The sequence below is a fragment of the Streptomyces sp. TRM49041 genome, from assembly GCF_008271805.1.
Lineage (GTDB): Bacteria > Actinomycetota > Actinomycetes > Streptomycetales > Streptomycetaceae > Streptomyces.
This window is the reverse complement of sequence record NZ_VSRY01000158.1, coordinates 115,343-171,827: the sequence shown is the minus strand read 5'-3', so window position 1 is coordinate 171,827 and position 56,485 is coordinate 115,343. Positions and strand designations below refer to the sequence as shown.

Here is a 56,485-nt window from a genome sequence, read left to right as displayed (position 1 = left end):
CGCCGGGCGCGTGAGCGCGTCGCTCGCCGATGTGTCGCACGCGCTGGGGGTGCTCCAGGACTGCGAGCTGCTGACCGGCGAAGCGGACGCGCTGCGTCCGCACCTGACGCGGCTTCGGGTGACGGAGCAGCTGCTGGCGTTCGAGCACGCCGTCGTACGGCCGCACCGCGCGGCCCTGGAGGCCGAGGAGAACAGCGCGGCCGGGATCTGGGCGCAGGCGCGGCCGGTGTTCGAGGCGAGGGTCGCGAGCGGGCAGTTCGCCGAGGTGTGCCGCACGTGGGTACGGGAGCACACCGCCCCCGACACCTTCGGCTCGGACCGCGTGCGCGTGGGACACGGTTCGCTGCCGGTACGCGACGTCCCGGACGCCGAGGTCGTGGTGCGCGGCCAAGGCGGCGACGGCCGCCCGGGCCGCCTGCTGTCCGTGGGCCTCGCGCGCTGGGGCGAGGTCATGGACCTCCACCACCTGGAACGGCTGCGCCGCCTGCTGGAGGTACTGGCGGAGCACGGCGAGGACGTCGGCCGCGCCGTCCCGGCGTGCTACAGCGGCGCGGGCTTCGGCCCGGCCCTCCGTACGGCGGAGGCGGAGGGCGCGGTCATCCTGGTGGGCGCGGACCGGCTGTACCGGGGCGGGTAGGGGCGGCGTACGGGAACGGACCGGGGTGCTGCGCGGGGCGCGGCGCGGTGACGGTTCAGGTGCGGTCGCCCCAGCGGGGCGGTTCCTGGCCGCCGGGGCGGAAGGACATCATCCAGGTGACGGTGCGGCTGACGTCCGAGGACGTGACCAGTCCCACCAGGCGGCCCGACTCGACGACCAGGACACGGTGGTCGGCGCCGGGCTCCATGCGCGGGAGCAGGTCCGCCAGGGGGTCGTCCGGGGCGACGACCGTCACCTCGGACAGCGGGACCATCACCTCGCCGACCCGTACTGCCCTCCGTCGGTCCTCCGGGACGGCACGGGCGCGGTCCAGGGTCATCAGGCCCGCCGGGTGGCCGTACGCGTCGAGGGCCGGGAACGCCGAGTGGCGGTAGCGGTAGTGCGGATCGGCCAGGAAGTCCGCCACGGTCATCGTGTCCGGGGCGGTGACCGGGTCGGGCGTCATGGCCTGCCGCACCGGCACGCCCGCGAGGACGCCGCGCAGCTGGGCCTGCCGCCCCTCGGCGGTCGCGGCGGCCACCAGGAACCAGCCGATCAGCGCCAGCCAGAGGCCCCCGAACGCCCCCGTGCGCAGGAACAGCAGCAGGCCCAGCAGCACCAGCAGCCACCCGAACACGCGGCCCGCCGTCGTCGCCCCGGCGGTCGCCCGAAGCCGGTCCCCCGTCCGCCACCACAGCAGCGCCCGCAGCAGCCGCCCGCCGTCCAGCGGTGCGGCCGGTACGGCGTTGAAGACGGCCAGCAGGATGTTGATGGCCGCGAGCCAGACCACCGCCTCGGTCAGCAGCTCGGGCGCGGACACCACGCTGAGCAGCCATGCGGCCAGCGAGAACACCCCGCCCAGCAGCAGGCTCACCAGCGGCCCGACCCCCGCGATCCGCAGCTCCGCGCCTGGGCTCGCCGCCTCCGACTGCAGTCGCGCCGCCCCGCCGAGCAGCCAGAGCACGATGTCGTCGACCTGGATGCCGTGCCGGCGGGCGACCACGGCGTGGGCCAGCTCGTGGGCGAGGAGGGACAGGAAGAACACGACGGCGGTGACCAGCCCGGCCGTCCAGTACAGAGCCGTGGCGTAACCAGGGTGGGCCGCCGGGAAGCGGCCCTGCGCGAGGCCCCATACGATGAGAGCAAAGATGAAGAGGACGCTCCAGTGGACCCCGACGCGGACCTGGGCGATGCGTCCGATGGTGAGACTCGCCCGCACAGCTTCCACCTTCCTCGTCGTCAGCTCCCATGGTGCGCGCTCCCGGCGCGCAGGGCATCCGCAAGGGGCGGGGCAGGAGGCGACATGCGGTTCACGGATCGTGAGACCGCGGGACGGCGGCTGGCCGAGGCCGTGCTGCGGCTGCGCCCGGACGACCCCGTCGTGCTCGGGCTGCCGCGCGGCGGGGTCCCGGTGGCCCACCGGGTGGCCGAGGCGCTCGGAGCGCCCCTGGACGTCCTCGTCGTACGGAAACTGGGCGTGCCGTCCCAGCCCGAGCTGGGGTTCGGGGCGATCGGCGAGGGCGGCGTACGGGTCCTGAACGACTCCGTCGTACGGGCCGCCCGGGTCGGCGAACGGGACCTGGAACGGGTGGAGCGGGCCGAGCGGGCGACGCTGGAGCAGCGGCTGAGAAGGTACCGGGGCGAGCGGCCGGGAGTGCCCCTCGCGGGGCGCACCGCCGTGCTGGTCGACGACGGCATCGCCACCGGATCGACCGCCCTTGCGGCCTGCCGGGTGGCACGGGCGCACGGCGCGGCCCGGGTGGTGGTGGCCGTACCGGTGGCCCCGCCGGACGCGCTGGCGCTGCTGCGGCAGGAGGCGGACGACGTGGTGTGCCTGGCGTCACCGGACTGGTTCGGGTCGGTGGGCCAGTGGTACGACGACTTCGCACAGACGAGTGACGGGGAGGTCGCCGAGCTGCTGGCCCGGCACGGCCCGACGAGGCGGGAGAGCAGCCGCGGGGCAGGCCCGGGCGTAGGGCTGGGAACGGACCCGGCCGGCGAGCCCGGAAGCTCCCCGGCCGCCGGGCCGGGCGGCCCGGGGAGCGGGCTCCAGGGCGGCACCGGCGGTGCGGAGAGGTCCGCCGTCATCGAGGTCGACGGCGTCCGGCTCGACGGTGACCTGATGCTGCCCGAGGGCGCGCCCGGGGTCGTGGTGTTCGCGCACGGCAGCGGCAGCGGTCGGCGCAGCCCTCGCAACCGGGCCGTCGCGCGGGCCCTGAACCGGCAGGGCCTCGGCACGCTGCTGTTCGACCTGCTCACCGAGACCGAGGGCCAGGACCGGGCGCGGGTCTTCGACATCCCGCTCCTGGGGCGGCGCCTCGCCGGTGCCACGGACTGGCTGCGCCGTACGCACGCCCCGCCGGTCTGCTACTTCGGCGCCAGTACGGGCGCGGCGGCGGCGCTGACGGCCGCGGCGGAGCCGGACGCGGACATCGCGGCGATCGTCAGCCGCGGCGGCCGGCCGGACCTCGCCGGGCCGCGGCTCGCCGACGTACGGGCGCCCACGCTGCTGATCGTCGGTGGTGCCGACGCGCAGGTGCTGCCGCTCAACCGGGAGGCCGCGGCGCGGCTGCGCTGCGAGCACGCGGTCGAGGTGGTGCCCGGTGCCACGCACCTGTTCGAGGAGCCGGGTGCCATGGAACAGGTCGAGGAGCTGGCGACCGCCTGGTTCCTGAACCATCTGCGACCGGTGGCCGCGTCGTCGGGTGCGGACCGGCGATGAGGGCCGTTGGGCCCCTGTGCGCGGCTCCCGGCAGGCCCCACAGTGGAGAGGGGGGGAGTCGAAGCGAATGTTCCGGTGTCGACCGCCTGGGAGGCCGTCATGAGGCAGCACGTGCGGCACGTGCTGGAGGACAGCGCCGCCGGGAACCCTGTCCCGGATCCTGCGCAGGACGAGGTTCCCCGGCAGGACAGCCCTCCGGCGGAGGACGTACCGGTGCTGGAGCAGGCCGTGGGGGACGTGATGCGTACGTCGGTCGTCGCCGTCGCGGCCGGTGAGACGGTGCTCGTCGCCTGGGAGCTGCTCGAACGCTCGCGGGCGCGGCACCTGCCCGTGGTCCTGCCCGACGGCCGCTGCGCCGGGGTACTGGACCGGGCGGAGGTCGCGGTCGTGTGCGCGGCGCCCGCGGTGTCGCTGTCCCGGCGGCACGCGGGCGATCTGCTGCGCCGCAGGTGTGCGGTCGTCCACCTGAGGGACTCGGTGCGCAGGGCGGTGGACGTCATGGACGCCAACAGCTGTGACGCGCTGCCGGTGGTGGAGGACGGCGGGCGGCTCGTGGGCCTGCTCACGGCGGCGGACGTCGTGTCCGTCCTGGCCGGGCGCCCGGTCGAGGTACTCGCGGGCGCGGGCCCGCGCCCGCCCTGGCCGTTCCCGGCCATGCCCGGGCTGCCACCCCGCGGCGAGGACGGCCGGGTGACGCCGGTGCCGTGACGACGGTGCCGTGACGGTGCCGTGACGACGTGGAGGAGGCGAGTGCGGTGACGGACGAAGCAGGCCGGCAGAGGCAGCGGGAGACGCCCGCGAAGGCACCTGACACACCCGACGCACCGGACACGTCCGACGTGTCCCGCGCGCCCGCCGCTCCCCACGGGGCCGACTCGCCCGCCAAGCCGGCCAAGCCCGACCCGCCGGGTGGCCGGCTGCCGGCTCACACCGGTACGCGCACCGGGCCGCCGCGGGGCCGCGGGCCGCGGCGGAGCCCGGAGGACCGGCCCGTACGGACCATTCGGGTGCCCGGGCTCTTCGGGTGACCCCGGGACCGGCCGTCAGACCGTGACGGGACCCGCGTCAGACCGTGAAGGGGCGCTGCGTCAGGAACGCCTCGGCCGGGTGGCCGGAGACGTGCAGGTTCGGGCTCTGGCTGGGGGGCATGCGGCCGACGATCGCGCGGTGGAAGGCGCGGTGCCCGCCCCGGAAGGCGCCCTTGTCCCAGACGTCCAGCAGCGTCCCCGTGAACTTGCCGTTCACGCGCCCGTCGGCGGCCAGCTGGTTGTCCTGGCACGCGGAGATCAGCACCGCGTCCGCCGCTCCCCGGCCGTTTCCCCTGCGCCCGAGCTCCCGCTGGAGCTCCTGGTAGAACCCCTTGTCCCGCTGGTAGATGGCGCCCTGCCGGTCGACCGGCATGAGGCGTGACACCGTCTCGATCGCGTCGCGGTCCTCGGTGCCGAACTGTTCGCGCAGCGCCTCGGGGGTCAGTACGTCCCGCACCTCGATGCCGGTGCCGCTGTGGCAGCAGTCGAGCAGGGCCAGGATGCGCACGCCCTCCGCGAAGCGGGCGAGTTCGCGGTTCAGCTCGTCGTCCAGGAACTCCCGGTCGTACAGGACGAGCGTCTCGTCCAGCGCGTCCGGCTCCTCGTCGCCGCCGGTCTCGTCGGGGACCTGCCCGCCGTGCCCGGAGTACGTGAGGAGCAGGGCGTCGCCGCTGTGCAGCCGTTTCGCGGCCTCGCGCAACTCGGCGGTGACGTTGTCGACCGTGCCGTCGGCGGTGAGCAGGACCGTGTCGGAGAATCCGGCGTCCTTCGCCAGGGCTGCCATGTCACGGGCGTCGTTCTCGCAGGCGAGCAGTCGCCCGTCCCAGCCGTCGTACCGGGCGGGGTCGACGGTGTTGAGTCCGATGTGCAGGGAAAGGCCGGTTGCCATGGGGGTCTGGTCTCCTCGCGCTGGGGGGATGGCGTGTGGGGGTGCCCGGGGTCCGTGCGGCCGCGTGGGGCGTGGGGCGTAGGCGTGGGGCGTGGCGTGCCGGTTCGGGATGTCGGCGCCCGATGCATTCCATGCGCGGCGCCGGGTCAACCGCGCACCGGCGGACGGCGACCGCAAATCCCCCTGAACGGGTCCGTCGTGCGTCCGCCGGGTCTCCCCGGCAGCCCCGTGCGCTGATGGGGTGGCGTGCTCCGCCGTGCCGTTGGGCGTGCACCCCCGCGCGGTACCAGTCAGATCATGATCTCTTCCGATTCTTCGGAGGGCCGGGACGACGCGCTGGCCGACCGCGCGGGCTACGACGAGGGCTTTCTGGGCACGGCCGTGCCGCTGCCGCGCCTCACGACACCCGGCGTCGAGACGGTCGTCCTGCCGTACACGCACTTCAGCGTGCTCCTGCGCCCCGACCGGCGGCTCGCCGCGGCGACCGCCGTGGGCATCGACGGCGAGCAACTGGTCCAGGACGTGCCCCGCACCGACGCCTGGCGGCTGGACCCGCGCGTGTCCGAGGACTGGCAGACCGGTCCTGAGGTGTACCGCGACAACTCCCTGGACCGCGGCCATCTGGTCCGCCGCCTCGACCCGGTGTGGGGCGCGGTGGCGATGGCGGTCCGCGCCGACGGCGACACCTTCCACTACACGAACGCCGCCCCGCAGGCCGATGTGTTCAACCAGGGCAAGCAGATCTGGCAGGGCCTGGAGAACTACCTCCTCGACCACGCCGCGCGCTACGACCGCCGTCTGACGGTGCTCACCGGGCCCGTACTGCACGACTCGGACCCGCCGTACCGGGGCGTGCAGGTGCCGCTGCGTTTCTGGAAGGTGGCCGTCTTCGTCCGGGACGGGACACTCGCGGCGACGGCGTACGTCCTCGACCAGAGCCCCGACCTGACGCGCGACGCGGACCGGGCGCTGGCCGGGGCGGTGCCGGGCGGGCCGCCGCCGCTCGGCGCGTTCCGGACGTACCAGGTGCCGGTGGCGGACGTGGTCCTGCTCACCGGCCTGGACCTGGGCTCGCTGCCCGCCGCCGACGTGATGCCCCCGGCACGCGCCCCGGAGGTTCGTTGGCGGCTCCTCGACGCACCCGACGAGACCCTGTTGGGCATCTGAGGCGTGGGAGGCGCGATGCGACCCCGGATCGTGTACGTGCACGGGAGCGGCCCCAAGCAACGCGCCGAGCTGCTCCGGTCGCAGTGGGACCGGGCGCTGTTCGGGCGCGACGTGGGCGACACGTCGCAGCTGGCGTACTGGGCCCCGGTCCTGCACCCGGAGCCGCTGCCCGACACCTTCCCGGACCCCCTGGAGGGACGGCCCAGGGCGGTCGCGGCGGCCGAGGCCGAGGACGAGGCGGAGACCCCGGCACACCCGCTCCTGGAGGACCCGGCGCAGTTCGTGGCCCGCACGGCCGCTGAGGCGAAGGCGGTGCGCGGGGCCGCAGGCGAATCCGTCCGGGACCGGGCCGGGGGTGCCGTGCTCGGCGGGTGGCTGCGGGACATGACGTACCTCGCCGAAGCCCTCGCCCTGGCCGAGGAGCCTCACCCCGGGCGCGGTGAGGAGCCCCTGCCTCGGGCCCTGCCGCTCCCCCGGCCCGCCCGTACGGCGATGTTCCGGCTCCTGGTCAGGCATATCTTCGAGGACGTCCACGCGTACTTCTTCGGCGGCGCGGGACCGGCCGTGCGGCAGGTCGTGTCGGACGCCCTGGACGCCACCGAGGCCGCCCGCGAGCGGGACGGCGGAGGGCCGCTCGTGGTCGTCGGCCACAGCCTCGGCAGCGTCGTCGCGTACGAGGTGCTGGCCGCCCGGAACACGAGGGTCGACCTCTTCGTCACCCTCGGCTCACCGCTCGCCGTGACCGAGGTGCGGGACTGCCTGGCCGCGCCGCCCGCCGTGCCGGACGGTACGGCGCTGTGGCTCAACGCCTCCGACGCGCGCGATCTCGTGGCGCTGGACCACACGCTGCGGCCCGAGTACGCCCCGCCCGGACGGATCACCGACCTGCTCGTCTCCAACGGCAGCGCGAACCACCACGGCATCGCCGAGTACCTGGCCGACCCGCTCGTCCAGGAGCCGGTACGCCGTGTGTTCAGCCGAATTGCATGAGCGCGAACCGGGTGTGACCATGACGAAAGAGGGCCGGAAGGGGGGCTCCGAAGGACCGGGAGAGTGACCGGCGGGACGGTGACGACCGGGCAGGCAGGTGCGGTATGCCGTTGGAGACGCCCGAATGGGACAGGGTCGCCGTGTGGGCACAGGAGTACCTGCTCGACTCCGTCGACCCGCGTGCCCAGCTGGGGCAGGCCGGCTTCTCCGCGGAGTTCGTCGGCACCCTCCCGCTGACGTCCGTCAGCGCGCACAACGCCCACGTCCTCGTCCTGGCCTGCCGCAGAACCATCGGACGGCAGGTGGATCTCCTGCGGGCGCTGGTCGTGGAGGACCGGCTGCGGAACCTGCCGGACGTGCGGGACGCCCAGGAGTATCTGGACCGGCTGGAGAAGGACGCCGAGGCGCACCGCTCGCAGGACGTGTTCCGCGCGTCCCTGCTGCGCGGCGGCTCCGAGGTGTTCCTCGACCGCGAGGACCTGCGCGAGACGCTGCGGACGTTCGTGCGGGACACCCACAAGTCCGTGCTGCTCGTCGACGGCGAACCGGCCAGCGGCCGCTCGTACACCTACTCCTTCATCCGGCACATCGGGCAGCACCACGGGTTCCGCCCCGCCCGGATCATGCTCGGCCCGACCACCACGGCCGGCAAGGTGGTCCGGCGCCTCGCCACGTTCGTCTCCGACCCGCACGCCGGGATCGCGCCGCCCGTGCCCACGGACCTCAACGATCTGCTGCCCACGCTCGACGAGGCGGTGCACTCGGTGGTCCGCCACGCGACCGGCGCCGAGGACGTCTTCTGGTTCGTGCTGGACGACTGCGACCGGCTCGACCCGGGCTCGGACGTCTGGGACCTCATCAGCCAACTGGCCCTCGCCATCTTCGAGCAGGAGCCCCTGCACCGTGAGCAGGCGCCGCGTCTGGTGCTCCTCGGCTACGGCCCGTCGATGCGTCAGCTCCCGCACGACCTGCGGCACAGCCTGTCCTGGGACCGGGCGCGGATCGCCGGGGCCGACGACATACGGGCCTTCTTCGACCGGTACGTCCACGAGCGGCCGCCGGCCTCGCTGGCCGGACTGGCGGCGGAGGAGCGGGAGGAGGCGCTGGCGGGGCTCGCCGAGGTGGCCGTGGAGGAGGTGCTGGCCGCGATCGGCGACAGCGGAAGCGGCCGGGGCGACGGCGACACTTATATGCGGCGGCTGTGCACGGCCGTGGAGGGAGCGGTCCGCGTCTACCCCTCCGAGGAGGTCCCCGGCCCCGCTTCCGGCCCCGCTTCCGAGCACGCCCCCGGCCACGCTTCCGGCCCTGTGCCCGGCCACGCCCCCGGCCACGCGGCCGACCACGCCGGTCCGCGCGAGCTGTTCCGCGTACGGCTGCGGCAGGAGCTGCGGCCCTCGGCCGGGCCCGCCGACGCCGTGTCCGGGGCGCGGCGCGGATACCGTCAGGCGGCCTGCCTGCTCACCTCGTTCGACCCGAAGAAGCTGCGGCTGCCGGGCGAGCGGGAGCCGACCGGGCGGGCTGTCACGGAACTGGCCGCGGACTGTACGGCGACAGGCATGGCGGACCGGATGGAGTGGGCGCTGACGCCGGAGGTGCGGGAGGAGGCGCTGCGCTCCCTCGCGGGGCCGGAGGAGGCGCTGCGGGTGCTGGAGCACAACATCGGCGCGTCCCCCGAGGAGCAGGGACCGGAGCGGGTTTGCCTGAACGGGCTGCGGGGCGAGGCTCCGCACACCTCGGGCGCGGACACGGAGGAGCTGTCCGACATCCTCCAGGCCGTGCTCTGGCTGTCGCTGGTCCCGGGTATGAGCGGGCAGCCGGACCCCGGCGCCGTACGGCACGAACTGGAGCTCGCCAGGATCCTGCAGCCGCTGGAACGCCTCGTACAGGCGCCGTTCGTGGGGCGGGAGGAACAGCTGGCGGAGCTGCGCCGGTACCTGGGCGACTCGGCGGGCGGCACGGCGGCCGGGCGCGCCGCGGCGCCGCCGGTGGTGGTGCACGGCCCGGGCGGCATGGGCAAGAGCACTCTGCTGGCCCACTTCCTGCTGGACAGCCTCCGGACCGGGGAGGGCGGGAACGAGTGCGGCGGCGTGCGGACCTTCCCGTTCCCCTTCACGTACATCGACTTCGAACGGCCCACGCTGTCCGTCCACGAGCCGGTCACGCTGGTCGCGGAGACGGCCCGCCAGCTGGGCATCCAGTACCCGGCCTTCCGCGCCGAGCTGGACGCGCTCGCCGACGAGTGCCAGGAGGCGGCGCGCGGCCAGCGGGCGGACGAGGAGCGGGTCATCGAGCTCAACCGGCTGGCCGCGACCCGCGCGGGGCCCGGCCGCCTGTCGTCGCAGCAGTTCCTGGTCATGGCCAGCGAGCGCGAGAGCGCACTGTTCCGGCGGGTGGGCGAGGTGCTGCGGCGCGCCGTGGCCCCCGGCGACCCGCCGTTCGTGGTGGTCATCGACTCGTTCGAGGAGGCCCAGGACCGCGGGTCCCCGGCGCTCGGCCGGATCTGGGCGGCCTTCCTGGCGCTGCACGAGGTCTACCCGCGGCTGCGGGTGGTCATCTCGGGCCGTGCCCCGGTCGGGCACCCGGCGGCCGGGGCCCTGCCGAGGGAGATCGAGCTGCACGACCTCGATCCCGAGGCATCCGTGGCGCTGTTGCTCTCCAGCGGGGTCGCCGACCCGGAGCTGGCGCGGGTGCTGGCCGAGCGGGTCGGCGGGCATCCGCTCAGCCTGCGGCTCGCGGCGCGGGCGGCCGCGCTGGCCGGGGGTGACGCGGCGTCCCTGCGGGAGCTGATCGGCAGTCTGCCCGCGCGCCGGCGGGACTTCTTCCGCCGCGTCGACCAGATGCTGGTGCAGGGCATCCTGTACGAGCGGATCCTCCAGCACATCCCGGACGCGGATGTGCGGCGGCTGGCCCACGCCGGTCTGGTGCTGCGGCTGATCACCCCGGAGGTCGTCCGGGAGGTACTGGCCGGGCCGTGCGGTGTCGCCGTGCCGGGGCCCGAGAAGGCGCGGCGGCTGTTCGACGCCCTGTCCAGGCTGGATTTGGTGGAACCGGCGGCGGGTCCGGAGTCCGTCCGGGTCCGGTCGGACGTACGGGCCATCATGCTGCGGCTGGCCGACCGCGACCCTGCCTCGGTCTCGGACGAGGTGGAGCGGAGTGCCGTGGCGTACTACGCGGGACGCGACGGTCTCCAGGCGCGGGCCGAGGAGATCTACCACCGGCTGCGGCTGGACGAGGATCCGCGCACCGTGGAGGGGCGTTGGCTGCCGGGCGTCGAGCGGCTGCTGGCCGGGGCGCAGGACGAGCTGAGCCCGCGGGCGGCCGCGCTGCTGACCGCGCACCGGCACGGCGAGCGGGCTTCGGACCTGGTGATGGCGGAGGCCGACCAGGAGGACTGGGAGCGGATCGCCGCGCGCGAGGTGGAGGACCTGCTCGCGCAGGGCTTCACCGAGGAGGCGCTGGCCCGCCTCGCCGAGCGGCGCCCGTGGACCCCCTGCAGCCCCCTGCACGCGCTGCTGGCGGAGGCACTGAGCCGGGCGGGGCGGCTCGCCGAGGCGCGGCGGGTGGCATCGGACGCGATCGAGCCCGCGCTCCTCTCCCGGTGCGCGGAGCGGGAACTGGAGCTGCTTCTGCTGTCGGCGCGGCTCTCGGAGGAGGACGGCGACCTGGACAGCGCCGACCGTGACCTGCGGCTCGCGGAGGACGTGGCGATCGGGCTCGGCCAGGACCTGGAGGCGATGGGCGCCCTGCTGGCGAGGGCCCGGCTCGACGGCAGCGCCGAGGTGCCCGACCGGGAGGCGGACACGCGGCTGGCGCGGCGGCTTCGGCAGGTGCCGGACGCCGTACTGGCCGATCAGCCCTTGCTTGTACGGGCGGTGGCGTCCCAGGTGTACACGCTGGACGCGCGCGCCCTGGACCACGCCGTGGACCTGGTGGGCCTGCCGGAGGGCGACGAGGTCCTGGAGACCCTGGGCGAGGCACTGCGACGCGCGGTCGTCCAGGACCAGGCGCTGCTACGGCCCCTGATGGGCATCCTGCAGAGGGCGGCGGGCGCGGGTGACACCACCGCACGGCCGGCCGGCCCGGTGGGCCGCGACGTGCCGCCGCCACCTGTGCCGGCACCGGGGACGCGAACGACCGCGGGCGACGGGGCCGCGCCCGGGCCGTCCGCCCCGGTGACCGGACCGACCGGCCGGTCGGCGGCACGGGCCGCCGAAACCCCGACAGGCGCGGGGCGTCCCGCCGAAGGCCCGCCGCCCGGCCCCCCGACCACCGCTGAGGGCTTCGGCGTGGCACCGCCCGCGCCGGCCCCGGCAGGGCCGGGCGCCGGAGCCGAGCCCGCCGAGCCCGCCGAGCGCCTGCGTCTGCCCCGGTCCGCGCCTCCTCCCGGCGCCACGCCGCCTCCCGGCCCCGCGTCCCGTGTCGGCGCCACGCCGCTGCGGCCGAGCCCGCCGCCTCCGCCGGCCACGCCCGCGTCCCTATCGGCGCCGGTGCCGCCCACGCCGTCCGGTTCGCCGTCGGACGTCACCGGGATTCTGCGGCTGGCGCGTGAGCGCGGCACGCTGGACGACCTGGCGCGGCGGCTGCTGGTACTGCGCGACGAGAGCGGCGAGATCGCGGCCGGGGTGGCCGCCGCCCTGCGGGCCGGAGGCGAAGGCGGTGAGGTCGGGTGACCGGGTTTCTGTCGCAGGAGGAGCTCCTGGCCGTACGGGACGCGGCCATGGACAGCGGGCTGGCCGACCCGTCGATGCGGCCGCTGCTCTTCGACGGGGTCCTGCCCCGCTACCGGGGCACCCTGCCGCTGCTGCCCGCGCCGGGCCGGCAGGTGCACGCCGACCTGGTCGCCATGAACCGCGTCGAGCGGCTCGTCGACGGGTCGGTCCCGCTGGAGATCTGGCTGCGGAACGCGGTCGCACAGACCACCGAGTCGGCGCCGATGGCCGTGTTCCAGCAGGCGTTGGACGATGTGGCACGGGACGCGGGCGGCGAGCCGGACGTACTGGCGGGCCGGCCGCTGCCGGAGATCAAGGAGGAGATCGTCCACCGGGACGACACCGTGCCCTTCGCGTTCCTGCGGGGCGGGGACATGGCGGGAGCGGCCGTGGCGAGGGTCAAGGTGCCGCCGTACGAGGGCGGGGAGCCGCTCCAGCCCAACGGCTTCCCGCACTCGGGCACCGGCTGGCTGGTCGCGCCGGACCTGCTGGTCACCAACCACCACGTCGTCAACGCCCGTACGGGCTCCGGCGGTACGCGCGCCCTGGCCGGGCCGGACGACCTGCTGCTCCAGGCCCGGGGGGCGCGGGCGCGGTTCGACTACGAGAGCGACGACACCGAGACGGATGAGGCGGCCGTACGCGAGCTGGTCGCCGCCGACCAGGAGCTGGACTACGCGCTGCTGCGGCTCGCGGTGGCGCCCGCGCGGCCGGTGCTGCGGCTGGCGGGGCGGGCGCTGCGGGTCGCGGCGGGCGACGTGGTGGCCGTCAACATCATCCAGCACCCCGGCGGGGCGCCGAAGCGGGTCGCCCTCCGCAACAACCTGGTCTTCGAGGCGGACGACCGCGATCTGCGCTACTTCACCGACACACGCGGGGGTTCGTCCGGTTCGCCGGTCCTGACGGACGACTGGAAGGTGGTGGGGCTGCACCGGGGCACGCGCCGCGTCGAGAACGTGTCGTTCCAGGGCAGGAGCACGGCGTTCGTGAACGTCGGCACGCAGATGACGGCCGTCATGGGCCATCTCGCGGAGCACAGCCCGGAGGTGCACGCGGAGATCGAGGCGGCGCAGCGCGGCTGAGGCACGGCTCAGGGACGGTATCCGAGCAGCAGGCAGGCCGAGAGGAGAAGCGTCATGGGCAGCCGGAGCAGATCACCGGTGGCGGCCGGTCCCCAGGAGATCTTCACCGATCTGCGAGAGGTGGCGGACCGGGTACGGGAGGAACTGGCGAGGGAGATACCGGAGTCGGCGTTCGAACCGCCCGCCGAGGAGGCGCCCGCGGAGCAGATCTCCCGGTTCGCCGAGCAGGAGCGGGCCCGGGTCCTCGAAGCGGGGGCGCGCGGCCTGGAGAAGCTGGCGGCGGGCCGCGACGACGAGATCGGCGACGACGAGTCGTTCGGCTTGGAGGCCATCGTCCTGCTGGAGGGCCGCCCGGCCCTCCTCGTGCAGGACTCCGACTTCCCGCCGCAGGAGGGCGACTGGGCGGTGCTGAACGGGCAGCGGGCCGCGATCCGCGAGTCCCTCGCGCGGGTGGGCCGGGTCGACGTGTCGGGCCATGTCAGCCTCGACTGGGTGGGTACCGCCTTCCTGGTCGGCCGGGACGTCGTCATGACGAACCGTCACGTCGCGGTGGAGTTCGCCAGGGGCGACGGCGCGGGGTGGACGTTCCAGCCCGGTCTCGGCGCCGCGATGGACCTGTCCCGGGAGTACGGCGCGCTGCCGGGTGCGGGTGGCCTCACGTATGCGGTGACGGAAGTCGTCGGTGTCCACCAAGGGGTCGACATGGCGCTGCTGCGGGTGGCCCCTGCGCCGGGCGGGCAGCCGCTGCCGACTCCGCTGGCCGTGGCGGCGGACGCCCCGGCGGACCTGCCGGGCCACCCGGTGTACGTGGTGGGGCACCCGGCGTGGGACGGGCGGCGGAACGAACCGGAGTCGATGCGCCGGATCTTCATGGACATCTACAACGTGAAGCGGCTCCAGCCGGGCACCGCGAACCAGCTGCTCCCGGACCGGATGGTGATGACGCACGACTGCTCGACGCTGGGCGGCAACAGCGGCTCTCCGGTCTTCGACCTCACGGACCACCGGGTCCTCGGGCTGCACTTCGGCGGGCGGTACGGCTTCGGCAACTACGCGGTGCCGCTCTGGTCGATGCCGGACGATCCGCTGGTGCGGCGTGCGGAGCTCAACTTCGTGTGAGGGGCGGGCCGGGACGCGTGGAAGGGAGGAAACCGGCGGGCGCGCCCCCGCCGGATTCCTCCCCCACGTATCCCTTGGCTCCTACTCGCTCACTCCGGTGGCGACGGGCCCGCCGACGGCGGCCCCGCTGACCGGCGTGGCGACGGCCCTGGGTTCCAGGACGCGCTCGGCGAGGTGACCGAAGAGCAGTCCGAAGGCGGCCCAGAGCACAGCCTGGATGCCGAGGGCGGCGAGCCGGAACTCCCACAGCACGGTGGCCGGGAAGTCCTTCGGCGTCTCGCTGACCGACGGCAGGAACGCCATCGCGACGGCGACCACCGCCACGAAGGCCGCCCCGGCGGCGACGGACGCGTTCCAGTCGCCCAGTCGGGCGGCGAGCCGCCGGCCGAGCAGGATCGCGCCGACACCCAGCAGCACGCTGAGGGCGATCATCAGGAAGTACAGGGTGGTGCGCTGGTCGAGGCTGCCCGGGTCGCTCGTCGCGGGCGGGTTCGCCGGGTACTTGAGGAACGGCACGAGTGACACGGTGACGAAACCGGCGCCCGCCACGAGGGCGGCGGTCGCGCGGGCCCGGAAGCGGCCGACGCGGCCGAGCGCGAAGCAGTACGCCAGCGCCGCGATGCCGCCGAGGGCGGTGGCGAAGACCAGCACGCCGGTCGCCAGGCCCACGGTCGACTGCTGGGCGCGGCTGAACAGTTCCTCTTCCGCGTCGTGGGCGTGGCCCCCGGCGGCCGAGGCGGCCTGCGCGGACTCGTAGTCGATGGCGGCGTCCACGGACGGGATGCCGATGAAGTACGCCACGACGGAGGCGAGCAGACCCGCCCCGATCCCGGCGAGCATGCCACGCACCAGGAGGGTGCGCACGGTTGTGGAGTTCATATGACCTCTGTCCCCTGTCCGGGCCGGATCAGTGGCAGGGGAAGCCGAGCAGGTGCCGGCCGTCGTGCACCCACTCGTGCACTGCCTCGCCGGCGAAGACCGAGAGGGAGCCCTGCTCGGTGCCGACGAAGTAGAGCAGGACGAGCATCAGGGTGCCGAAGAAGACGGCCCACGGCAGGACCGCCCGGACGGGCAGCGGGGAGACGGCGGGGGACGCCGACGGGGAGAGAGGGGCGGAAGCGACGGCGGTGTCGGCCATTGCGAGACCTCCTTGGGAACACGCGTCCCACTTGGTGGAGCACTCGACGACGGCGCCTGGGTCTGACTCACCGCGTCTCCTGTCCGCGGTACACAGTGGCGCGACCGTGCCGGATTTGCACCGGGCTTCCATCACACCGTCGTCCTGTCGTCAAGAAGGTAGCGCTAAGAACGCTTTCCGCCAAGGTGGCGTAAGTCGCACCACGGGGGCTCGTAGGATCGCGGACCATGACGGTACGGCTCACACTGCTGGCCGCGGCGGTGGCTCCGGGCGCGGCGGTCCGCTTCGGCGACGCGGCCCTGCCGGACGGGCGGGCGCTGGCGAGGGCGAGTTCCCTGGCCCTTCCCCCGGCCACCCGGTACCGCACCGCCCCGTCGCCCCGCTGCCGTGCGACGGCGGCGGCGCTGGGCCTGGACGCCGAGGTCGACGATGCCCTGCGCGGTCTCGGCATGGGCGCCTGGGAGGGCCGTACGCCCGACGAGGTCGCCGCCACCGACCCGGACGCCCTGGCCGCCTGGACCACCGACCCGGACGCCGCCCCGCCCGACGGCGAGTCGGTCACCGCGCTCTGCGCCCGCGCCGCCGGCTGGCTCGCGGAGCTGCCGGACGGCCGCACCCTGGCCGTGGCAGACCAGGCGTTCGTACGCGCGGCGGTCGTCCACGCCTTGGGCGCCGCCCCGGCCACGTTCTGGCGCATCGACGCCGAGCCCCTGTCGGTGACCCTCCTGACGGCGCGGGCGGGCCGCTGGAGGCTGCGCCTGACTTGAGGCGGCCCGCGCCCGCCCCGGGACGTCGTGACGGCGCCCCGGAGCATGGCTCCGGGGCGCCGTGGGGTGAGATGGCCGTGGCGGTGGCGCGCTCAGGTCACCGGCCGTTCGCGCGGGCGGACTTCGCCGCCCGGGCGCGGCGGGCGAGGGCGAGGCCGGTCGCGCAGACCGCTGCCACGGCTGTCGCGGCCGCCACCACGACGGGGACGGACGTTCCGCCGTCCCGGGCGGCGCTGTCCGCGACCGGTGGGGACGCCGCGGCGGAGCCGGAGCCGGAATCGGTGCCCGGGCCGGTGCCGGAGTCCGCGGGTCCCGTCGCGGGTGCCGAGGTCCCCGGCCCGGCCGGCTCCGGTGATGCACCGGAGCCGGTGGGGCCCGCGCCGGCGGACGGGGACGCGGGGGTGCCCGGGGACACTGTGATGTCGCCCTCGGCACGGCCCAGGGCCGGGTGGCCCACCTCCACGGTGACCTTCCAGCGGCCTGGAGGGAGCGCCTCCGCCGTCGTGTAGCCGGCCGGTGTGCCGGGGGCGCGGACCAGTCTCCAGGGGCCCAGGGCCGTACCCCCGTCGCCGCTGACGGCGTTCACCGTGGCGGCGACCCGCTCGTCGACGGGGTCACCGTCGTCCGCCCAGGTCACCGTGGCCGCCACATGGCCGAACGACTGTCCCGTGATGTCGACCTGCAGGCCGCCGCCGTGGGCGTGCGCGCCGCCGGGGGCGGCCAGCCACAGGACCGGTCCGGCGAGGACGGCGGCCAGGGCCGCGCGCAGCGCCGGGCGTCGGACGGACGGGACATCGCGGACGCGACGTGCTGTGCGGGTCACGGCTTCTGGACCGTCCACGCCTGCGCGGCGCCGCCCGAGGCGTGCTGCAGCTCGATGAGCCACGAGCCGTAGTACGGACGGTTGCTGACGCCCAGCACGTACCGGCTGTCGCCTGCGGTCACCGTCACACTGCTGCCGCTCCGGCTGATCCGCCACCGCTGGGACTCGACCGAGCGGCAGGGCTGCTGCCCGACCCACATGCCGGGCTCCGCCCTGCCCCCCGGCTGGAGGCACTTGCCGGAGACCGCGGACCGGATCCGGGTGTAGCCGTTGCCCGCGTCGTCGAAGTACCACTGCTGCTGGGCGTATCCGTTGCGCTGCGACCCGACGAGGACGGTGCCGTCGGCGGTGCGGCCGCCCCAGACCTCGGCGGCGTTGCCGGTGGCGCCGTTGGCGAGCAGGTAGCGCGTGCCGGGCGTGGGGGTGGCCCCGCCGTTCCCGCCCGTCGTGCGGAAGGAGGTCGCGCGGCCCACGCGGCTGTCGCGGCCGGCGGTGTCCCGTACGGAGACGGCGACCGAGTAGGCGGTGCCGGGCCTCAGGTTGTAGACGCGGGCGCTGGTGCCCTGGATCCAGCCGATGGGCTTGCCGTTGAGGTACAGCTGGTACCAGGCGGCGTTGGCGGCCGCGCGCCAGCTGACGACGGCGGAGTCCTGGGCGATCTGGCCGACGGTGACGTCGGGGCCGATGCCGCTGCCACCTGTGGGGCTGGGCGTCGGGGTGGGCGTGGGCCGCGGGTCCGGGTCCGGATTCGGGCTGTTGCCCTTGTGACCCATGAGGAACTGGTTGTTGGCGATGTTCCAGTGTGTGGCGAGGTAACTGCCCCGCTTGGGGTTGGTGTGGAAGTAGTCGTCGTGGTTGCAGTCCAGCCGGTTCTCGTAGCCGCGGTCGGCGCAGACGGTGCGCATCTTCGGGTAGTACGGGCTGTCCGTGTAGCACATGACGTCCCACTCGTCGGTGCAGTGGGCGCCGCGGCTGGTGTTCGGGGCGCTGTTGTTGACCGCTCCGAGGTTGTGGCCGAGCTCGTGGGCGGCGGTGTGGCCGCCCCAGCAGCCGGAGTCCGTACGGCCGTAGGACGGGCCGAAGTTGCTGAGGTTGTTCTGGCCGGGCCGCTCGTCGCCGGCGAAGGTACCGATGCCGCAGTACACCTGCGTGTCCGCGAAGATCATGTACTTGCGGTCGCGGCGGTTGAGGCCCTTCCCGGCGAGCGCGCGGTTGGTGGCGCTGAACTCGGCCAGGGCGGAGGCCGGGACCTCGATGTTGAGCACGGTGGGCGTGCAGTCGGCGGCCGTCACGTAGCGGATGTGCCGTACGCCGCCGGTGTCCTTGGCGCTCTCGGAGTAGATCAGGTCCGCGTCGGCGGCCCACTTGCGGAAGGACGGCAGGTACTGGGCGTACCGGTCGCGGCCGGGGGCGTGGACGTACACGACCTGGACGCGGTTGCCGGTGGTGCCGTCGCCTTCGCACTGCACGGTCTGCCCGGCGGGGCCGTTGGCGGCGGCGGTGCGGGTGCCGGATGTGGAGGCGGCGGCGGGCGGCGCGGCGCTCGGGGCCGCCGCGTCGAGGGCGGGTGCCTGCGCGGCCTGTCCTGCGGCCGGGGCCTCTTCCGACTCGGTGGACGGCGCCTTGGTGGGGTCCTCGGCGGGGACGGCGGCCTTGACGGCCGGCGGGGTGTCCTTCTTGATGTCGACACCGGGCGGCGGGGCGTCGGGGCCGTGCGTGCAGTGGCCGCCGGTCGTGCGGTAGACGCCCTCGCAGTCGTCGTCCTCGGGGGCCGGCTTGAGGCCCTTGTACACGAGGCCCTTGCCGGGATCGCCCTTCGGGGCCTTGGTGATGGGCTCCGGCTTCTTGTCGCGGGCGGGCTCGGCCGCCGGTTCGGGCGCCACGCTCGGCGAGGCCGCCGCGGGCTGGGCGAGCGCCTGCGGGCCGTTCCCATCCGCGGTCGCCTCAGCCGCCCCGTACACCCCCTGGTACGCCAGTCCGCCGACGGTCGCCATGACGGCCACCGCGGCGGTCGCGAGTATCAGTCGGCGCGGCTTCCGGCTGTGCGTCTTCTTCATTCTTCGACGTCCGGACACGTTTGTGCACCTCTCCTTGGTCCTTGGTCAGAGGACGGTGCGCGGAAGCCTGCCAGATGGAATGAGCGGAGAATTCCGGCAAACCGAGACCAGAGGAACGAGTCCGTTCCGTTACCGGACGTGTCAAATTGACGAACATTCAATTTGCCTACAGAGCAAGGGAGTTACGCGCATAGCTGGCGCATGGTCCAGCCCCGCCCAAGGATGTCGTTACTCAATCGAGATGTACGTGCGGGCTATTTGAAAAATTGTCAGCGGAATTACTCACCCGTCGAAATGCAGCGACTACAGCCCGTGGAGGAAGTGGTTCAGCTTTGCACTACAAGTCCGAAGAGTTCGGCGGCGTTGCGCCACAGGACGCGCTCCAGCTCCTCTGGGGTGAAGCGGGCGTCGCGGATCACGCCGAGCGAGACACAGGGGTCGATGAGGGTGGCGTCGGAGCCGAACAGGATGCGCTCGACGGGGACGCCGGCCTCCCGGGCGTACGCGATGCGGCCCGCGTCGGTGGCGGTACGGCAGTGCTCCAGGTACAGCCGGTCGCAGGCGGCCGCGGCGTGCGCCGCCTCGCGCCAGGACTCGCCGCCCGCGTGCCCCATGATGACGCTCAAGCCTGGCCTGGCGTCCACGAGTTCGGGCAGCAGGGCGACCTCGGGGCCCCAGGTGTGCAGAAGGAGCGGTACGCCCGCCTCGGCGACCAGGTCGAAGGCGGCGGCCATCTCGCGGGAGCCGGGCAGCCGGCCCGGATAGTGGGTATGGATCTTCGCTCCGACGAACCGGCCGGTGTCGAGGCAGCGTCGCAGGTCGGCGGCGCTCTCGTCGATGCGGTTCGGGTTGACGACGGCATAGCCGTGCAGGCGGGGCCGGGTGGCGAGCGCCTTGTACAGGGCGGCGTTGCCCGCGACGGCGTCGTACACGACGGCCTCGGAGGCGGAGACGAGCTGGATGTCGATGCCGTACCGGTCCATCTGGCGAAGGTTGTTCTCGACATCACCCGCCGTCAGATGGAACTGCCAGCGGCCCACATGGGCGTGCACATCGATGATCGGCATCAGACGAGCAGCTCCTCGACGTTCCTGGTGGCGATCGCGTCCCGGTCGTCGGCCGTGATGCCCGCGTAGCGCAGCTTCAGCGTCTGGGGGGAGATGTCCATGAAGGGTGTGCGGGAGCCGAAGACGAGATGGCGGGCGCCGACGGACTCGACGACGCGTTCGATGGAGTCGGGGCCGGAGAGCATGCGGGTGGTGGCCCTGAAGCCGGGTTCGTCGCGGGCGAGGAGGAGGAAGTCGGCGAGGAGGTAGGCGTGCAGGTCCAGGAAGACGACATCGGCTCCGTGACCGGTGAGGGGCGGGCCGAAGCGGCGCGGGTCGCCGTCGTGGAGGAGCACCATGCCGCGCTCCACGGCCAGCCGCACGGTCCTTCGGTAGCCGGGGAAGTCGGGCTCGGCGGCCTGGTCGACGGTGAACAGCCGAAGGAACCGCACCTCGGCGGCGGCGAGTTCGTCGAGGCGGGCCTCGGCGGTGAGCGCGTCGCGCACGTCGACGGTACCGACGGGACGGAGCTCGGGACAGCCGGCGAGGTCGCGCACCGTCTCGGCGTTCCCGCCGGCGTCGTCGAAGAGCGGCCCGCGCGTGGAGAGCGCGAGCGCCCCGGCGACGGGCGAGGCGGCGAGGTGCGCCCGCACCTCGGCGAGGCCGCTGTCGCGGTGGTGCCGGGGCCAGGGCCCGTACAACACGTCGACGTCCCAGCCGACGCGCTCCTCGGGGGTGGGCTCCAGCCATGCGTAGGACCCGCTCACGCGGCAGCCGCCCCTCGCCCGGCGGCGCGCCGCCGTCCCCCGACAGGTCCGGACCGGCGTGGAGCGGACATTCCGGGGAACCCTGCCCGTCGCGACATCGGGGACAGTCCTCTCGTCAGCGGGTATTTGTGGCCTGGGCCGAAACTAGAACGGCGGTGAGGGGGCGTCAATCACGCCGGGCGGGACGGGGCGGCGTGGCGCGGAGCGTCGGGCGTGCGCGAGAACCGGGCGTACGCGGGACCGCGCGGAGGTTCCGGCCCACTCTCTGTGGAGGCAGCCAGGCTGGGAAGGTCATGCCCTGGGCGTACGGCCCCGGCACCATCGTGATCGACGGCCGTATCGCCGTCCCCGATCCGACCGGCCGGGTGGCGGCCCGCTTCGGGCCGGGGCGGTGCCGGCGGCCGTCTTACCGACACGCCTTGGATCATCCTGGTCGTCAGTCTTCGGTGGGCTGCTGGAGCATGGCCAGGGTCAGGACGTCGCCGCCGATGCCCCAACCGCCGTCGACGACCTCCTCGACCAGGACCATGGTGTTGGCCCTGGCGCGCTCGCCGTAGATCTCGACGTACAGCTCGGTGGTACGGGTGACGATCGTCTCCTTCTGCTTCTCGTCGAGGCTTCCGGCAGGGACCTTGAAGTTCGCGAACGGCATGGTGGTTCTCTTTTCGACACGTGGTTACGGGAAGCTGCCTGCGGTGGGCGGGCCGGGGTCCGGGGGCGGAGCGGCCCGGTGCCGACACCGTGCACCGGGCCGCGGTCGTCAGATGATGCCGCCGTTGGCACGGATGACCTGGCCGTTGACCCAGTGGCCGGCCGGGGAGGCGAGGAAGGCGACGACTTCGGCGATGTCGGCGGGGGTCCCGAGGCGCTCCAGCGGGGGCTGGGCGGCCAGCCGGGCGATGGTCTGTTCGTCCTTGCCCTCGAAGAACAGATCGGTGGCGGTGGGGCCGGGGGCCACGGCGTTGACGGTGATGTCCCGGCCGCGCAGCTCCCGCGCGAGGATCAGCGTGAGTGCTTCGACGGCGCCCTTGCCGGCGCTGTAGGCGCCGTAGCCGGGGAAGGCCAGACCCACCACGGACGAGGAGAAGGTGACGACCGCGCCACCGTCGCGGAGCCTCCGCGCCGCCTGCTGGGCGACGACGAAGGTCCCGCGGATATTGGTGCGGTGGAGCGCGTCCAGCTCCGCCAGGTCCAGTTCGGCGATGGGCGCCAGCAAGGCCCGGCCGGCCGCCTGGACGACGACGTCGACGCCCCCGAACTCGGCCTCCGCGGTGGTGAACAGTGCGGAGATCTGCTGCTCGTCGGCGGCGTCCGCCCGGACGGCGATCGCCCTGCCGCCGCCGGCGGCTACGTCCTTGACGACGGCCTCCGCGAGTTCGCGGTTGGCCGCGTAACCGATCAGGACCGCGAACCGGTCGGCCGCGAGCCGGCGCACCGTCTCGCGGCCGATCCCGCGGGAGCCGCCCGTGACGATGGCGACGCGGGGCCGGTCGGCGCGGGGATCGGACGTGGCGTAGCGGTCCGCGGATTCCTGGACAGACATGAACACTCCTGCGAGAGGTGCCAGAGGGCGATGCCACGACCGCTTGATCATGGCTGGGGGCGCCGGTGCGGTGCCCCGCTCGTGGCTCCAGAGTGGTTCGGGGTGCCCGCCTCAGCCAGGGCTGTGGCCACCCAGGGGTTGCCGTCCCCTGGCTCGCGCCCGCCGGTGCGCGCGACGATAGGAGACGTGAACCATTCCGCACTCGCTGCGTTCCTCAAGTCCCGGCGCGACCGGATACGCCCGTCCGACGTCGGCCTGCCCACCGGCCCGCGGCGCCGGGTGCCCGGTCTGCGGCGCGAGGAGGTCGCCCACCTGGCCGGGCTGTCCGCGGACTACTACACCGAGCTGGAACGCGGACGCGGCGCCCGGCCCTCGGCACAGGTCCTGGCCGCGCTGGCCCGGGCGCTGCGGCTGAACGGCGACGAGCGCGACCATCTGTTCCACCTCGCCGACCGGCCGGTCCCCCCGGCGGCGCACGGCCCGGCCGCGCATGTCCAGCCCGGACTTCTCGGCCTGCTGGACCAGCTCTCCACCACCCCTGCCCAGGTCATCACCGACCTGCACGAAACCCTCGTCCAGAACCCGTTGGCCGCCGCGCTCGTCGGCCGGCCCCCGGCGCTGCGCGGTCCCCGGGCGAGCTTCGTCCACCGCTGGTTCACCGAGCCCGAGGCCCGGACCCTCTATCCGCCCGAGGACCACCCCCACCACTCCCGGGTCTTCGTCGCCGACCTCCAGGCAGTCGCCGCCCGACGCGGCAGCGACATGGAGGTGAGCCGGATGGTGGCCGTGCTGCGCGCACACAGCCGGGAGTTCGCCACCCTCTGGGACACCCACGATGTCGCCCTCCGGCGAACCGACCACAAACGCATCGTCCATCCCGCCCTGGGCGTCATCGAGCTGGACTGCAACAGCCTGTTCAGCGAGGACGGACGCCAGCGCCTGCTGTGGTTCAGCGCCCCGCCCGGCACCGAGGGCGCGGCCCGGCTGAGCCTGCTCTCTGTCGTCGGCACGCAAGACATGACGGCCTCGACGCCCGCATGAAGAGCACGGAAGGGCGACTGGCCCGCCGACCGGCTTCGCCCACATCGACGCGATGACAGGCGGGTCGCGGCCCGGACAGCTCCTGGTGTGCACCCGCCGGCGCCCCGCCACGGCACTGCATGGCGTACGAGATGGCACTTCGTACGGGCGGCGGGCGCGGCGGCGGCGAGCGCCGGGCGTGTGCGGGCCGGTCGGCCTGTGGGTCAGGTGCCGCCTGCCTGGCTGCCCCTGCTGCCGGCGAAGAGACTGTCGGCCAGCTCGTGGTCCAGGGACTGGCGGACCTTGTCCGTCAGGGTGCCCTGGGTGGCGTCGGTGACTACCTCCATGACGCAGCGCGCCTCGTGCGCGGCCTTGGCGGTGTTCGCCCCGGCACGCTGGGCGACCCGGTCGAAGAACTCGCGGTTGCTCATGTGCACCCCGGTCGTCGGCTGGTCCGGGGCGGTGGCCACCCGGCGCAGGTTCTCCCCGACCTCTCTGGGCAGCTGCGCGGCGAGCTTGTCCGCGAGACCGGCCGGTACGCGCTCGGCGAGCGTCTCCAGCGTGGCCCTGGTCGCGGTCTCGGCCGCGCCCCGGCTGTCGAGGTGGGCGCGGTGCTGGACCTGTCCGATGAACGTGTCGTGGTCCATGACGTCTCCTGTACGTACGCGACGTGCTCGGTCCTCGTCTTCCCCGTTCCCGGTACCCGTTCGGGGCGGTCCCTCACGTTTGCCCGGGCGGGCGGGGAGCACCCGTCCCGCGTATGTGGACGGAACGGCGCACGTCCGCCCCGGCGGGCCGGTGGCTCGGCCGTCGGCCCGCCGGACGGCCACAACCACGAGGAGGAGGCCGTTGTGATTCTGGAAGAGGTCGTCATACCCGCAATCGACGGCTCCGCGCTCCGCGGCGATCTGGCGCTGCCCACGTCGGTGCCGGTCCTGGTGGTGTTCGCGCACGGCAGCGGCAGCTCCCGGCACAGTCCGCGCAACCGCGCGGTGGCCGGGGCGCTGCAGCAGGCTGGGCTGGGGACACTGCTGATCGATCTGCTCACGGAGCGGGAGGAACGCCGGGACCTGATGACGGCGGAGCACCGCTTCGACATCGACCTGCTGGGCTCCCGGGTGGTGGCCGCCATCGACTGGCTCGCCGACGAGCCGGCGACGCGGCAGCTGGCGGTGGGGCTGTTCGGCGCGAGCACGGGCGCGGCCGCGGCACTGCGGGCGGCGGCGGACCGGCCCGTCCGGGTGCAGTCGGTGGTGTCGCGGGGCGGCCGTCCGGACCTGGCCGGGGACGCGCTGCCCCGGGTGTCGGCGCCCGTCCTGCTGATCGTCGGCGGGAACGACCCGGAGGTGCTGCGGCTGAACCAGGAGGCGGCCGAGCGGCTGAGGGTGGCGAACCGGGTGGAGATCGTGCCCGGCGCGACCCATCTGTTCGAGGAGCCGGGGGCGCTGGAGCATGTGACGCGCGCGGCGCGGGCGTGGTTCCGGCGGCCGGGGGACGATGCCTTCGACGGCCAGCCGTGGCCGATCGGGATGTGACGGCCCCGCCCCGAGCCGGGTCGTGAGGAGGCTGCGATGGAGGAGCTGCGGTTCGAGGACAGGCGGGACGCGGGGCGGCGGCTCGGCGAGCGGGTGCACGAGCTGGCGATCGGGCAGGCGTGGCCCGACCCGGTCGTACTCGCCCTGCCGAGGGGCGGTGTCCCGGTGGCGGCGGAGGTGGCGCGGGCGCTGGGCGCGCCCATGGACGTACTGGTCGCGCGGAAGATCGGCCTGCCCGGTCAGCCGGAGGTCGGCATCGGGGCGATCGCCGGGGAGGCGCCGCCGATCTTCGACGAGCGGGCGCTGAGGATGCTCGGCATCACGCCGGACGAGCTGGGCGCGGACGTGGCGCGCGAACGCAACGAGGTGCACCGGTGCGAAGCGCTCTACCGGCGCGGCCACCCGGCGCCGGACCTGCGCGACCGGGCGGTCGTCCTGGTGGACGACGGACTGGCGACCGGGGTGACGGCCCGCGCCGCGGTACATCTGCTGCGGGACGAGGAGCCCGCCCGGGTGATCCTGGCCGTCCCGGTGGGCGACCGGCGGGCGGCCGCGGAGCTTCGCCCGGAGGTGGACGACCTGGTCTGCCTCTCCCAGCCACCGGACTTCCGTGCGGTGGGGCTCTGGTACGAGGACTTCGACCAGGTCTCCGACGACGAGGTGCTGCACCTGCTGCGATCCCTCTCGATCCCGGAACGCCTCAGGCCGGCCCGGCACCGGTGAGCACCGGGGCGGCGCCCGGACCGCCGTACGGAACCCGGACGGCCCGCCGGCCCGCAGTGGCTCTCATGTCTCCGTGCCGGGGCCCGTGGGGACCGCGATGGCGGTGGCGAGGAGGTTCTGTTCGACGGCCCATCGGCCGGTGAAGCCCTCGGCGGGGATCTGAGGGTCGGTGAGGAGGAGCCGGGCGGCGAACGTGCCGTCGGCGCCGAAGGTGATCTCGGCCTGTTCATGGCCGAGCCACCGGCGCGTCAGGGGGAACCACGCCTTGTACACGGACTCCTTCGCGCTGAACAGCAGCCGGTCCCAGTGGATGCCGGGATCGGTGTCGGCCAGTTCGGCGAGGTGACGCTGTTCGGAGGGCAGGGCGACAAGGTGGAGGACGCCGCCGGGCAGCGGCAGATGGGTCTCGGCGTCGATCCCGACCGTACGCACCTGGGAGTCGCGGGCCACGGCCGCCCCCCGGTAGCCGTCGCAGTGCGTCATGCTGCCCACGACGCGGGCGGGCCACACCGGGGCGCCGCGCTCACCTCGGAGTACGGGTACGGGCCCGATGCCCAGGCCCTTGAGCGCGCGCCTCGCGCACCAGCGGACGGTGGTGAACTCCCGCCTCCGCTTGTCGACCGCGCGGCTCACCTCCTCGGCCTCCGCGCCGAGCAGCGACAGACCGGGCGGGTCGTGGAACGCCTCGGCTACGGACACCGCCGACGGCAGCAGCTTGTCGATCACGGACCCCTCCCCCATGGCACGCGGTCAGTTCGATCACGCTATGCCGCGGCCGCCCGAGCGGCAAGGAGGTCCGCGGGCACGCGCACATCTCGTCGGATCAGTATCCCGATCGGTATCCGAACGGATGAAAACCCTGGTGGCGCGGCGCGGGCCGCCCGGGGTGCTGGAAAGGATCACGCGGCAGTGACACCAGCACACCCAGGGAGCAGCATGCAGCGACAGCAGGGGAGGGGACCCGGCCGCCGGGGCGTTCTCGCCGTCTGCGTCCAGGTCTTCGCCGCCACCGCGCTGGTCGGGTTCGGCGCCACCGAGGCCGGGGCCCAGCAGCGCTCGTGCTTCGGGGCCACCGCCACCACCGCGGGCACCACCGGCACGCCGGGCGACGACGTGATCGTCGGCACGCCGGGGCCGGACAGGATCGACGGCGGCGGGGGCAGCGACGTGATCTGCGGCGAGGGCGGCGACGACGTGATCGTCGGCGGGGCGGGGAACGACCGGCTCGTCGGCGGCGCCGGGAACGATCAGCTGACCGGCGGAGAGGGCGACGATCTGCTCGTCGGCGACCACGCGGCGAGGACCGGCGACGTCACCGGGCCCGCCGGGCGTGACCGGTTGTCCGGCGGTGGCGGCTCCGACCAGCTGATCGGCGACGGCTATGCCGTCCAGGGCGCCGCCTCGGGTGCCGCCGACGACTCCCTCGACGGCGGACCGGGCGGCGACTTCCTGGTGGGCGACGCCCGGGGCGACCACGCGGCCGGTGGAGCCGACGACGTACTGGAGGGCCGGGACGGCGACGACAGCCTCGTCGGCGACTCGGTCGGTTTCTACCAGGCCACCGGGGCCGGCGACGACATTCTGCGTGAGGGGCCCGGCGACTTCGGCGACGCGACCGGCGACAGCTGGGCCATCGTGGGCGACGCCGTCGGCGCGGGCGGGGACGACTTCATCGACCTGGGCGAGGACGGCGGCTTCTTCGCCGTGGGCGACCACCACGCCTCCGGGGGCACCGCGGTCGGCTCCGGCGACGACCGCATCCTGGGCGGCTCCGCCGACGAGATCATGCTGGCGGGCGACAGCGCGTTCAGCGACCCCGCCGGCGCCACCGCCGGCCGCGACCTGATCCAGGGCCGGGGTGGTGACGACGTGCTGGCCGGCGACAACGTCGACAACGCCACGTTCGCGTCGGCCGGTTCGGCCGGCGGCTCCGACCGTCTCAGCGGCGGTGACGGGGACGACCTGATCCGCGGCGGCCCCGCGAACGACTACCTCGACGGCGAGGCCGGCACAGACGACTGCGACGGCGAGGCGGGCTCGGGCGTGGAAACGCGCTGCGAGGTCTGACGACCAGCCGACGGCACTCCCCCGCGCCGTACTTCTCGGTCCTGACAGCGGCCCGCGCCGTACGCCGTCGCCCGGGGCCGGTCCGCCGGAGGTCAGTCGAGGTGCGGCCGGGCCGGGAGGCCGTCGATGCTGTGGGAGTTCTTCTCGCGCATGTACTCCTCCAGCTCCGGCCGGGTCCTGCGCTCTCCCCACTTGTCCTGGAGGTCCCGTTCCCCGACCAGGGTCATCTCGGGGACCGTGAAGCCGCACGAGTCGGCGATCCGGTCGAGGGAGACCACGACGACGGAGCGGGGGATGGGATGGCTGCCGAAGCGGCCGACGAGGGCGCCCCATTCGGGAGAGTCCGGGAAGACGCAGCGTCCCCGGCCGTACAGCCGCAGGATCTTGGGGCGGTGGGTGAAGGAGCAGAACATCAGGGTGATCCGCCCGTTCTCCCGGATGTGCGCGATGGTCTCCGCTCCCGAGCCGATGAGGTCCAGGTAGGCGACCGTCGTGTCGTCGAGGATGTGGAGCGTGTCCATGCCGCCCTTGGGCGACACGTTGACGCGGCCCTCGTCCGCGCGGGGAGCGGTGGCCACGAAGAAGACCGGGGCCTCCTCGATGAACGTGCGCAGACCGGGGGTCAGCGCCTCGTAGAGCTTGCCCATGGGCGGTTCACCTTTCTGCCGGGCCGACCAGCCGGTCGGGGCGGGGGGCCACCGACGCGATGGGACGGAAGTCCGGTTCCGGCCCTGCCGGTCCGGTTCGGATGTCGATGCGGGAGGCGAGTTCGCGGGCCCGCTCACGGGCGTCCGCGGCGTCCGCGCCACGGACGATGAGCAGGCCGGAGCGGTCGTACGACCAGGCGATGGGCCGTACCGTGTCGCCGGGCGAGACGCCGATCTGCAGGTCCACGACGTACGGGTCGGCGCGCACGGCGTCGGCGCCTTCGACGGCTTCGACAACACCCGGCTCGGCGGTGAGGAAGTGGATGGCCGCGCCGCACCGGGGCTCGCCCGGCGCCACGGGTTCGGTGCGGCCCGCGTACCAGAGATAGGCGAGCGCGTCGATGTCGATGCCGTACACCTCGTGGACGAGGTCGGCGATACGGTCGCCGCCGCGCCGGTTGTGGGACTCCACGAGCCGCGGCCCGTCCGGGGTGAGCTTCAGTTCGGTGTGGGACGGGCCGTCCTGGAGGCCGACGGCGTCGAGCATGCGGACGACGAGGTCGTCGACCTGCGCGGCGAGGGCCGGGGCGAGACCGGCGGGCTGGACGTGGCCGACTTCGACGAAGGAGTCGAGGGTCTCCTTCGCGGTGTGCGCGAGCACCGTGTGCTTCCCGGCGAAGGAGAAGGACTCGACGCTGATCTCCGGGCCCTCCAGGTACTCCTCCATGAGGAAGGTGTGCAGCCCGAACTCGGCGGCCCAGGCCGCCACCTCCGGGACGTCGTCCGGGCCGTGCACCATGCGGACCCCGATGCTTCCGGAGCCGTAGCGGGGTTTGATCACGGCGAGCCCGTGTGCCTCGACGAAGTCCCGCAGATCGCGCTCCGTGTGGCCGATCCGAGCGGCGGTCGCGTCCACCCCGCGCTCGTCGAGCAGTGCGCGGAAGGCCAGTTTGTCCTGGAGGACCCGTACGACGTCGAGTCCGGCGCCGGGCAGCCCGAGCGCGGCCGTCGCGGCAGCGGCCGTCTCCAGCCCGTCCTCGATCATGGAGACGACCCGTTCGACGGGGCGGCGGGCGTGCACCGTGGCGAGTAGTTCCGCGACGGCGGCCGGCTCGCGGTAGTCCGTCAGCAGCGCCTCGGCGGCCTCTTCCAGGCCGGCGGCGGCCAGCTCGCGGGGGTTGTGGATCCAGACCACGTCGAAGCCCGCGGCACGCGCCTTCTTCAGGGCGGCCGGGGTGCCTCCGACGATCGCGATACGCCTGGGCTCGCTCATGCCCGCAGCTCCCGTCCCGCCGCGCCTTCCAGCCAGCGGATCACTTCGACGTTGTCGGCTCCGGCGGGGAGTTCGGCCCGCGCCTTCTCCCACAGGGCCTGGCAGGCCGTGCCGAAGGCCGCCGGACCGCCCGCCTCCGCCTGGAGGGCGGTGGCGATCCTGATGTCCTTGAGCATCAGCCGCAGTGCGAAGCCCGAGTCGAACGTGCCGGTCAGCACATGGTCGGGGAGCTTGGTCTCGGAGGCGTGGTTGCGGCCGGTGGAGGCGTTTATCACGTCGAGCATGACGGCGGGCTCCAGGCCGAACGCCCGCCCGGCCAGCATGACTTCGGCGACCGCGGCGAGATTCACCGCGGAGAGGAGGTTGTTGAGCGCCTTCAGCGCGTGCCCGGCGCCGGCCGGGCCGACCCGGTGGACCCGGCCGAGCGCGGAGAGCACCGCCTCGGCACGGTCCAGGGCGCCGGAGTCACCCGCGGCCATCAGGGTGAGTTCCCCCGACCGGGCGGCGTCGGGGCTGCCCGAGACGGGGGCGTCCACGACCGCGACACCGAACCCGGCGGCGGTGCGGCCCAGTTCGAGGGTGTCGGACGGGGCCGACGAACCGGTGTCGATGATCAGCGCACCGGGTTCGAGCTTCGGCAGGAGCACGTCGGCCACCTGCCGTACGGCCCCGCCGTCGGGCAGCATGGTGACGATCACCGGGGCGGCCAGGCCGGGGACGTCCACCGCCGCGTCGACGCCGGGGTGCTCTCCCGCGCGCCGCAGGGCGTCCGTATCGACGTCGAAGGCCCTCACCTCGAATCCGCGGTCCGCGAGGCGGCGGCACATCCCGCCGCCCATGGAGCCCAGTCCCGCGAAGCCCACACGCTTGTTCTGCACCATTCCTCCGTGTGTTCCCTTCGGTTGCACGTCACGCCCCGATCAGGCTGCGTGTGATCAGTACGCCGGCGGCGGCCACCGCGATCAGGAGCACGCCCTTGCGCATCCGCTCCCCCTCGACATGGCGGCGCAGCGGTCCGGAGAGCCAGAAGCCCGCGGCCATGGCCGGCATGAGCAGCGTCCCGGCGACGAGTTGCCCGTGCGGCAGCCGGCCGGCCGCCGCGAGCGCGCCGAGCGAGAGCAGCGTCCCGACGGCGAAGAACACCGAGAGGGTGCCGCGCGTCGTCGGGCCCGGCTCCCGGTGGTAGACGAGCGCGAGGAACGGGCCGCCGATGGACGAGGTCGTGCCCGTGATGCCGGCGGCCGCACCCGAGGCGATGAGGGTGGCCCGGTTCATCGGGACGCGCGCCGGGTCGAGTGTCATCACCGCCACGATGGCGAGCGTGATACCCGCGGTGAGGAGATCGAGTACCGAGCCGGACACGACCGAGATCACACAGGCGGCCGCCAGGGTGCCCGCGACGCGGCCCGCCAGCGCCCAGGAGACACCGTGCCAGTCCGCGTACCCGAACTCCCTCGCCGCGCCGAGCACCGACAGGACGAACGCGACGAGCAGCACCGCCCCGGGCATCAGCCCCGGGTCGGCGACCTGCACCACCGGCGCGGCCACCAGGGCGAGTCCGACGCCCATGCTGCCCTGGACCAGCGAGCCCAGGAAGACCGCGACCGCCGCGAAGACCAGGGCGAGTACGTCAGGCATCGACGGACTCCCCCGCACCGGACCCGGCGGCGGAACCCGCACCGGACCCGGCGGCGGAACCCGCGCGCGGCCCGGCGGCGGAACCCGCGCCCGCACCGGCGGCGGGACCGGTGGCCGGGCCCGAGCCGGCACCGGTCGCCGGTTCGGCGGCAAAGGCCCCGGTGGGCCCGCCGGCCGGGTCGACGGCGAGCCCGGCACGGCTGCCGGCGGCGAGTGCGACGCGCTCGCCGGCGACGCCCGCGAGCAGGAACACCGCCCCGGCGCCGATCCAGCCGACGGCGCCCGAGCCGAGGAGCAGCCCGGTGACGACGATCGGCCCGAGCACCCGCTCGGCGGACAGCCCGAGGTTGAACACCGACAGATAGCGGCCGCGCGACGCCGGCGGTGCCAGCGCGATGGACAGCTCCCAGCTCGCCGAGTTGGCCATGACCTCGCCCAGCGACAGCGCGACCACGGCCCCGAGGAGCCAGCCGATCGCGTACCAGTCGCCCGCTCCTCCCGCGCCGTCCGCGCCGCCCGGACCACCCGCGCCGCCCAGCCCGCCCGCGGCCGCGAAGCAGAGGCTGGACACGGCCAGCGCCGCACCGGCCAGCGTCATCAGCCGGCTGGTGCGCCGCAGACCCTCGACGAGCCGGCTGACCGGGATCTGGAGGACCACGACGAGGCCGGTGTTGACCGCGAAGAGGACGGAGACCATGACCCGCGGCGCGTCCGTGTACTCCAGCACCCACACCGGCATGGCCACCAGCAGCAGCGCGTCGAAGAAGGTGAGCAGGAAGTTAAGCCCGGTCAGCACCAGGTACCGGGGATACGGCAGTACCGACCGGGCCGTCGCCTTCGCCGCCCGTTCGGCGGCCGTCGGGCGCGCGCCCTCCCGTATCCGCAGTACGAGCGCCGCGCCGCCGAGGAAGGCGAGCCCGATGAGCCCCAGCGTGATCTGGTAGGCGAGCAGGGTGTCGCTCACCAGGGCCGCGCCCGCCGCCACCGCGCCCACGCCGAGCCCGACGTTCCGTACGACGTTGACGACCGCGAGGACCCTGGTCCGCTCCCGCTGGTCGGTGACGGTGCCGGCCACCAGCGCCTGGAGGACGGGCGGGCCCGTACGGTCCGCCGCGATCGCGACCAGCGTGACGGCGATGAACTGCCAGAAGGCCGTCACGAAGGCGTACGCCGCGCAGCACACCGCGCGGGTGGTGTAGAGGGACGCCAGCACCCGCCGCGCGCCGTACCGGTCCGCCAGTTCGCCGCCGAGCAGCGATACGCCGAGCGCCACGGCCCCCGCGGTCGCGAGGCCCGCGCCCACCTGCGTCGCCGACAGGCCGACCTGGCGGGTGAAGAACGCCATGGAGCTCGCCATGAACAGGCCGATGCCGAGCGACTGGACGAGCGAGGCGGTGGCCAGTCGCTCACCGCCCGCAGCGAGGCGGCGGAACCTCATGTCACTCCGTTCCGAAGTCGAACTCGACGACGTCCTCGAGCTCCATCTCCCGGACGATGCGCCGGATGCCGGAGAAGTCACGTACCAGCAGTCCGTTGCCCGCCTGGGCGCGGCAGTCCGCGACGATCTCGTCGGCCCGTTCGATGCCGGCGTGCCGGAGGATGCCCGGCCACACGTCGAAGTCCTGGGCGACGAAGGCATGCAGCGCCTTCGGGAGGTGGTCGGCGAACGCCGTGCGCTGCTCCTTGTTGAGGTGCACGTACAGCGCCTTGGCGACCTCGACCATCACGGAGGAGTGCGCGGACTCGTCCCTGGCGTGCAGCCGGGGGACGAGCGCGTGCAGCGGCTGCACGGTCTCGTCGCGTGAGAGGAGTTCCAGGTAGGCGTTGACGCTGATCTCGGAGACCGTCGTCCAGACCAGCTTCAGCAGGTCGCGTTCCCACTGCTCCGGCGCCTGGGCCTCCGCTTCGAGGAGCCTGCGGTAGGTGACGGTGTGCGGGTAGCGCGGCTCACTGGTCACCTCGCGGACCTCGCGGGTGCGCTGCATGGCGACCATGTGCATGTACGTGTGCCAGACCTCGTCCACATGGGTCTGCTGGACGGCCCGCTTCAGATGGACGCCGTCGGCGCCCGGGAAGGCCCCGTGCATGATCATGGCGAAGGTGGGGTTGGCGACGTACTCCTCGGCCGCGATGACACGCTCGTTGTACACCAGCCAGGCCAGGGTGAGGACGCGGCGGCGCTGCTCGGGTGCGGCGGCGAGGTACAGCGGGTGGTCGGCGAAGGGCAGCAGCCGCTCGGGATAGTCCGGGAGGGACTCGTCGTACTCCTCGGGCTGGGCGATCCGGTCGAGGTCGGTGCGGATGGTGGCGCGCCGGGGCCAGGAGTCGGCGATCCGGCGGAGTACGGACTCGTCGATGTGCCCGAAGTCGTCGTGCCCGGGGCCGTCGTGCCCGGGGCCGTCGTGCCCGGGGCCGTCGTGCCCGGGGCCGTCGTCGGTGCCGGGCGCGTCTCCGGGCCCGCCGTCGTGGGTGCCCTCGCTCAGAACGGTCACTGCTGGTCTCCTTCCGCCGTCGCCGCCGCGATCGCGTCGGCGAGCAGCCCGGTACCGTGCCGGAGGCCGTCCTCGTCGGTGACGAGAGGCGGCATGATCTTGAGAACCTGGCCGCGGGCGCCCGAGGTCTCCACCAGGAGGCCCTTGTTGAAGGCGGCCCGGGACACGCGGTCGGCCAGGCCGTCGTCGGCGAAGGCGAGCCCGCGGATCAGCCCGCGGCCGCGTACGGCGCACCCCAGGTGCCCGAACTTGACGGCGAGCTCGTCGAGGAGGCCGGCGAGCGTGGCGGCGTTGGCCCGGACGCGGGCGGTGAACTCGGGATCGGCCCAGTGGTCCAGGCAGGCCGTGGCGGCGACGAAGGCCAGGTTGTTGCCGCGGAAGGTGCCGCTGTGCTCGCCGGGGCCGAGCTGGTCGAGCTCGGGCCGGACCAGTACGAGGGCCATGGGCAGGCCGATGCCGCTGATGGACTTGGAGAGGCAGACGAGATCGGGGACGATGCCCGCCTCCTCGAAGCTGAAGAAGGTGCCGGTACGGCCGCAGCCCGCCTGGATGTCGTCGACGATGAGCAGGATGCCCCGCTCCCGGGCGACGTCGGCGAGCCGGCGCAGCCATCGCGGGCTCGCCGCGGAGAGGCCGCCTTCTCCCTGCACCGTCTCGACGACGAAGGCCGCCGGGAGGTCGACGCCGCTGCCCGGGTCGTCGAGGAGGCGGGTCAGGAGGTCGATGGTGTCGACACCGTCGCCGGCATAGCCCTCGTAGGGCATCCGGGTGACATGGCCGAGCGGGACTCCCGCGGCGCCGCGTTTGAAGGCGGTGGCGGAGGCGGCGAGCGCGCCGAGCGACAGACCGTGGAAGCCGCCGGTGAAGGCGACGATGTCGGTACGGCCGGTGACTCGGCGGGCGGTCTTGAACGCGGCTTCGACGGCGTTGGTGCCGGTGGGGCCGGTGAACTGGATCCGGTAGTCGAGATTCCGGGGGGCGAGCACCACGTCGCGGAACCGTTCCAGGAACGCCGCCTTGGCGGTGGTGTGCAGGTCCAGGCCGTGCACGGGTCCGTCGGCGAGCAGGTAGTCGACGACGGCGGCCTTCACCGCGGCGGGGTTGTGGCCGTAGTTGAGGGCGCCTGCGCCGGAGAGGAAGTCCACGTACACGCGGCCCCGCTCGTCCCACATGCGGTGGCCGGACGCCTTGGCGAAGACGGCGGGGAAGCGGCGGCAGTACGTCCGTACCGCCGACTCGAGTTCGTCGAAGACGGTGGGGGGCGGCTCGGTGACGGTCATGACACGCTCCAGGGATCGGTGTCGGCGATCCGCGCGGAGTCACGGGGATCGAGCGCCGTACGGGGGGAGAGCGGGAACCAGCCCGCTAGGGTGAGCCGGATGAGCTCGCGCATCCGGTCCGCGATGAGTTCGGGGGTGTACGCCGTGGGCACGTCGGCGGCGTCGAGGGTGGGAGTCGGCGGGAAGTACCTGCCGGCCTTGGCGGGCCGTACCACGGCGTCCCACAGGTTGAGGCTCTGGCCGCCCCAGCGGGCCCGGCCGCTGAACACCGAGTAGACGGGCAGACCTTCGGGGTGGGGGCGGCTGAGGGCCTGGTTGACGGGTTCGCTGACCATCTCCACGATCAGGCCGCAGGCCCCCGCGTCGCGGGCCCGGCGGGCCTGGGCGAACAGCTCCATGGCGTCGTCGACGGCGTCGCCGTGGCGGCCGAGGCGGGTGAGCTGCGGGGTGTAGCCGAGGTGGGCGAGGGTGGGCAGGCCGGTGGCGGCGACCGCTTCGACGCAGCGCAGCTCGGCCTCGCCGGCCACCTCGACCTTGACCGCGTCCGCGCCGGCCGCGGCGAAGCGGCCGGCGGCCGCGCGGGCGGTCCCGGTGTCGCGGGTGGCGCCGTCGGGCAGGTCGGCGAGGAGGAAGGGGCGGCGGGCCGCGGTGAACTCGGCGTCCGTCGACTTCCGTACTTCGGCGACCAGTCCGACCAGGGTGGCGAGTGCCCACTCCTGCTCGGCGGCGCCCGACATGACGGTGCCGGGGCGTCCGAGGTGAGTCATGAAGTAGGAGTCGCCGACCATGACGCACTCGACGGGGCTGTCCGCGAGGTCGGGGGTGCGGAGCGCCTGGGCGAGGCCCTCGATCTCGTACCCCCGGTAGGCGTTGACCTTGAGTCCGAGCTGGGCCGGTGACCCGTACCGCCACAGGTAGGGCGAGAGTGTGCCCGCGGCGGCCGGAGCGGTCAGTTCAGCGCTCATGGACGCCCTCCCAGTAGATCTTGTTGATGCGGTGGATCGCGTCGCGCACGGCCGCGGGCGGCGCGGCGGTGAAGCAGACGCGTGCCCACGCGGTGCAGTGCTCGCCGAAGACCCGGCCGGGCGCGAGGCCGACGCCCTCCCGGGCGCAGCGGCGGATGAACTCCTCCCCGTCGCCGAGGGCGCGCAGGTCCAGGAAGGTGTAGAGGCCACCGGAGACGGAGGTGTGCGGGATCTCCAGGGTGTCGTCGGCGAGCCGCCAGGCGTCCGCGGCGCGGGCGCGCCGGGCGGCGAGCTCCTCCGGAGGTGTGGCGAGCGCCTCGTACGCGGCGAACTGGGCCGCCGTCGAGACGGAGTAGAGGGTGTGCAGCGACCATTTCGTCAGGACGTCGCCGCAGCCGGGCGGGGAGATCAGATGGCCGACGCGGGCCCCGGGCATCGCGTAGGTCTTGCTGCACGAGTGGACGGAGAAGGTGCGCTCGGCGGCCCGCCCGACGGTCGCCGGGTCGAGGAACCCGTCGGGTGAGAAGTCGTAGTTCTCGTAGGCGTTGTCGGCGATGAGCCAGAGGTCGTGCCGCTCGGCGAGGTCGGCGAGGCGGGCGAGCTGGTCCTCGTCGAGGCGGAAGCCGGTGGGGTTGTTGGGGTTGTTGAAGTAGATCGCGCGGGTGCGCGGGCCGACGGCGGCCTCGATGACGGCGGTGAAGTCGAAGCCGGGGTCCTGGGACAGCTCCAGGAACACCGGGATCTCACGCGGGACCCCGCCGGCGGCCCGGACGAGGCCGGTGGCGAAGAGCCACTGCGGGGAGAGGACGAGCACGTCGTCGCCGGGCCGCAGGACGGCGTGCAGGGTCACCGCGATGGCGTGGGTGGCTCCGCCGGTCACCAGGACCTGGTCGGTGTCGACGGGCGTGCCGCGGCGTGCCGCGGCGGCGTCGGCCAAGCGCCCGCGCAGTGCGGGCACTCCGGCGGGCGGCGCGTGTTCGTGGGCCGCGATCCCGAACTCGTCGCGTTCCCATGGGCGCGGGATCGCGCACGGTGTGAACACGGTCTTGCCCTGGTGCAGTCCGACGGGCGTCTCGTGTCCGTGGGTCCGCAGGAGCTGTTCGACCGCGACAAGCGGCGAGGGGCGAATTTCGGTCAGCGGCCGACCGAACGAAGGCATGGCTGGTGACTCCCTAGTTCCCGACCGGAGCGGCGGTCCGCCCCTCTGTGGACATGGATGAGGCGGCGGCGCCCCTGGCGGGCCGCTCCAGGCCGAGGTTCTCGCGGAGCGTGGTGCCCTCGTACGCGGTGCGGAAGAGCCCGCGGCGCTGCAGTTCGGGTACGACGAGGCCGACGAAGTCGTCGAGTCCGTCCGGGAGGACCGCGGGCATGATGTTGAAGCCGTCGGCACCGCCGTTCACAAACCACTCCTCGAGCTCGTCGGCGACGCTCTCGGGGGTGCCGATGACGATGCGGTGGCCGCGGCCGCCGGACACCGACCGGTAGAGCTCGCGGATGGTGAGCCCCTCCCGCCGCGCCTTCTCGTAGACGAGTTGCCGGCGGCTCGTGCTGCCCTCGGTGCGCGGCAGTTCGGGCAGGGGGCCGTCCACCGGCAGGTGCGAGATGTCGACGTCGCCGAGCAGGAGGGTGAGCAGCCCGAGCCCGACGACGGGGTCGACGAGGTCCTGGAGCACGGCGTACTTGTCCTCGGCCTCGGCCCGCGTCCTGCCGACGACGGGGAAGACACCCGGCATGATCTTGACCTGTTCGGGGTCGCGGCCGTGTCCGGCGACCTGGTCCTTCATGGCCTGGTAGAAGGACCGGGCCTGGTCGAGGTTCTGGGCGGCGGTGAAGACGACTTCGGCCCAGGCCGCGGCGAAGTCCTGGCCGTCGGGGGACGACCCGGCCTGCACGATCACCGGGTGCCCCTGCGGCGGCCGGGCCACATTGAGCGGGCCGCGCACCTGGAAGTGCTCGCCCCGGTGCCCGAGGATGTGCAGCTTCTCCGGGTCGAAGAAACGCCCGCTCTCCTTGTCGTACAGGAAGGCGTCGTCCTCCCAGCTGTCCCACAGCCCGGTGACGACGTCCATGAACTCCCGCGCCCGGTGGTAGCGCGCCGCGTGCTCCGGCTGCCGGTCCAGATTGAAGTTCCGCGCCTCCGCGTCGGTGACGGAGGTGACGACGTTCCAGCCGGACCGGCCGCCGCTGAGATGGTCGAGCGAGGCGAATTTCCGTGCGAGGTGGAACGGTTCGTTGTACGTCGTCGACGCCGTCGCCGCCAGGCCGATGTGCGTCGTGTGCACGGCGAGCGCGGAGAGCAGGGTGAGCGGTTCGAACTGGACGATGCGGCCCTGGCGGCTGAGTTCGTCGCGGTCCTTGAACGGGATGCGGATGCCGAGGCCGTCGGAGAGGAAGACCATGTCGAACAGACCGCGCTCCGCGGTCTGTACGAGGTCGCGGTAGTGACCGAAGTCGAGGCCGCCGTCCGCGTGTGCGTGCGGGTGGCGCCAGGAGGCTATGTGGTAGCCCGGCGCTATGAGGAACGCTCCGAGGCGGATCATACGGCGTGGCGCCCGCGTCATGGACTCTCCTTTTCGGTGCGCGTACTGAAACGGACCGTAGTCGAGTGCGGACGCCCCACCAGGGTTGTGGGCACAACGAGATTTCGCCGCGCAAATCTCGTTGTGCCCATTCTGACCGCGCCTTTCCCAGAACCCTTGTCCGGTCTGCCGGCCGTCCTACTCTGGGGCGGCCCACACCTGGCGGCGGACGGGGAGGAACAGCGGTGAATACGGCGGACGAGCGCGGCGTTCTCGTTTTTGTCGACAGCGACTACGCCGACACCCCGTACGACAAATGGGCGGCCGACGCAGGAATCCAGCCATATCTGTTGGTGAACAGCGGCCGGTATTCGCAGTACGCGCACATGGCCGGGGCGCGCGCATTCGACGGATACGCCACGAGCGGCGCGGTGGAGCGGGCCGCGCTGGAGGCTGCGCACCCCGTTCCGCCGGCCGCCGTGGTGGCCCGCTCGGAGGGCGACGTGCTGCGTGCGGCGCGGCTGCGCGAGCTGCTCGGGGTGCCGGGCCAGGACTGGCGCAGCGCGATCGCGTTCCGGGACAAGGTGCTGATGAAGTCGCTGCTGCGGGAGCGGGGTGTCCTGGTGCCCGAGTTCGCGCCGGTGCGGATCCCGATGGACCTGTTCGGGTTCGTCCGCGAGCACGGCTACCCGGTGGTGGTGAAGCCCGCCTTCGGCTCGGGCTCGACCGGGACCCATGTGCTGCGCGGCCCCGGGGACCTGGCCGCCCTGTTCGAGGCGGGGCTGCCCGAGCACGCGGAGGTGGAGCGGTTCGTCGAGGGCACCATGTACGTGGTGGACGGCCTGGTCCACGGGGGCGCGGTGCCCGCCGTGTTCGTGTCGCGCTATCTGAACGACTGCCTCTCGTTCCGCGCGGGCAGTCACCTGGGGTCGGTGCAGCTGACCCGTGACGACCCGCTGGTGCCGCGGCTGATCGCGTACGCCCGGCGGGTGCTCGACCGGCTGCCGACGCCGGACTGCACCACCTTCCACCTGGAGGTGTTCCACACCCCCGGCGACGAGCTGGTGCTCTGCGAGGTGGCCAGCCGCACCGGGGGCGCGCTCACCACCGCCGCCATCCGCAGCGCGACCGGTTTCGACCTTGACAAGGAGTGGTTCCTGGCCCAGGTGAGCCCGGTTCCCCACCCCGTACGCGAGGTGAGCGGCGCCGCGCCGGGACGGACGCAGCCGACTGCGGGGTGGGTGGTCTTCTACCCGGAGGCCGGGACGCTGGCGGCGCTGCCGCAGTCCCCGCCGCCGTTCGTCGCCGAGCAACGGCAGCGCGGGAGGATCGGCACGACGTACGGTGGCGGGGAGAAGTCCGGTGTGTACCTGGCCGGTTACGTGGTGACCGGGGCGGACGCCGCCGAGGTGGAGCACCGCGTGGGCGAGCTCGCCGAGTGGTACGCGGCAGGGGTCCGGTGGGAGAGCTGACGGCGGGCGGGCCCGTCGCGGGAGAAGTCGCGGGAGAATGAGGTCGGAATGCGTTACATCGTCATCGGGGCCGGTGCGGTCGGGGGTTCCATCGGCGGGCGGCTCTTCGAGAGCGGCCATGACGTCGTCCTGGTGGCCCGCGGCGACCACCACACCGCGCTGCGAGACGGAGGGCTCCGGTTCACCACCCCCGAGGGGACGCGGAGCCTGCCCGTACCGGTGGCCGACGGGCCGGAGGGCGTCGAGCTCCGCCCCGACGATGTGCTGATCCTGGCCGTGAAGACCCAGCACACCGGGGCCGCTCTGGACGCGTGGGCAGACCGCCCCGTCGCCGACGCCACCACGGCCGGCGAGTCGCTGCCGCTGGTCTGCGCCCAGAACGGCGTGGAGAACGAGCGGCTCGCGCTGCGCGCCTTCCGCCAGGTCTACGGCATGTGCGTGGTGCTGCCCGCCGCGTTCCTGCGGCCCGGCGAGGTCACCGCGGCCTGCGGCCCGTACACCGGTGCGCTCGTCCTCGGCCGCTACCCGTCGGGGGACGACACGACGGCCCGAGCGATCGCCGCCGGGCTGGAGAGGTCCGTGTTCCGCGCGCCGGTCGTACCGGATGTGATGCGCTGGAAGTACGGGAAGCTGCTGGGCAATCTCACCCAGACCGTGGAGGCCCTCTGCGGCGCCGTACGGCCCGGCAGCCGGGCCGCCGCCCTGGCCGGGCTGGCCAGGGCCGAGGGGGTCGCGGCCCTCCGGGCGGCCGGGATCGGCTACGCCGACGCCGACGAGCTGGCCGCGCTGCGCACCGGAGCCGTGGAGGCACGGCCGCTGCCCGGCGAGGGGACCGGGGAGAAGGCGCTCGGCTCCACCTGGCAGAGCCTCGCCCGCGGCGCCGGCTCGATCGAAGCGGAGTACCTCAACGGGGAGTTCGTCCTGCTGGGGCGGACCCACGGGGTGCCGACTCCGGTCAACGAGGCCCTGCTGCGCCTGGCGAAGGCGTCGGCGCGGGACCGTCGGGCACCCGGCGGCGTGGCCGCCGAGGACGTCCTGCACCTGGTCGGCACACTGCCGTAACCGGAGGGCCCTCCATCGGCCGCCCGCACGTCACTTCACCGCCCGACACATGCGTCGCTGTCTGTAATTCTCCCGAAACTACCCGCGGGTAAATCTTGTGCAAAGGAATATCTCTTTGCCGAGAAGTTCTTGCCGCCGTCACTGTGATCGGGATCAATAAGTCCCGGGCGGGCATGGGAGACCACCTCTGTCCGCCGCGACGGATGGAACAAGTACGGGGGTTCTCATGACTGAATGCACACGTGTGCTCCGAGCCGGGCCGCAGGACAGCGACGCGGACCATATCCGGAGGCACGAACGTCGGAACGCATTGCATACGCTCGTCGGTCTGCTGGAACTCGCCGAGCACGACGGGACGGACCCGGAACCGCCCCTCTCACGGGTGGAACAGCCGCTGCTCCGGGCACTGCTGGTCGGAAAGACCCTGACGGCCGCGCGGCAGGGGGTACGGCTGCGCCTGGGTGAAGAATCGGCTCTCCGCCAGGGCCCGGCCCGCCCGGACGACCTGCTCACGGTCCTCGGCAATCTCATCGACAACGCGCTCGACGCGGTCCTCGAACACTCCCACGGCGAGCCGTGGATCGAGGTGGAACTCCGCGAGGAGGGCGAGGAGCACGACGGGAACGGGGAGGACACGGTCGTCGAGATACGCGTCACGGACAACGGACCCGGGGTACCACCGGGGAGCCGTCGGTGGATCTTCGGCAGCGGCGCGTCCACCAAGCGGCACACGGACAGCCGGCACGGCGGCCTCGGCCTCGCCCTCGTCCGGAGCGTCGCCGAACACCGGGGCGGAACGGCGACGGTGGCCGCCCGGGAGGGCGGCGGCGCGGCCTTCACCGTACGGCTGCCCTCGCGGCCGCGCGGCACCGAACGGCGTGCCTCGTGATCGAAGTACTCGTCGTGGACGACGACTTCTACGTCGCGGAGATCAACGCACGCTATGTCTCGAAGGTCCCCGGCTTCCATGTGGCGGCCACGGCGCACACGGCGGCCACGGCGCTCAGCACCGTCGAACGGGGTGGCATCGATCTGATCCTGCTCGACCACTACCTGCCGGACGAGAGCGGACTGTGCCTCACCCGCCGGCTGCGCCGGCTCAGCCGGGACATCGACGTGATCATGGTGACGGCGGACCGGCGGCCCGCCTCGGTCCAGGAGGCCCTGCGCGCCGGGGTCCTCCAGTACATCGTGAAGCCGTTCACTCCCGACGCGCTGCGCACCAAGCTGGAGGCGTACGCGCAGTTACGCGGCTCCCTCGGCGACGTCGAGATGGACCAGGACCGGATCGACCGCATCCTCGGCACCCTGCGCACCTCGTCCACCGTGAACCCCATGCCCAAGGGATACACGGAGCGGACCGCCGAACTGATCCGGCAGATCGTGTCCCGGACCGGCCAGCCGGTCTCGGCGCACGAGGTGTCGGAACAGGCGCGGGTCAGCCGGTCCACCGCGCAGCGGTACCTCAAGTACCTGGAGGAGACGGGCAGACTGCGCCTCACGCTGAAGTACGGGGACAGCGGCCGCCCCGAACACCACTACTCCAGCGCGTGACACCGCCGCCGCCGCGGCAGCGTGCGCGGCGGCGCGCGAGGCGGCGCGCGGGGCGGCGCGGCGGCTCATACCGTCGGACCGCCCGCGCCGCGTACCCGCAGCTGGAACTCCAGGTGGCCCACGGCGGCCCGCACGGCGTCCACGGCCTCGTCCGCGGTCGGCGCGACGGCCCGCGCACAGGCGACCCGTGACTCGGACGACTTGAGCGGACCGACCTCGGAGCCGGGGCGGGCCAGCACGGTCACCTCGGTCACGCCGGGGGTGGCACGTGCCTCGTCGAGCCCCGTCACGTCGCCGAGCACCCCGGACACGCCGAGGGCCGCGAACCAGATCGCCGCGTGGCGCGGCTCCCGCGGCTCGGCGAGCGTTGCGCGGACGCCCGGCAGGACCTTCTCGCCGAGCGTCTGCCGCACGGCGCAGTCGTCGAGGTCGACGCCCGTCGCGTCGAGCGTCAGGGCGGGTATCAGGTCGCCGCCCATCCGGACGTGCGTCTCGATCACCCGGGGACCCGCGTCGCCCAGGACGATCTCGGTGTGGGTGGGGCCGAACTCGACACCGAGGGCGTCCAGTACGCGCCCCACATACGCCTCGATCTCCCGCAGCCGCTCGGCGGGAAGTCCCGCAGGTGTCACATGGCCGAGTTCGACGAAGGTCGCCGGGTCCGAGAACTTGCGGGTGACGGCCACCACCTGGTGCTCGCCCAGCTCGGAGAACGCCTCGACGCTGAACTGCGGTCCCGCGTGGAACTCCTCGACCAGGACGCCCGAGTTGGACAGGCCCAGATAGCTGCCGCCGGCCTGCTCGAACGCCTCGGCCAGCTCGCTCTCGTGGGTCACCCTGGCGACCCCGGCGCTGCCCGAGCCGGAGATCGGCTTCACCACGCAGGGCGTGCCGTGCTCCTGTACGAAGGCCCGCAGTCCGTCCGGGCCGGCGACACGGGCGTGCGCGGTGGAGTCGACGCCCGCCTCGCGCAGCCGGGCCCGCATGGCCTCCTTGTCGTGGACCAGGGCGACCGTGTCCACGCGGTGGCAGGCCAGGCCGAGTGCCTCGCCGATCGCCGCGTACCGGTCCTGGTCCCGTTCGCCGAAGGTGGCTATCCGGGTGAAGGGATGACGGGCGTGCGCGGCCGCGGCCAGGTCGATCCACTCCTGGTCGGGGGCGTCGCCCCGGACGCCGATGACCCGGGCGTTGCCACCGGGTTCGCGGACCTTTCCGATGTAGTCCAGCTGGACGATCACCGATGTCTCGGTGCCGGGCACGGCTCGGCGCAGCCGGTCCGGGAAGTCGCGGCCGGTGCCGACGACCAGTACGTGCTCAGACATGACAGCTCATCTCCGCTCTCTAGCGCCATTCGGCGGTCGCGTACCACCAGTCCAGGAGGTCGGCCAACCGCTTGCGGACCTCCTCTGCCGTCCCCGCGCCGACGAACGCGCGGGCCGCGGCGTCGGCCACATGCTCCACGCCCTGCCGCCGCGTCCCGGCCTCCAGCAGCGGCGTCACTTCCGATCCCGGGACCGGGCACGGCTCCGCCGGCGGTACGAATGTGCCGTGCCCGGGCGGGAGGAGCACCCAGCCCAGCGCGGTGGCGGGGGCGGCCGGCTGGTGCGCGAGGGCGAGGCCGGAGCCGCACTGGGCGCGGAGGCCCTCCCGGGCCAGCTGGATTCCGAAGGACCGCTCGTACGCCTCGGCTATCAGGGCGCCGCCCGCCCGGCAGGCTGTCTCGCAGAGCACGGGCACGCCGTCCGCGCCGATCCACCCCTCCAGGTGGAAGGCGAGCGGCAGGGGGGCCGCGGGCAGGGCGGCGACCACATCGGCGGCGAACCGCATCAGTACGGCGGTGCGGTCGTCGTCCGGGGCGAGCAGCACGCTGCCGACGTGCGTCTGGTCGCGTACGCGTTCCGCGAGTCCGCCGCTGTACTGGCCCGGCCAGGCGTGGACGAGTCTGCCGTCCCGCATGATGCCGTCCACATGGAAGAAGTCGGCCCGTACGAAGCTCTCGGCCATCCACTGGCCCGGCAGGTAGGGCACGTCGGATGTGCGCTGCCGGTCGAGGAAGGCGGTCACGTCCGCCATGGTGTGCAGGATCGCGACGCCCTCGGCGCCCGCGCCGGAGCGCGGCTTCACCACGACGGGGAAGCCCTCCGCGTCGATGAAGTCGAGCAGGTCGAGCGGACCGTCGAGCGCGGCGAACGCGGGCACGCGGATCCCGGCCTCGCGTGCCAGCCGCTTCATGACGACCTTGTCCCGGTAGGCGAGGGCGGACCGGGTGTCCTGGCCGGGCAGGCCGAGTCGCTCACGCAGCCGGGCGGCCCGCAGGACGTCGCTCTCGCTGGTGCTGGCGACGAGGTCGACGCCGTGCTCCCGGGCGGCCTCCTCGGCGGCCCGCTCGGCGGCCCAGGAGTGGTAGTCGTCCACGAGCAGATGGCGCGGGAAGTGCTCGGCGAGGACGTCCTCCGCGCCTTCGACCGCCTTGGGCGTGGTGACCAGGACGATGCTGTCGGCGGTGTCGTCCAGCCAGTCCTGGAGCGGGCGCTTGGCCAGCGGCTGGCGGGACAGCAGCAGAACTTCGGGCATGGCTCAGATCCTTGCGGGCGTGGAGGAGGCGACGGGCCGGAGGCCGCCGTGGAGGTGGACCAGGCTGTCCCCCGGCACCCCTTCCCTGACGTGCTCGACGGCGCACACCACGAGGTGGTGGTCGCCGGCCCGGACCTGCTGGTGCCGCGAGCAGACCAGCCAGCAGAGGCAGTCGTCGAGCAGCGGCACCCCGTGCGGGCCGGTGTGCCATCCGGTGGGCGGGGCGAACCGGTCTGCGCCGGTGGCCGCGAACCGCTCGGCCAGGCCGGACTGGTGCGCGCCGAGGAGCTGCACCCCGAACCAGTCGCAGTCCTTGATGGCGGCCCAGGTGCTGGAGGTGTCGGCCAGCGCGAAGGAGACCAGGGCCGGCCGCGCGCTGATGGAGGTGAACGACGTGATGGTCACCCCCGCGGGGCCGGCGGTGCCGTGCGCGGTGAGCACCGCGACCCCGGACGCGTGGGGCCGCAGTACGGAGCGGAGGGCCGTCGCTTCGACGGTCACGGCCTGGCCCCCGCGGTGGTGGTGAAGGCGGGGCGGGGCAGCCCGAGGTTCTCCCGGAGCGTGGTGCCCTCGTACTCGGTGCGCATCAGTCCGCGTCGCTGCAGCTCGGGGACGAGCAGGTCGACGATGGCGTCCAGGCCGTCCGGGTGGTAGTCGGGCATGATGTTGAAGCCGTCGGCGGCCTCGTTGACGAACCAGTCCTCCAGCTCGTCCGCGATGGTCTCCGCCGTGCCGAGGAGGAAGCGGTGGCCGCGGCCGGCCGCCACGGACAGGTACAGCTCCCGGATGGTGAGGCCCTGCCGGCGGGCCTGCTCGTAGATCATCTGCTGCTTGCCGGTGGAGCCCTCGGTGGGCGGCAGCTCGGGCAGCGGGCCGTCCAGCGGGTACCCGGAGATGTCGACCATGCCGAGCTGGTACGAGAGCATGCCGAGCCCGACGACCGGGTCGACCAGGCTCTGCAGGGTGGCGTACTTGTCCTCGGCCTCGGCCAGGGTGCGGCCGACCACGATGAACGCGCCGGGCAGGATCTTCACCTGGTCGGGGTCGCGGCCGTGGTCGGCGACCTGCTTCTTCAGCCCGCGGTAGTAGGTCTGCGCCTGGTCCAGGGTCTGCTGGACGGTGAAGACGACTTCGGCCCAGGCCGCGGCGAAGTCCTGGCCGTCGGGGGACGACCCGGCCTGCACGATCACCGGGTGACCCTGCGGCGGCCGGGCCACATTGAGCGGGCCGCGCACCTGGAAGTGCTCGCCCCGGTGCCCGAGGATGTGCAGCTTCTCCGGGTCGAAGAAACGCCCGCTCTCCTTGTCGTACAGGAAGGCGTCGTCCTCCCAGCTGTCCCACAGCCCGGTGACGACGTCCATGAACTCCCGCGCCCGGTGGTAGCGCGCCGCGTGCTCCGGCTGCCGGTCCAGATTGAAGTTCCGCGCCTCCGCGTCGGTCGCCGAGGTGACGACGTTCCAGCCGGACCGGCCCCCGCTGAGATGGTCGAGCGAGGCGAACTGGCGGGCCACCGTGAACGGTTCGTTGTACGTCGTGGAAGCGGTGGCCGTCAGTCCTATGTGGGTGGTGTGCACGGCCAGCGCCGACAGCAGCGTCAGCGGCTCGAAGTGCACCATGCGGCCCTGACGGCTCAGTTCGTCCGCGTCCCGGTACTTGGTGCGGACCCCGGCCCCGTCGGACAGGAAGATCATGTCGAACTTGCCACGCTCGGCGGTCCGCACCAGCGAGCGGTAGTAGTCGAAGTCGAGTCCTCCGTCCGGACGCGCGTGGGGATGACGCCAGGCGGCGATGTGGTGGCCCGGCGCGGGCAGGAACGCGCCGAGCTTCATCATGCGGCGTTTCGGGCTCACGTGATCTCCAATGCGGCAGGTGTACGGGCTTGGGGTCCGGCACCGGACGGCCCGCCGGCGTCAGCCGGGACGGCGTAGGCCGAGGCGGCGTCAGCCGAGCAGGCGTCAGCCGAGCAGGCGTACGGGCGAACCCCCGAGGAACGCCTGGATGTCCTCGACGGCCTGGCCGTAGTAGGTGCGGTAGTTGTTCTCGGACACATAGCCGAGGTGCGGGGTCGCGAGGAGGCGGGGCGCCGAGCGCATCGGGTGGTCGGCGGGCAGCGGCTCGATGTCGAACACGTCGACCCCGGCCCCGGCGATCCGGTCCTCGCGCAGCGCGGCGAGCAGGGCGTCCTGGTCGACGATGGCCGCCCGGGAGGTGTTGACCAGATAGGCGGACGGCTTCATCAAGGCCAGTTCCGGGGCTCCGAGCAGGCCCCTGGTGCGGTCGCTCAGCTTCAGGTGCACGGAGACGAAGTCGCCGCTCTCCAGCAACTCCTCCTTGGAGGCGGCGAGCTGCACGCCCACCTCGTCGGCGCGCTCCTTGGTGAGGTTCTGGCTCCAGGCCACCACCTCCATGCCGAAGGCGAGGCCCACCCGGGCCACCAGGCCGCCGATCTTTCCCAGGCCGAGCAGTCCGAGCCGTCGGCCGTGCAGATCGGCACCGACCGTGGACTGCCAGGGGCCGCCCTCACGCAGCGCGTTGTTCTCGGTCACGATTCCCCGCGCGAGGCCCAGGAGCAGCGCCCAGGTCAGCTCCACGGGCGGGGTGGAGGAGCTCTTCGTGCCGCAGACGGTCACACCGTTGCGTTCGGCGGCCGCGTAGTCGATCGACGAGTTGCGCATGCCGGAGGCGATGAGCAGCTTGAGCCTGGGCAGCCGGTCCAGCAGCGGGGCCCGGAACGGTACGCGTTCGCGGAGGGTGACGACGATGTCGAAGTCGGCGAGCGCGGTGGCGAGTCGGTCCTCGTCGGTGAAGTGCTCGGTGAAGGTCGTGATCTCCACCTGGTCCCGGACGGGGCTCCAGTCGGCGACGGTGGTGGCGATGTTCTGGAAGTCGTCGAGGACGGCACAGCGCAGTCGCATGTCAGTTCTCTCCGTAGTGAGTGCGGTTGGGGCCCGCTCCGAGGCCCGGGGTCTCCGGCAGCGTAATCACGCCGCGATCGACGGTGGCGCCCGAGAACGGATCGTCGACCAGGCCGACATGCCCGTCGAGGTCGAGGTGGTCGGCGAGACCGGCCAGCTGTGCCATGGCGGTCACGCCGAGGGAACTCTCCAGCTTGCAGCCGAGCATGATCTGGAGTCCGCCGTGCCGGGCGAGCGTGATCATCTCCCGGGCGGCCCGGAGCCCTCCGCACGTGATCAGTTTGATGTTGACGCCGCTCACCCGGCCGCGCAGCCGCAGGACGTCGGCGGGACCCGAGCAGTCCTCGTCGGCGAAGACCGGCACCGGCGACCGCTCGTGCACATACCGCAGGTCGTCGAGGGCGCCGGGGGCGACAGGCTGTTCGAGCAGCTCGACGCCGTGCCGGCGCAGTTCCCCGGCGACCCGCAGCGCCTGCTCCGGCGTCCAGGAGCCGTTGCCGTCGACGCGGATGCGGCCGCCGTAGACGGAGCGCAGGACTCCGGCGCGCCGGCCGTCGTCGTCGGGGGTGAACTTGAGCTTGATGACCGGCCAGTCGGCCAGCTCGCGGGCCCGGGTGACGAGTTCGGCGTCGTCGCAGGCCCCGATGGAGACCGCCGTCGGTGCCGTCGGCAGTCCGCCGAGGCCGAGGAGCCGGTGCAGCGGCTGCCCGGTGGCCTTGCCGAGCAGGTCGTGCAGGGCCAGGTCCACGGCGGACAGTACGGCGGCCGAGGTACCGGCGGCCGTCAGTCGGCCGAGGGCTCGGCGCAGCTCGTACGGCGAGGCGTCCCGGAGCAGGGGTGCGCGGGCGTCGACTTCCGCGGGGTCGGCGCCGCGTGCGGTGCCGTATCCGGTGAGGCCCTCCCAGGCGAGCTCCACCACGCTCTGGCGTACGGCGGTGGTGACGCCCGTGTTGCCGGCGAAGGGCTCCTTGAGGGCGATCGAAACCGTACGGTGCGTGAGCCTCACGCCAGTACCTCCTCGAAGGCGGCGACGGCCCCGCACGCCTGCCGGAACGTCAGGTCGCGGAAGCCCTCGGGCTCCACGGGCACCGCTGGGTCGCGCGGCGTACCGTCCGCGAGCACGCCGCTGCCGGCCCTGAAGCGGCCTCGCACATAGTCCGAGAGGCGTTCGCCGTGGGCGGTCAGCCAGGTGAGCGCCGTCTCGTAGGCGTCGTCGGGACCGGCCGCGAGCACGGCCCCGAACAGGTCCCCGAGGACCTCGGCGTCGCGGGGCGACGTGCTGGGCGGACAGAGCATGAAGACCTGTGCGGGCAGCAGGACGAAGCAGAGCGGGTTCGCCTGCTCGAAGTGGTGGACGAGCGGGCTGGTGATGGCCCGCAGCGACCTGACCGTGGACCGGCGCGCCAGATAGCCGCCACGCCGGGGCGGGCAGCCGGCCATGGCGCGGGCACCCCAGTGGAGATGGGTGATGAACGGGCTCTCGGGCGACGCGGCTCCCGACGGCCTGTCCGGGTGGTGCATGTCCAGGAGGGCGAAGAGCACATTGGTCAGTTGCAGCGACATGACCGGAAGGACCGGCGGCATGTCGTTCATGCGCCCGAAGAACCAGCGGGGTTCGACCAGGGCGCGCACCGCCAGGAGAGCCGCTTCGGCGAGGGCCCGGGCGGACGCGTAGCGGTGCCCGTCGAGCAGGTAACCCGCGCCGTCCTGGACCAGGTCGCAGCGGGCCACCTCGCCGTCCAGCCGTACGGCGTGGCTGATCAGCTCCGAGAGGCGGGTGCTCTGTCTGCGCTCGCCGTCGGCCTGTTCGACGAGCAGCGTGAGCATGTCGGTGACCAGGGGGCCGTTGTCCACCAGGGCGGCGGCCCACTGCTTGAAGCGGTAGCCGGGAATGGCGAGCATCCGCCGCCAGTGCAGTTCGACCAGCGGGACGAGCTCCCCGTCCACCTCCGCCTGCGTCAGCGGGCAGAACAGCGGGCGGCCGCGGTCACGGCGGGTGAAGCGCCGCCCGTCCCAGGTGTGGAGGGGCAGGAGGTGCCGCCGACCCTGGTCGATCAGCGAACCCGGCTGGTACGCCTCGTCGCCGCCCTCGGTGTCGGCCTCGGTGCGGGTGAAGCCGTAGATGAGCGGGTAGCCGTGGCCGCCGCCGCAGATGGCCGTGTTGAAGTCCATGGGGCCCGAGCGGCCCAGCGCGATGTCCTCCCAGTTGCCGAGGTGGCCGGTGCGGGGCGGCAGCAGCCCCTCATGGCGGCGCAGGAGTTCGAGGAGCGTGCCGATGCGCACGTCGTGGGTGCCGACGTGGACGGGGACGAAGGACTTGGCGCCGGCGGCGAGCGCGTCCGCGTCGCCCGCGGCCCGGAGGCCCAGCTCGTCGAGCAGTCGGCCGCCGGCCGGCTGCCCGCCCGCCGTCTGCCCGTTCGGGTGCCGGTTCATCGCGCCTCCCCGGCCCGCAGCCGCCCGAGGAGATACGGCAGGGTGCCGCCCGCCAGCAGGACGTCCCACTCGCCCGCCGAGTGGACGTCGGCGCGTGCGGTGAAGGAGATCCCGCCCGCGGTGACGACCGCCTCGCCGGTCTCGCGCACCCGGTCGAGCGCCAGGTCGTACTCCTCGTGGCCGGTGAGGCCCAGGCCGGTCCAGCTCCGCCCCTCGGGGAGGAGCAGGGGCAGGATGCCCATGGCGCAGAGGTTCGCGCGGTGGATGCGCTCGAAACTCTCGGCGAGGACCGCCCGGACGCCCAGCAGCCAGGGGCCCTTCGCCGCCCAGTCCCGGGACGACCCCATGCCGTAGCTCCGTCCCGCCAGCACGACCAGGGGCGTGCCGGCCGCCGCGTAGCGCTCTGCGGCCTCGAAGACGGGCAGCCGCTGCCCGCTCGGCAGGTGCAGGGTCGTGCCGCCGCCGTCGCCGTCGCCGACGAGGTGGTTGCGCAGCCGCGGGTTGCTGAAGGTGCCGCGGGCCATCACCTCGTGGTTGCCGCGCCGCGAACCGTACGAGTTGAAGTCGCGCACCCCGCGCTCGCGCAGGTGGCGGCCGGCGGGCGAGTCGGCCGGGATGGCGCCGACCGGTGAGATGTGGTCGGTGCTGATGTCGTCTCCGAGCGCCAGCAGCGCCCGGGCGCCGGTGAGCGGGCCGGAGCGGCCGGTCGCGTCGACGTAGGCGGGGGGACGGATGTACGTGGAGTCCTCGTCCCAGCCGAACGTGTCGGAGCGGGGCGCGGTGACGGCCTCCCATTCCGGCTGTGGGCCGTCGTCGGCGGCGAACACCTCAGGTGTGACGAACGCGGCCTCCAGCTCGGCGAGTTCGTCGCTGTCGGGCCAGAGGTCGCGGAGGTGGACGGGCCGGCCGTCGCGGCCGGTGCCGAGGGGCTCGCTCTCCAGGTCGGCGCGGACGTGGCCGACCAGGGCGAGGGCGACGACGAGAGCCGGTGAGGCCAGGTATCCGGCGCGTACCTGGCTGTGCACCCGCGCTTCGAAGTTGCGGTTGCCGCTGAGTACCGCGGCCACGGTCAGGCCGTCGCGCTCCACGGCGTCGCCGACGCCCTCGTTGAGGGGGCCGCTGCCGCCGTTGCAGGTCATACAGCCGTATCCGGCGACGTGGAAGCCCAGCTTCTCCAGGTCGGCGAGGAGTCCGGCGTCCCGCAGATAGCGGGTCACGGCCCGGGAGCCCGGGGAGAGGCTGGTCTTGACGTGGGCGGGCACGGTCAGTCCGCGCGCGACGGCCCGCCGGGCGAGCAGCCCCGCCGCGAGCATGGCCTTGGGGTTGGAGGTGCTCGTGCAGGAGGTGATGGACGCGATGACGAGGTCGCCGTCGGTGAGCCCGTCGGCGTGCCCTTCGGCGTGCCCTTCGGCGTGCCCTTCGGCGTGCCCTTCGGCGTGCCCTTCGGTGAGCCCGTCGGCGGTCCGTGGCGCGCCGGGGTGCAGCGCGGCGAAGGAGCCGGGGAGTTCGGCGAGGGAGATCCGCTGGTCCGGGCGGCTGGGGCCCGCCAGGTTCGGCCCGACCTCGCCGAGGTCGAAGTCGACGACCCGGCCGAACCGGGGCTCCACGGTCCCGTCGTCCTCGTTCAGCAGCCGCTGCTCCCGGCAGTACTCCTCGACGAGGGCCACGTCCGGCGCGGGGCGGCCGGTCCGCCGCAGATAGTCCAGGACCTCCCGGTCCACCGGGAAGAAGGCGGTCATGGCGCCGTACTCGGGGGCCATGTTGGCGATGGTGCAGCGGTCGGGCGCCGACAGCGCGGCCACGCCGGGTCCGGTGAACTCCAGCATCATTCCGCGTACGCCGTGTTCGCGCAGCCGCCGCGTCAGCGCCAGGACCACGTCGGTAGGCGACGTGCCCGGGCGTACGGCACCGGTGAGGCGGACGCCGACCACCGGCGGGATGCGGATCGGCTGGGCCAGGCCCAGCATCAGGGCCTCCGCCTCCAGGCCGCCGACGCCCCAGCCGAGTACGCCGAGGCCGTTCACCATGGTGGTGTGGCTGTCGGTGCCGATCACCGTGTCGGGGAACCGGAGCCCGTCGGGCCCGTCGGCGACGACGGTCGCGAGGCTTTCCAGGTTCACCTGGTGGACGATGCCGCGGCCGGGCGGGATGACCCGGAGTCCGTCGAAGGCGCCCTCGGCCCACTTGAGGAACGCGTACCGCTCCTTGTTGCGGTCCATCTCCAGCGCCTCGTTCAGGGCGAGCGCGTCGGGCCGTCCCGCCCAGTCCGCCTGTACGGAGTGGTCGACGACCACGTCGACGGGCAGCGCCGGGTTGACGCGCCCCGGCTCGGCCACGCGGGCGCGCAGGGCGGCGAGGTCGACCAGGAGCGGGATGCCGGTGTAGTCCTGCACGAGGACGCGGGCGGGCCGGAACGGCATCTCCAGGGCGGGGTCCTCGCCGAGCGCCAGCCGCTTGCCGAGCGCCGCGGCCTTCTCCGGCTCCCCCGCGCGCAGCAGCGCCTCCAGCAGGACGCGGCCGGTGTACGGGACCGAGCCGAGGTCGAATCCGCTCCCGTCGGCGAAGCGCGGCAGGCTGTACAGTCCGGCCGGCCGCCCGGCGAGCCGAGTTCGGGTGATCATGGAGGGTTCACTTCTCTCTCGTGCCATGGCCGTTCAGCGGACCGCCTCCGGGAACGCGCGACCGCGCGGCCCCACATAGTCGAGCAGCGGCCGGATGAGCACGTTGTTCGACCGCTGCTCCAGCGCCTGCGCCACCCAGCCCGCGGTGCGGCCCACCACGAAGAGGGGCACGGCCAGATCGTCCGGCAGGCCGAGCAGCCGGTAGGCCAGTCCCGCGTAGAGGTCCACGTTCGGCGCGACGCCGTGCCGGTGGTACGGCCGCATGGCGGCGGCCACGGCGTCCAGGATCTCCAGGCCCTCGGTGTCGCCGCGCTCCTCGCTCAGCTCGACGGCCGTGGCGCGCAGATGGCGTACGCGCGGGTCCTCCGTACGGTAGACGCGGTGGCCGAAGCCCATCACCGGCTCGCCCCTGCCCTGCAGCTCGGCCACGTACGCGGCGGCCCGCCCGGGGCTGCCCACCTGGTCGATGAGGCCGACGACGCGTTCGGCCGCCCCGCCGTGCACGGAGCCCGCGAAGGCCGCGACGGCGGCGGTGACCGCCGCCGTCATACCGGCGCGGCATCCGATGGCGACGCGGGCGGTGAACGCCGAGGCGTTGGAGCTGTGGTCGGCGTGGACGATGAAGCCCTTGTTGATGAACCGCACCGCGGCGGGGGTGGGCCGCTCACCGAGCAGCGCGGTCAGGAACGCCTCCGCGTACGACGTCTCGTCGTCGGGTATGAGCGGTTCGCGTCCGCCGCGGAAGGCGTGGTGCGCGGCGACGATCATCGGGACCTGGGCGATCAGCGCGACGCCGGCCTCGCGGGCCTGCTCATACGTCTCGTCGGTGCCGGGCTCGCGCCGCGGGCCCCACGCGCCGAGCGCCGAGACGCAGGTGCGAAGCGCCTCCATGGGATGGGCGTGCGCCAGCGAGCGGGCGATGTCGAGGACCGGTCCGGGCAGGGCCCGGGCGGCGCGCAGCTCCTTCTCGAACGTCTCCAGGGTGGTGGGGTCGGGGAGTTCACCGTGGACCAGGAGGTACGCGACCTCCTCGAAGGAGGCGTGCGCGGCCAGGTCGTGGATGCTGTAGCCGCGGTACTCCAGCGTCCCGGCCGCGCCGTCGATGCGGGTGATCGTGGTGTGGTCGAAGGTGACGCCCTCCAGACCGCGGTACACGGTGGCGCGGTCCCCGGCCTCGGGGGCGGCGGAGGGCGGGGCGGGGACGCGGCCGTCGGCGAACTCGCGGATCGCCGGGACGGAGCGCAGGGCGAGTGTGAGCTCGTCGTCGACGGGGACGCCGTACGCCTCTTCCAGCGCCACCATCAGCGAGACATGGCCGAGCGAGTCCCACTCGCTGATCGACTGGTACTCGAGGCTGTCGGTGACGCGGTCCTCGGCGATGCCGAGGGTCCGGGCGACGAGCCGGTCAACGCTGCTCATGGTTCCCCTCCTGCTCCTGCGGATGGTGGGTGTGGCGTGTCATACGAGGGCCGCCCGCTCGTCGAGCCACCGGCGCAGGGCCGTGCGGTCCACCTTGCCGTTGGCGTTCACCGGCAGCTCGTCGACGGCCCGCACGGACCTGGGGACCATGTAGGCGGGCAGCTCGGCCCTGCAGGCGTCGGTGAGGGCCGCGGTGTCCTCGGCCCCGGTGACCACGGCGGTCACCGTCGCGGTGTCGGGCCAGAGCAGGCTCACGGCCTCCACGGCGCCGGCGCGGCGCAGTACGGCCTCGATCTCGCCCAGCTCGACGCGGTGTCCGCCGACCTTCACCTGCTGGTCGTCGCGGCCGAGGCAGACGAACTGGCCCTCTTCGAGCCGTACCAGGTCGCCGGTGCGGTAATAGGTCGCGCCACCGTGCTCGAACCAGCGCTCGGCGGTCAGCCGCGGGGCCCGCCAGTAGCCCGGCGTGGTCTGGGGGCCGGCCACGCACAGCTCGCCGGTGGCACCGTCCGGGACGGGGTTCAGCTCGTCGTCGACGACCAGCGTCCGCAGGCCGGGGTAGGGCCGGCCGATCGGCACGTTGTCGTGGACGCACTCGGCCGGGCTGGCGCGCGGGTCCCAGCGGTAGGCGGTGCAGGCGATGGTGAGTTCGGTGGGGCCGTACAGGTTCTCCACGGTCGACCCGGGTGCCGCGGCCTGCCACTCCTCGGCGGTCGCCCGGGGCAGCGGCTCGCCGCAGAACAGGCTCCAGCGGAGCGTGGGCATCGTCCCGGGCCGCAGCACGCCCCGCTTGCGCAGGACGGCCGCGACCGACGGCACCGAGAACCAGACGGTGATGCCGTTGCGCTCCAGGTACGTGAACGGCGCGAGAAGTTCGATGGGGTCCATCGAGCAGACCCGCGCGCCGTTCTCCCAGGCCATGAAGAGGTCGAAGACCGACAGGTCGAAGGTCTGGTCGAAGGTCTGGGTGAGCCGGTCGTCGGGGGTCAGCCGGTAGCGGTCCTGGTTGACGTCGAGGAACGCCCGCACGTTGGCATGGGTGACCGGCACGCCCTTGGGCGTCCCGGTGCTGCCCGAGGTGAACAGCAGGTACGCCGGGTCGTCGGGCGACACGTCGGGCAGCCGGTCCAGCGGCGCGGCCGCCGCCAGGTCGGCGGCGTCCAGGACCCGCTCGGCGTCGATCCCGGCGGCCACGCCGGGCCGCCCCGTGACGTCGGCGCGCGGGGTGTCGGGCAGCAGGACGACCGGGCGGCGCGGCAAGCCCTGGAGCAGCTCGGGGAGTTGGGGCGCCGATGCGGCGTCGACGATCAGGGCGTCGACGTCGGCGCGCTCCAGCATGGCGCGGGTGCGGGCCGGCGGGAACTTCCGGTTCAACGGTACGAAGGCGGCGCCGGCGAACAGCGCGGCGGCCACACCGAGGTAGGCGGCCTCGCTGCGGTGGGCGAACACACCGACCCGCCGGGGGCGGCCGCCGGCCGCCTCGACGAGCGGGGCCGCCCAGCGCCGGGCGGTGCTCACGGCCTCCCCGTATGTGTAGTCGCGGCGCCCGATGGTCAGGGCGACATGGTCGGGGCGGACGCTCGCGTGGTGGAGCAGGCCGGCGCCCAGGCGTCGGTTCAGTGCTGTGGTCATGGCGGTGAGACGCTAACCGTCTCTCGGCAGTGCCGCGCTGTTGCGAGCGCACTGCTCCTTAAATGAGCAAATCCCGTTCTGCTCATTGGCTTCTCTCCGCTCTCCGGGGAAAAGGCGAGCGCGTTGGGATTTAAAGGCAGAACGGGTTTTTCGCGGTCAA

The 56,485-nt window shown here is 73.5% G+C and carries 49 protein-coding genes and 1 riboswitch (1 of these 50 only partly in view); of the genes, 17 read left to right on the top strand and 32 right to left on the bottom strand.

Annotation, left to right across the window (positions count from 1 at the left end):
• Window positions 1-637, top strand: partial view of an ArsR family transcriptional regulator gene (locus FVS66_RS26440; RefSeq protein ID WP_149183731.1) — the end only. The gene continues 875 nt to the left of window position 1, outside the view; the window shows 637 of its 1,512 coding nt (coding positions 876-1,512); its start codon lies beyond the left edge, outside the window; it ends in the stop codon at window positions 635-637.
• 55 nt (window positions 638-692) lie between these two features.
• Here FVS66_RS26440 and FVS66_RS26435 read toward each other — a convergent pair whose 3' ends face one another.
• Window positions 693-1,856, bottom strand: a complete 1,164-nt coding sequence (locus FVS66_RS26435; protein ID WP_149183730.1) for a site-2 protease family protein — start codon at window positions 1,854-1,856, stop codon at window positions 693-695.
• An 84-nt stretch (window positions 1,857-1,940) separates the two neighbouring features.
• Between FVS66_RS26435 and FVS66_RS26430 the strand changes: the two genes are divergently transcribed.
• A complete protein-coding gene (locus FVS66_RS26430) occupies window positions 1,941-3,359 on the top strand; it encodes a phosphoribosyltransferase family protein (RefSeq protein ID WP_149183729.1) in 1,419 nt (472 codons plus the stop codon).
• Window positions 3,360-3,458: 99 nt separating this feature from the next.
• The gene (locus tag FVS66_RS26425) at window positions 3,459-4,067 is read left to right on the top strand and encodes an HPP family protein (protein WP_149183728.1); all 609 of its coding nucleotides are present in this window, start codon (window positions 3,459-3,461) and stop codon (window positions 4,065-4,067) included.
• Between the two features lie 357 nt (window positions 4,068-4,424).
• Here the strand turns inward: FVS66_RS26425 and FVS66_RS26420 are convergent, their stop codons facing one another.
• Complete coding sequence (locus FVS66_RS26420) at window positions 4,425-5,276, bottom strand: caspase family protein (protein WP_149183727.1); 852 nt, start codon at window positions 5,274-5,276, stop codon at window positions 4,425-4,427.
• A gap of 297 nt (window positions 5,277-5,573) precedes the next feature.
• Between FVS66_RS26420 and FVS66_RS26415 the strand changes: the two genes are divergently transcribed.
• The 5 genes from FVS66_RS26415 (at window position 5,574) to FVS66_RS26395 (ending at window position 14,343) form a co-directional block, all read left to right on the top strand.
• Window positions 5,574-6,443 carry a DNA/RNA non-specific endonuclease gene (locus FVS66_RS26415; RefSeq protein WP_187645704.1) on the top strand — a complete coding sequence of 290 codons (870 nt, stop codon included), beginning with the start codon at window positions 5,574-5,576 and terminating at the stop codon, window positions 6,441-6,443.
• 15 nt (window positions 6,444-6,458) lie between these two features.
• Window positions 6,459-7,433: a serine aminopeptidase domain-containing protein gene (locus FVS66_RS26410; protein WP_149183726.1), complete on the top strand. Its 975-nt coding sequence runs from the start codon at window positions 6,459-6,461 to the stop codon at window positions 7,431-7,433.
• A gap of 104 nt (window positions 7,434-7,537) precedes the next feature.
• Window positions 7,538-12,103 carry an ATP-binding protein gene (locus tag FVS66_RS26405; RefSeq protein WP_262387221.1) on the top strand — a complete coding sequence of 1,522 codons (4,566 nt, stop codon included), beginning with the start codon at window positions 7,538-7,540 and terminating at the stop codon, window positions 12,101-12,103.
• Complete coding sequence (locus FVS66_RS26400) at window positions 12,100-13,224, top strand: trypsin-like peptidase domain-containing protein (RefSeq protein WP_222946985.1); 1,125 nt, start codon at window positions 12,100-12,102, stop codon at window positions 13,222-13,224. Before FVS66_RS26405 ends, FVS66_RS26400 begins: the two co-directional genes overlap by 4 nt.
• A gap of 54 nt (window positions 13,225-13,278) precedes the next feature.
• Window positions 13,279-14,343 (top strand): serine protease, encoded by a 1,065-nt coding sequence (locus tag FVS66_RS26395; RefSeq protein ID WP_149183725.1) that lies wholly within the window; start codon window positions 13,279-13,281, stop codon window positions 14,341-14,343.
• 81 nt (window positions 14,344-14,424) lie between these two features.
• On the opposite strand, the gene FVS66_RS26390 is transcribed toward FVS66_RS26395, so the two are convergent.
• Window positions 14,425-15,222 carry a CbtA family protein gene (locus tag FVS66_RS26390; RefSeq protein ID WP_149183724.1) on the bottom strand — a complete coding sequence of 266 codons (798 nt, stop codon included), beginning with the start codon at window positions 15,220-15,222 and terminating at the stop codon, window positions 14,425-14,427.
• 28 nt (window positions 15,223-15,250) lie between these two features.
• On the bottom strand, window positions 15,251-15,481 hold the full coding sequence (locus FVS66_RS26385) for a CbtB-domain containing protein (RefSeq protein WP_149183723.1): 231 nt from the start codon (window positions 15,479-15,481) through the stop codon (window positions 15,251-15,253).
• 4 nt (window positions 15,482-15,485) lie between these two features.
• Window positions 15,486-15,639, bottom strand: a riboswitch (adenosylcobalamin (AdoCbl) riboswitch).
• Window positions 15,640-15,708: 69 nt separating this feature from the next.
• On the opposite strand from FVS66_RS26385, the gene FVS66_RS26380 reads away from it, so the two are divergent.
• Window positions 15,709-16,248, top strand: coding sequence for a histidine phosphatase family protein (locus FVS66_RS26380; RefSeq protein WP_149183722.1), 540 nt, complete (start codon window positions 15,709-15,711; stop codon window positions 16,246-16,248).
• Between the two features lie 97 nt (window positions 16,249-16,345).
• On the opposite strand, the gene FVS66_RS26375 is transcribed toward FVS66_RS26380, so the two are convergent.
• The 6 genes from FVS66_RS26375 to FVS66_RS26350 form a co-directional block, all read right to left on the bottom strand.
• Window positions 16,346-17,071 (bottom strand): hypothetical protein, encoded by a 726-nt coding sequence (locus tag FVS66_RS26375; RefSeq protein ID WP_149183721.1) that lies wholly within the window; start codon window positions 17,069-17,071, stop codon window positions 16,346-16,348.
• Window positions 17,068-19,128: an RICIN domain-containing protein gene (locus FVS66_RS26370; protein WP_262387220.1), complete on the bottom strand. Its 2,061-nt coding sequence runs from the start codon at window positions 19,126-19,128 to the stop codon at window positions 17,068-17,070. The genes FVS66_RS26375 and FVS66_RS26370 overlap by 4 nt, the downstream gene beginning before the upstream one ends.
• 326 nt (window positions 19,129-19,454) lie before the next feature.
• On the bottom strand, window positions 19,455-20,195 hold the full coding sequence (locus FVS66_RS26365) for an amidohydrolase family protein (RefSeq protein ID WP_149183720.1): 741 nt from the start codon (window positions 20,193-20,195) through the stop codon (window positions 19,455-19,457).
• Window positions 20,195-20,941 carry a hypothetical protein gene (locus FVS66_RS26360; RefSeq protein WP_149183719.1) on the bottom strand — a complete coding sequence of 249 codons (747 nt, stop codon included), beginning with the start codon at window positions 20,939-20,941 and terminating at the stop codon, window positions 20,195-20,197. Before FVS66_RS26360 ends, FVS66_RS26365 begins: the two co-directional genes overlap by 1 nt.
• 436 nt (window positions 20,942-21,377) lie before the next feature.
• Window positions 21,378-21,593 (bottom strand): 4-oxalocrotonate tautomerase family protein, encoded by a 216-nt coding sequence (locus FVS66_RS26355; RefSeq protein WP_149183718.1) that lies wholly within the window; start codon window positions 21,591-21,593, stop codon window positions 21,378-21,380.
• Window positions 21,594-21,701: 108 nt separating this feature from the next.
• Entirely contained in the window at window positions 21,702-22,484 is a 783-nt protein-coding gene (locus tag FVS66_RS26350) for an SDR family oxidoreductase (protein WP_149183717.1), read from the bottom strand.
• 186 nt (window positions 22,485-22,670) lie between these two features.
• Between FVS66_RS26350 and FVS66_RS26345 the strand changes: the two genes are divergently transcribed.
• Window positions 22,671-23,525 carry a helix-turn-helix transcriptional regulator gene (locus tag FVS66_RS26345; protein WP_187645703.1) on the top strand — a complete coding sequence of 285 codons (855 nt, stop codon included), beginning with the start codon at window positions 22,671-22,673 and terminating at the stop codon, window positions 23,523-23,525.
• Window positions 23,526-23,728: 203 nt separating this feature from the next.
• Here FVS66_RS26345 and FVS66_RS26340 read toward each other — a convergent pair whose 3' ends face one another.
• The gene (locus FVS66_RS26340; RefSeq protein WP_149183715.1) at window positions 23,729-24,151 is read right to left on the bottom strand and encodes a DUF2267 domain-containing protein; all 423 of its coding nucleotides are present in this window, start codon (window positions 24,149-24,151) and stop codon (window positions 23,729-23,731) included.
• Window positions 24,152-24,355: 204 nt separating this feature from the next.
• Between FVS66_RS26340 and FVS66_RS26335 the strand changes: the two genes are divergently transcribed.
• Window positions 24,356-25,039 carry a dienelactone hydrolase family protein gene (locus tag FVS66_RS26335; RefSeq protein WP_149183714.1) on the top strand — a complete coding sequence of 228 codons (684 nt, stop codon included), beginning with the start codon at window positions 24,356-24,358 and terminating at the stop codon, window positions 25,037-25,039.
• Window positions 25,040-25,084: 45 nt separating this feature from the next.
• Complete coding sequence (locus tag FVS66_RS26330) at window positions 25,085-25,762, top strand: phosphoribosyltransferase (protein ID WP_149183749.1); 678 nt, start codon at window positions 25,085-25,087, stop codon at window positions 25,760-25,762.
• Between the two features lie 63 nt (window positions 25,763-25,825).
• Here the strand turns inward: FVS66_RS26330 and FVS66_RS26325 are convergent, their stop codons facing one another.
• Window positions 25,826-26,488 carry a 4'-phosphopantetheinyl transferase superfamily protein gene (locus FVS66_RS26325; protein WP_316248221.1) on the bottom strand — a complete coding sequence of 221 codons (663 nt, stop codon included), beginning with the start codon at window positions 26,486-26,488 and terminating at the stop codon, window positions 25,826-25,828.
• A 210-nt stretch (window positions 26,489-26,698) separates the two neighbouring features.
• Between FVS66_RS26325 and FVS66_RS26320 the strand changes: the two genes are divergently transcribed.
• Entirely contained in the window at window positions 26,699-27,829 is a 1,131-nt protein-coding gene (locus FVS66_RS26320) for a calcium-binding protein (RefSeq protein WP_149183712.1), read from the top strand.
• 92 nt (window positions 27,830-27,921) lie between these two features.
• Here FVS66_RS26320 and FVS66_RS26315 read toward each other — a convergent pair whose 3' ends face one another.
• Genes FVS66_RS26315 through FVS66_RS26270 form a run of 10 tightly spaced genes read right to left on the bottom strand, consistent with a single transcriptional unit; the run spans window position 27,922 to window position 38,685 of the window.
• A complete protein-coding gene (locus FVS66_RS26315; RefSeq protein WP_149183711.1) occupies window positions 27,922-28,476 on the bottom strand; it encodes a pyridoxamine 5'-phosphate oxidase family protein in 555 nt (184 codons plus the stop codon).
• A gap of 7 nt (window positions 28,477-28,483) precedes the next feature.
• Window positions 28,484-29,749: an ATP-grasp domain-containing protein gene (locus FVS66_RS26310; protein WP_149183710.1), complete on the bottom strand. Its 1,266-nt coding sequence runs from the start codon at window positions 29,747-29,749 to the stop codon at window positions 28,484-28,486.
• Entirely contained in the window at window positions 29,746-30,630 is an 885-nt protein-coding gene (locus tag FVS66_RS26305; protein WP_149183709.1) for an NAD(P)-dependent oxidoreductase, read from the bottom strand. Before FVS66_RS26305 ends, FVS66_RS26310 begins: the two co-directional genes overlap by 4 nt.
• A 28-nt stretch (window positions 30,631-30,658) precedes the next feature.
• A complete protein-coding gene (locus tag FVS66_RS26300) occupies window positions 30,659-31,387 on the bottom strand; it encodes a sulfite exporter TauE/SafE family protein (RefSeq protein WP_149183708.1) in 729 nt (242 codons plus the stop codon).
• Complete coding sequence (locus FVS66_RS26295) at window positions 31,380-32,825, bottom strand: MFS transporter (protein WP_149183707.1); 1,446 nt, start codon at window positions 32,823-32,825, stop codon at window positions 31,380-31,382. The genes FVS66_RS26300 and FVS66_RS26295 overlap by 8 nt, the downstream gene beginning before the upstream one ends.
• A gap of 1 nt (window position 32,826) precedes the next feature.
• A complete protein-coding gene (locus FVS66_RS26290) occupies window positions 32,827-33,879 on the bottom strand; it encodes a diiron oxygenase (protein WP_262387219.1) in 1,053 nt (350 codons plus the stop codon).
• The gene (ectB, locus tag FVS66_RS26285) at window positions 33,876-35,159 is read right to left on the bottom strand and encodes a diaminobutyrate--2-oxoglutarate transaminase (RefSeq protein WP_149183706.1); all 1,284 of its coding nucleotides are present in this window, start codon (window positions 35,157-35,159) and stop codon (window positions 33,876-33,878) included. The genes FVS66_RS26290 and ectB overlap by 4 nt, the downstream gene beginning before the upstream one ends.
• On the bottom strand, window positions 35,156-36,124 hold the full coding sequence (locus FVS66_RS26280) for a 3-methyl-2-oxobutanoate hydroxymethyltransferase (RefSeq protein ID WP_149183705.1): 969 nt from the start codon (window positions 36,122-36,124) through the stop codon (window positions 35,156-35,158). Before FVS66_RS26280 ends, ectB begins: the two co-directional genes overlap by 4 nt.
• Window positions 36,114-37,283: a pyridoxal phosphate-dependent aminotransferase gene (locus FVS66_RS26275; protein WP_149183704.1), complete on the bottom strand. Its 1,170-nt coding sequence runs from the start codon at window positions 37,281-37,283 to the stop codon at window positions 36,114-36,116. The genes FVS66_RS26280 and FVS66_RS26275 overlap by 11 nt, the downstream gene beginning before the upstream one ends.
• 13 nt (window positions 37,284-37,296) lie before the next feature.
• A complete protein-coding gene (locus FVS66_RS26270; protein ID WP_149183703.1) occupies window positions 37,297-38,685 on the bottom strand; it encodes an LLM class flavin-dependent oxidoreductase in 1,389 nt (462 codons plus the stop codon).
• Between the two features lie 203 nt (window positions 38,686-38,888).
• Here FVS66_RS26270 and FVS66_RS26265 point away from each other — a divergent pair, with 203 nt between their 5' ends.
• The 4 genes from FVS66_RS26265 (at window position 38,889) to FVS66_RS26250 (ending at window position 42,731) form a co-directional block, all read left to right on the top strand.
• Window positions 38,889-40,115 (top strand): ATP-dependent carboxylate-amine ligase, encoded by a 1,227-nt coding sequence (locus FVS66_RS26265; RefSeq protein ID WP_149183702.1) that lies wholly within the window; start codon window positions 38,889-38,891, stop codon window positions 40,113-40,115.
• Window positions 40,116-40,163: 48 nt separating this feature from the next.
• Window positions 40,164-41,177, top strand: coding sequence for a ketopantoate reductase family protein (locus FVS66_RS26260; protein ID WP_149183701.1), 1,014 nt, complete (start codon window positions 40,164-40,166; stop codon window positions 41,175-41,177).
• 310 nt (window positions 41,178-41,487) lie between these two features.
• Window positions 41,488-42,066, top strand: coding sequence for a sensor histidine kinase (locus FVS66_RS26255; protein WP_187645702.1), 579 nt, complete (start codon window positions 41,488-41,490; stop codon window positions 42,064-42,066).
• Complete coding sequence (locus FVS66_RS26250) at window positions 42,063-42,731, top strand: response regulator (RefSeq protein ID WP_149183699.1); 669 nt, start codon at window positions 42,063-42,065, stop codon at window positions 42,729-42,731. The genes FVS66_RS26255 and FVS66_RS26250 overlap by 4 nt, the downstream gene beginning before the upstream one ends.
• 65 nt (window positions 42,732-42,796) lie before the next feature.
• Here FVS66_RS26250 and FVS66_RS26245 read toward each other — a convergent pair whose 3' ends face one another.
• The 10 genes from FVS66_RS26245 to FVS66_RS26200 form a co-directional block, all read right to left on the bottom strand.
• Entirely contained in the window at window positions 42,797-44,053 is a 1,257-nt protein-coding gene (locus FVS66_RS26245; protein ID WP_149183698.1) for an ATP-grasp domain-containing protein, read from the bottom strand.
• Between the two features lie 19 nt (window positions 44,054-44,072).
• Window positions 44,073-45,305, bottom strand: coding sequence for a hypothetical protein (locus FVS66_RS26240; protein ID WP_149183697.1), 1,233 nt, complete (start codon window positions 45,303-45,305; stop codon window positions 44,073-44,075).
• Window positions 45,306-45,308: 3 nt separating this feature from the next.
• Window positions 45,309-45,806: a flavin reductase family protein gene (locus FVS66_RS26235; RefSeq protein ID WP_149183696.1), complete on the bottom strand. Its 498-nt coding sequence runs from the start codon at window positions 45,804-45,806 to the stop codon at window positions 45,309-45,311.
• Complete coding sequence (locus FVS66_RS26230) at window positions 45,803-47,155, bottom strand: LLM class flavin-dependent oxidoreductase (protein ID WP_316248220.1); 1,353 nt, start codon at window positions 47,153-47,155, stop codon at window positions 45,803-45,805. Before FVS66_RS26230 ends, FVS66_RS26235 begins: the two co-directional genes overlap by 4 nt.
• 105 nt (window positions 47,156-47,260) lie before the next feature.
• A complete protein-coding gene (locus FVS66_RS26225; RefSeq protein WP_149183695.1) occupies window positions 47,261-48,220 on the bottom strand; it encodes a D-2-hydroxyacid dehydrogenase family protein in 960 nt (319 codons plus the stop codon).
• A 1-nt stretch (window position 48,221) separates the two neighbouring features.
• On the bottom strand, window positions 48,222-49,226 hold the full coding sequence (locus FVS66_RS26220) for an enolase C-terminal domain-like protein (RefSeq protein ID WP_149183694.1): 1,005 nt from the start codon (window positions 49,224-49,226) through the stop codon (window positions 48,222-48,224).
• Window positions 49,223-50,653, bottom strand: a complete 1,431-nt coding sequence (locus FVS66_RS26215) for a DUF6025 family protein (RefSeq protein WP_149183693.1) — start codon at window positions 50,651-50,653, stop codon at window positions 49,223-49,225. Before FVS66_RS26215 ends, FVS66_RS26220 begins: the two co-directional genes overlap by 4 nt.
• Window positions 50,650-53,274, bottom strand: a complete 2,625-nt coding sequence (acnA, locus tag FVS66_RS26210; protein ID WP_222946984.1) for an aconitate hydratase AcnA — start codon at window positions 53,272-53,274, stop codon at window positions 50,650-50,652. Before acnA ends, FVS66_RS26215 begins: the two co-directional genes overlap by 4 nt.
• A gap of 33 nt (window positions 53,275-53,307) precedes the next feature.
• Window positions 53,308-54,693, bottom strand: a complete 1,386-nt coding sequence (locus FVS66_RS26205) for a citrate/2-methylcitrate synthase (RefSeq protein WP_149183691.1) — start codon at window positions 54,691-54,693, stop codon at window positions 53,308-53,310.
• Between the two features lie 39 nt (window positions 54,694-54,732).
• On the bottom strand, window positions 54,733-56,325 hold the full coding sequence (locus FVS66_RS26200; protein ID WP_149183690.1) for an amino acid adenylation domain-containing protein: 1,593 nt from the start codon (window positions 56,323-56,325) through the stop codon (window positions 54,733-54,735).
• Between the last annotated feature and the right edge of the window lie 160 nt (window positions 56,326-56,485).

Excerpts from the sequence above, each read along its gene's own strand:
- FVS66_RS26270 (WP_149183703.1), bottom strand. The coding sequence starts at position 38,685 with ATGACGCGGGCGCCACGCCGTATGATCCGCCTCGGAGCGTTCCTCATA.
- FVS66_RS26275 (WP_149183704.1), bottom strand. The coding sequence starts at position 37,283 with ATGCCTTCGTTCGGTCGGCCGCTGACCGAAATTCGCCCCTCGCCGCTT.
- FVS66_RS26320 (WP_149183712.1), top strand. The coding sequence starts at position 26,699 with ATGCAGCGACAGCAGGGGAGGGGACCCGGCCGCCGGGGCGTTCTCGCC.
- FVS66_RS26260 (WP_149183701.1), top strand. The coding sequence starts at position 40,164 with ATGCGTTACATCGTCATCGGGGCCGGTGCGGTCGGGGGTTCCATCGGC.
- FVS66_RS26405 (WP_262387221.1), top strand. The coding sequence starts at position 7,538 with ATGCCGTTGGAGACGCCCGAATGGGACAGGGTCGCCGTGTGGGCACAG.
- FVS66_RS26420 (WP_149183727.1), bottom strand. The coding sequence starts at position 5,276 with ATGGCAACCGGCCTTTCCCTGCACATCGGACTCAACACCGTCGACCCC.
- FVS66_RS26295 (WP_149183707.1), bottom strand. The coding sequence starts at position 32,825 with ATGAGGTTCCGCCGCCTCGCTGCGGGCGGTGAGCGACTGGCCACCGCC.
- FVS66_RS26390 (WP_149183724.1), bottom strand. The coding sequence starts at position 15,222 with ATGAACTCCACAACCGTGCGCACCCTCCTGGTGCGTGGCATGCTCGCC.
- FVS66_RS26355 (WP_149183718.1), bottom strand. The coding sequence starts at position 21,593 with ATGCCGTTCGCGAACTTCAAGGTCCCTGCCGGAAGCCTCGACGAGAAG.
- FVS66_RS26310 (WP_149183710.1), bottom strand. The coding sequence starts at position 29,749 with ATGAGCGAGCCCAGGCGTATCGCGATCGTCGGAGGCACCCCGGCCGCC.
- FVS66_RS26430 (WP_149183729.1), top strand. The coding sequence starts at position 1,941 with ATGCGGTTCACGGATCGTGAGACCGCGGGACGGCGGCTGGCCGAGGCC.
- FVS66_RS26385 (WP_149183723.1), bottom strand. The coding sequence starts at position 15,481 with ATGGCCGACACCGCCGTCGCTTCCGCCCCTCTCTCCCCGTCGGCGTCC.
- FVS66_RS26395 (WP_149183725.1), top strand. The coding sequence starts at position 13,279 with ATGGGCAGCCGGAGCAGATCACCGGTGGCGGCCGGTCCCCAGGAGATC.
- FVS66_RS26200 (WP_149183690.1), bottom strand. The coding sequence starts at position 56,325 with ATGACCACAGCACTGAACCGACGCCTGGGCGCCGGCCTGCTCCACCAC.
- FVS66_RS26300 (WP_149183708.1), bottom strand. The coding sequence starts at position 31,387 with ATGCCTGACGTACTCGCCCTGGTCTTCGCGGCGGTCGCGGTCTTCCTG.
- FVS66_RS26205 (WP_149183691.1), bottom strand. The coding sequence starts at position 54,693 with ATGAGCAGCGTTGACCGGCTCGTCGCCCGGACCCTCGGCATCGCCGAG.
- FVS66_RS26380 (WP_149183722.1), top strand. The coding sequence starts at position 15,709 with ATGACGGTACGGCTCACACTGCTGGCCGCGGCGGTGGCTCCGGGCGCG.
- FVS66_RS26410 (WP_149183726.1), top strand. The coding sequence starts at position 6,459 with ATGCGACCCCGGATCGTGTACGTGCACGGGAGCGGCCCCAAGCAACGC.
- FVS66_RS26225 (WP_149183695.1), bottom strand. The coding sequence starts at position 48,220 with ATGCGACTGCGCTGTGCCGTCCTCGACGACTTCCAGAACATCGCCACC.
- FVS66_RS26315 (WP_149183711.1), bottom strand. The coding sequence starts at position 28,476 with ATGGGCAAGCTCTACGAGGCGCTGACCCCCGGTCTGCGCACGTTCATC.
- FVS66_RS26425 (WP_149183728.1), top strand. The coding sequence starts at position 3,459 with ATGAGGCAGCACGTGCGGCACGTGCTGGAGGACAGCGCCGCCGGGAAC.
- FVS66_RS26215 (WP_149183693.1), bottom strand. The coding sequence starts at position 50,653 with ATGAACCGGCACCCGAACGGGCAGACGGCGGGCGGGCAGCCGGCCGGC.
- FVS66_RS26340 (WP_149183715.1), bottom strand. The coding sequence starts at position 24,151 with ATGGACCACGACACGTTCATCGGACAGGTCCAGCACCGCGCCCACCTC.
- FVS66_RS26370 (WP_262387220.1), bottom strand. The coding sequence starts at position 19,128 with ATGAAGAAGACGCACAGCCGGAAGCCGCGCCGACTGATACTCGCGACC.
- FVS66_RS26305 (WP_149183709.1), bottom strand. The coding sequence starts at position 30,630 with ATGGTGCAGAACAAGCGTGTGGGCTTCGCGGGACTGGGCTCCATGGGC.
- FVS66_RS26245 (WP_149183698.1), bottom strand. The coding sequence starts at position 44,053 with ATGTCTGAGCACGTACTGGTCGTCGGCACCGGCCGCGACTTCCCGGAC.
- ectB (WP_149183706.1), bottom strand. The coding sequence starts at position 35,159 with ATGACCGTCACCGAGCCGCCCCCCACCGTCTTCGACGAACTCGAGTCG.
- FVS66_RS26240 (WP_149183697.1), bottom strand. The coding sequence starts at position 45,305 with ATGCCCGAAGTTCTGCTGCTGTCCCGCCAGCCGCTGGCCAAGCGCCCG.
- FVS66_RS26365 (WP_149183720.1), bottom strand. The coding sequence starts at position 20,195 with ATGCCGATCATCGATGTGCACGCCCATGTGGGCCGCTGGCAGTTCCAT.
- FVS66_RS26350 (WP_149183717.1), bottom strand. The coding sequence starts at position 22,484 with ATGTCTGTCCAGGAATCCGCGGACCGCTACGCCACGTCCGATCCCCGC.
- acnA (WP_222946984.1), bottom strand. The coding sequence starts at position 53,274 with ATGATCACCCGAACTCGGCTCGCCGGGCGGCCGGCCGGACTGTACAGC.
- FVS66_RS26415 (WP_187645704.1), top strand. The coding sequence starts at position 5,574 with ATGATCTCTTCCGATTCTTCGGAGGGCCGGGACGACGCGCTGGCCGAC.
- FVS66_RS26280 (WP_149183705.1), bottom strand. The coding sequence starts at position 36,124 with ATGAGCGCTGAACTGACCGCTCCGGCCGCCGCGGGCACACTCTCGCCC.